We start from the raw sequence: 41,795 nt of genomic DNA, 5'->3' as shown, positions 1-41,795 counted from the left end.
TACTGCAGGGGGGACCCTGTGGGAGAGTAGGACGCCGCCGAACAATTCTTCTAGAGAAGCCCTCTTCCTTCGGGAAGGGGGCTTCTCTGCGTTTATCGAGCGGCTTACCGAGCGAAAGTCGGACGGCGCACCACTCCGTAGGAATGGCGCGCCGTCAACAGGTGACCGAAAGGCCGTCGCTCAGGCCTCGGCGGCCCGCCGAGCCGCCTTCGCGGCCGCTTCCTGCTCGTCCTCGGCCTCCGCGACCTCCAGGGTCGGTGCGGTGCCGCCGAGGTGGGTGGGGAGCCACCAGGAGTCGGTGGGGCCGGCCGGCTTGACCGGGTAGTCGCGCTGGGCCCGGTCGAGCATCTCGCTCATCGCGGCCCGCAGTCGCCGGGTGACCATCACCGGCTTGTCCGTGGGCTCAAGGCGAATCGGTTCGCCAATCATGATGGTGACCGGGACGTGCCGCTTGGTCAGGGTCTTCGGGCGGCCCTTGGTCCACAGCTGCTGGGTGCCCCAGAGGATCATCGGCAGCAGCGGGGCGCCGGCGTCGGCGGCCATCCGGGCCGCACCGGTCTTGAACTTCTTCAGCATGAAGGAGCGGCTGATGGTGGCCTCGGGGAAGACACCGACCACCTCGCCCTCGCGCAGCGCGCGCACGGCAGCCTCGTACGCGGGCTGGCCGTCGGTGCGGTCGACCGGGATGTGCTTCATGCCGCGCATCAGCGGGCCGGAGATCGCGTGCCGGAAGACCTCGTCCTTCGCCATGAAGCGGGTCTTGCGGTCACCGCCCCGGTAGGCGCCCAGGCCGGCGAAGAGGAAGTCCAGGTAGCTGATGTGATTGCTCACGAGCACCGCGCCGCCGGTGGCCGGCACGTGTTCGGCACCCACGATGGTGATCCGGCAGTCGAGCGCTTTGAAAACGGTCAGCGCGGCACGGATCACCGGCGGGTATACGAACTCTGCCACGGTCAGCCCTACTTCTACTACGTACGGGCCCTGGCCCGGTGCGGTGGCACCCGGGTCGCCACCGGTGGACCGGGCCCGGGGCGCGGCACGCCGCGGCTGACACGGGTGATTCTGCTGATGATGGTCCCTCGTGGGGGTGCCTTCTGTCACCTGGCCATGCCCCGGTCGCGCGAGATTGTCATCACATCGCTGGGCGGGAGGTCCATCTGGGTCGCGCGCGGGCGTCGCGGGTCGCCACCGCAGGTAGAGCGGAGCCGGCGTCGGCGCCGGGCGCGCGGTAGCGCACACTGGAGCGCGTCACCGGACTGCCGGTGTGCGTCGCGGTGATCGCGCCGGTGAGCGCCTTCGGGTTGTTCCGGGCCCGGTGCGACGGGAGGGTGCGTGCCGTCGCGGGCGCGCGGGAGGGACGAGGACGTGCAGCTGTCCGCCGCCGATCTTGGCGAGGACGTCGAACTGGGGGAGCGGGCCACCCTGGTGCAGTTCTCCACGGCCTTCTGCCAGCCGTGCCGGGCCACCCGCCGGGTGCTCGCCGAAGTGGCCGCGATGGTGGCCGGCGTGGCGCACGTGGAGGTCGACGCCGAGCAGCGGCTGGAGCTGGTTCGCCGGCTGGAGATCCTGCGCACCCCGACCGTGCTGGTGTTGGACGGTGCGGGGCGAGTGGTGAGGCGGGCCGCCGGTCAGCCGCGCCGCGCCGATGTGATCGCCGCGCTCGGTGAAGCGTGCTGAGCGTCAGCGGTGCGCCGGCCGAGCGCGAGCGGTGCGGGAGGAGAGCGCGACGAGAGCGCCGCTCGGGTGCTGCTCGGCGCAGGCCCACGGCCGGACCGAGGGCAACCTGAGGCCGGCTGTCCGAGCTCGGCATTCACCGGTGGGTTGAGCGCCGGAGAAGTCGAGAGCTTCGTCACAATGATCAGGGGGGATAACGCCCTGACATTGCGGCAAGATGTGGGCGACCGGTATTTAGATACTGACGAGTAACCAGAGCGGGATGCTGCCGAGTATGCTGCCGGAAGTGCCGGTCGGGGCAGCAGGAATGCGCTGTCCGTAGCGGGTGCCGCCGGTGCGCACCCGCCCGTCGCACCCGCGGCAGCCGCCGGACGAGACCAGTACAGGAGACAGGCCGTGAGCTTGAGGATCGTTGTCTGTGTGAAGTACGTGCCCGACGCGACCGGTGACCGTCGCTTCGCGGACGACACCACCACCGACCGGGACGCCGTGGACGGCCTCCTGTCGGAGCTCGACGAGTACGGCGTCGAGCAGGCGCTGCGGATCGCCGAGGCGTCCGGTGACGCCGAGGTGACCGTGCTGACCGTCGGCGGCGACGACGCCCGGGACGCGCTGAAGAAGGCCCTCTCGATGGGCGCCGACAAGGGTGTCCACGTCAACGACGACGACATCCACGGCTCGGACGTGATCGCCACCTCCGCGATCCTCGCCAAGGCCCTCGAGAAGACCGGCTACGACCTGGTGGTCTGCGGCATGGCCTCGACCGACGGCACCATGGGCGTGCTGCCCGCGCTGCTCGCCGAGCGCCTGGGCCTGCCGCAGGTGACCCTGCTCTCCGAGGTCGCCGTCGAGGGTGGCGTGGTGAAGGGCCGCCGCGACGGCGACTCGGCCACCGAGCAGGTCGAGGCCGCGCTGCCGGCCGTCGTCTCGGTCACCGACCAGTCGGGCGAGGCCCGCTACCCGTCCTTCAAGGGCATCATGGCCGCCAAGAAGAAGCCGGTCGAGGAGCTCGACCTGGACGACCTCGGCATCGAGGCGGACGAGGTCGGCCTGGCCGGCGCCTGGACCGCGGTCGAGACCGTCACCGAGCGCCCGGCCCGCACCAAGGGAACGATCGTCAAGGACGAGGGCGAGGGCGGCAAGCAGCTCGCCAGCTACCTCGCCGAGCAGAAGTTCATCTGACCCGCCGTCCGGACCCCACGTTCCCTCAGGAGATAAGAAATCATGGCTGAGATCCTGGTCCTGGTGGACCACGCCGACGGCGCCGTCCGCAAGCCCGCCCTGGAGCTGCTCACCCTGGCCCGCCGGATCGGCGAGCCGTCCGCGGTCGTCCTCGGCGCCGGCGCTGCCGCGGCCGACATCGCCGCCAAGGCCGCCGAGTTCGGTGCCGCGAAGGTCTACGTGGCCGACGCCGCCGAGTTCGCCGACTACCTGGTCGTCCCGAAGGTGGACGCGCTGACCCAGATCGCCAAGGCCGCCGACGCCGCGGCCGTCCTGGTCACCTCCTCCGGCGAGGGCAAGGAGATCGCGGCCCGGGTGGCCCTGCGCCTGGGCTCGGGCATCATCACCGACGCCGTCGACCTGGAGGCCGGCGCCGACGGCCCGATCGCCACCCAGTCGGTCTTCGCGGCCTCCTTCCAGGTCAAGTCGAAGGTCTCGCACGGCAGCCCGGTCATCACCGTGAAGCCGAACGCCGCCGCGCCCGAGGCCGCCCCGGCCGCCGGCACGGTGGAGAACGTGACCGTCGAGTTCACCGGCAACGCCGCCAAGGTCACCGCGCGCACCGCGCGGGTCTCCACCGGCCGCCCCGAGCTGACCGAGGCCGCCATCGTGGTCTCCGGCGGCCGCGGTGTCGGTGCCGCCGAGGGCTTCGGCGTGGTCGAGGAGCTCGCGGACGCGCTCGGCGCGGCCGTCGGCGCCTCGCGTGCCGCCGTGGACGCCGGCTGGTACCCGCACAGCAACCAGGTCGGCCAGACCGGCAAGCAGGTCTCCCCGCAGCTCTACGTCGCGGCGGGCATCTCCGGCGCGATCCAGCACCGGGCCGGCATGCAGACCTCGAAGACCATCGTCGCGATCAACAAGGACGCCGAGGCGCCGATCTTCGAGCTGGTCGACTACGGCGTGGTCGGCGACCTGTTCGACGTGCTGCCGCAGCTCACCGGCGAGGTCAAGGCTCGCAAGGGCTGAAATCGAGCGACAACTGAGCGGTCGTCAAGCCGGACTCGTGCCGGCCGGCTGCTCCAGCAGGGCGTGATCCCCCGTCGTGGTGTGGATCACGCCCTGCGGCGTGTGCGGGTCCCGTAGAGTGCCGCCGTGAACCTCTTGACGGCACTTCAGGGTGGGCACGGCGACGCGGCCGACGCGCTGCGGATCGACGGTCGGGCCGTGTCCCGGGAGCGGCTGCTGGGCGCGGCCGGCACCGTGGCGGCCCGGGTGGCGGGCGCGAAGGCGCTGGCCGTGCTGGCCCGGCCGAGCGTCGAGAGCGTGACCGCGGTGGTCGGTGGGCTGCTGGCCGGGGTGCCCGTGGTGCCGCTGCCGCCGGACGCCGGGCCGCTGGAGCGTTCGCACATCCTGCGGGACAGCGGCGCCGAGCTGCTCGCCGGCGAGGGCCCGGCCGTCAAGGACATGGCGTCCGAGGACGGCGTCGAGGCGCTGCCCGTCGACCTCGGTGAGACCAGCGCCGAGCGCTTCCCCGAACCGGCCCCCGAGCGGGCCGCCTTCGTCCTCTACACCTCCGGCACCACCGGGCCGCCCAAGGGCGCGATCCTCTCCCGCCGCGCGGTCGCCGCCGACCTCGACGCGCTGGCCGACGCCTGGGCCTGGACCCCCGAGGACACCCTGGTGCACGGCCTGCCGCTGTTCCACGTGCACGGCCTGGTGCTCGGCGTGCTCGGCGCGCTACGCACCGGTTGCCGCCTGGTGCACACCGGCCGCCCGACCCCCGCGGCCTACGCCGAGGCGGCCGGCACCCTCTACTTCGGCGTCCCCACCGTCTGGTCCCGGATTGCCGCCGACGAGGCCGCGGCCCGCGCGCTGAGCGGTGCCCGACTGCTGGTCTCCGGCAGCGCCCCGCTGCCCGTCCCGGTCTTCGACAAGCTGGCCACGCTCACCGGCCACCAGCCCGTCGAGCGCTACGGCATGACCGAGACGCTGATCACCGTGAGCACCCGGGCGGACGGGGAGCGCCGCCCGGGCAGCGTCGGCCTGCCGGTGGCCGGCACCGAGACCCGCCTGGTCACCGAGGACGGCCGCCCGGTGCCGGCCGACGGCGAGAGCCTGGGCGACCTCCAGGTCCGCGGCCCCTCGATGTTCGACGGCTACCTCGGCAACCCGGCCGCCAACGCCGACGCGTTCACCGCGGACGGCTGGTTCCGCACCGGCGACGTCGCCACCATCAGCCCCGACGGGTTCCACCGGATCGTCGGCCGCGGCTCGGTGGACGTGATCAAGAGCGGCGGCTTCAAGATCGGCGCCGGCGAGGTGGAGGCCGCGCTGCGCGACCACCCGGCCGTCGTGGACGCCGCCGTGGTCGGCGCCCCGGACACGGACCTCGGGCAGGCGGTGGTGGCGTTCGTCATCCCCGACGGCCCGGTGACGGGCGATGAGCTGGCCGCGTTCGTCGCGCAGCGGCTCTCGGTGCACAAGCGGCCGCGCCGGGTCGTGCTGGTGGAGGAGCTGCCGCGGAACGCGATGGGGAAGGTGTTGAAGAAGCGGTTGCTGGAGGGGTAGCGCCGCTGTTGCGGGGGCTCGCCGGCTCACCGCGCGGCGAGTCGGAACTCCTGGCTCCCGAACGCCACCTGGTCCCCCGGCCGTACCGGGACGCCTCCGGTGACGCGGCGGCCGTTGACGTGGGTGCCGTTGGTCGAGCCCAGGTCGTACAGCACCCAGCCGTCGCCGAGGCGGCGCAGTTCGGCGTGCCAGCGGGAGACCGAGACGTCGGTCAGGCGCAGGTCGGAGCCGGGGGCGCGACCGATCCGCAGCTCGGACGGGCCCAGGTGGGGGAGGGTCAGGCCGGGCAGGCGCTCGGTCCGCCAGGCGTTGCGCAGCCGGACCGTGAAGGCGGACAGGCGCCCGACCGCGCGCAGCGCGAAGCGGGCCAGCCGGCCGTCGGACGGCAGGTCGGCGAGGGCGGCGTCCAGCTCGGTGGTGCTGCGGGCGGTGAGGACCAGCTCCATCCGGCGGATGAAGGTGTCGTGCGAGAGCCGGCCGTCCCCGGCGCCCCGTCGCAACACACCCAGCGCCCGTTCGCGGTCGGCCTCCGAGGGACGGGCCTGGAGGTCGCCGGAGGCCACGCCGGTGAGGGGCTCGGGAGCGGTCATGCGCACGATTCTGGGGCGCGCCGGGGTGCGGTGTCCAGAACGGGTGACGTGGGAACCACGGGGTGCTCCGCGACCGTCCACGGCAGGTGGAGACCTGTGCCGTGGCCGGGACCGGGCAGGATGGGGTCGGTCACGGAGTACGAGGAACAGGGCGGTGGATGATGACTGGTCAGGCGCTGGTCGCGGCGGTGGACATCGGTGGGACGAAGATCGCCGGTGCGCTCGTCGGGGCCGAGGACGGCGAGCTGTACCACCGGGTGGAGCGTCCGACCCGGGCCAAGGAGTCCGGCAAGGTGGTGCGCGACGCGCTGGCCGAGGTGGTCGAGGCGCTGGCGGGCACGCCCGAGTGGGCCGGGGTCGAGCTGTTCGGGGTCGGCAGCGCGGGGCCGGTGGACACTGTCCGAGGCACCGTCAGTCCGGTCAACATCCCAGGTTGGCGCGACTTCCCGGTGGTCCGGGAGGTGCGGGAGCTGGCCGGCGGCCGCCCGGTGGTGCTGACCGGCGACGGGGTGGCGATGACCGCCGCCGAGCACTGGCTCGGCGCGGCCCGGGGCTTCGACAACGCGCTCTGCATGGTGGTCTCCACCGGTGTCGGCGGCGGCCTGGTGCTCGGCGGGGCGCTGCACCCTGGGCCGACCGGCAACGCGGGGCACATCGGCCACATCAGCGTGGACCTGGACGGTGCGCCGTGTGCCTGCGGTGGCCGGGGCTGCCTGGAGGGCCTGGCCAGCGGCACCGCGATCGCCGGCCACGCGCTGGCGGCGGGGTGGCGGCCGGCCGGCGGGGCGGGCGGCCGGGCGGACGCCGCCGCCGTGGCCGCGGCGGCGCGCGCGGGTGATCCGCTGGCGCTGGCCGCCTTCGCCCGGGCCGGGCAGGCACTGGCCGCGGGCATCGCGGCGGCGGCGACCCTGGTGGAGCTGGAGGTGGTGGTGATCGGCGGTGGTGTCGCGCAGGCGGGCGAGCTGCTGTTCGGTCCGCTGCGGGAGCGGCTGGGGGAGTACGCGGCGCTCTCCTACGTGCGCGGGCTGCGCGTGCGCCCGGCGGAACTGGCCACCGACGCGGGGCTGGTGGGGGCCGCCTCGGCGGCGCTGCGGGCGACGGCCCGGGCGGGCGAGGGTGCGTGAGACGGGGGTGCGTGCGACGGGGGTGTGAAGGAGGGCGTGCGGAGTGGGCGAGCGGAGCGCGGGAGCGGCGAATGCGCCCTGGTGGGAGCCGAGAAGTGATGGCTCATCAGATCTTCAGGAGTGAGGGGTCGGCCCCGGCGGGTACCACCTCGGATGGTGCCGAGGCGCTCGGCGCGGCGGGGGGCGTCGGTACGGCCGGCGGTGGCCCGGCGTGGCGGCTGCGGCGGCCGTCCGGCGTGGACACCGCCGGGTTCGCCCGAGGTCAGGGGGAATCGTGATCATCTGGGTCAACGGGACGTTCGGCGTGGGCAAGAGCAGCGCCTGCCGTGAACTGGTCGAGCTGCTGCCCGGCAGCACGCTCTTCGATCCGGAGGGCATCGGCGACTACCTGCGCCGGGCCCTGCCGCGCCGCCGGCTGGCCGAGGTCGGCGACTACCAGGACCTGCCGGCCTGGCGCCGCCTGGTCCCCGAGGCGGCCGCCACGGTGCTGGCCGAAGTGCCGGGCGCCCTGGTGGTTCCGATGACCCTGCTGCGCGAGGCCTACCGGGACGAGATCTTCGGCGCCCTGGCGGCACGCGGCCTGACGGTGCACCACTTCGTGCTGCACGCTGAGGAAACGATCCTGCGTGAGCGGATCGGGCGCGACACACGGTTCGCGGACGACCCGGCAGCCGCTGCCGACTGTCGTGACTGGCGCCTGGCCCACCTGCCCGCCTACCAGCAGGCGCAGCCCTGGCTGCGCCGCGACGCCCGCGTGCTGGACACCGCCGAGCTGACCCCCCGTCAGGTCGCGGAGAGAATGGCCGCCCTGGTCGAGGAGGGCGCCGCGCGCTGCCCGATCGTGCGCCCCGCCGACTCGGCGGACGACACGGTGGCGGCGGCGGTGCTGCTCTTCGACGAGGAGGACCGGGTGCTGCTGGTCGACCCGGTCTACAAGCCCGACTGGGAGTTCCCCGGTGGCGTGGTCGAGCGCGGCGAGGCGCCCACGCTGGCCGCCGTCCGCGAGGCCGCGGAGGAACTGGGCCTGCGGCTGGACCCGGAGGCGCTGCGGCTGCTGGCCGTCGACTGGGAGCCGCGCACCGGCCGGCGCCGGGGTGGCATGCGGCTGGTCTACGACGGCGGACGCCTGACGGCCGCTCAGCGCGCCGGCCTGCGGCTGCCGCCGGACGAGCTGCGGGACTGGCGCTTCGTCACCCTCGGCGAGTCCGAGCGGCTGCTGTCGGCCGGCCGCTACCGGCGGCTGGCCAGCGCCCTGGAGGCCCGCGGCGCGGGCACCTCGCACTATCTGGAGGCGGGCCGCCCGGCCGCCACGGGCGCGGGCAGCGGCGGTTAGCGCACGGGTTGCGGCGGGGGACGGCGGCGCCGGCGGTCGGGCGGTGGTGCTGCCGGTCGGGGAGGATGGCCGCATGCCGTTCACCTTCAGCCATCCCGCCGCGGTGCTCCCGCTCCTGCGCGGGCTGCGCGGCAGGGGGCCGCTTGTGGCCTCGGCGCTGGTCGCCGGATCGATGGCGCCGGACCTGCCGTTCTTCGCCGCGTCCTGGTGCCCGGGCCTGTACCGGTGCGGCGCGCCGACCCACCGCTGGTGGGCGGTCGCCACCGTGGACGTGGCGCTGGCCGGGGTGCTGGTGGCCGGCTGGCAGGGCGTGTTGCGGCGCCCGCTGCTCGAACTGCTGCCGCCGGGCTGGGCCGCCCCCGCCCTCGAGGCCACCGCGCGTCGCCCGGGCCGGACCGGCGCCCGGGAGCAGGCGGCATGGTTCGCGCTGTCCGCCGCGCTCGGAGCGGTCAGCCACGTCGGTTGGGACGCGTTCACCCACCCGGGGCGAGCCGGCGGGCGGCTGCTGCCGGTGCTGGAGCGCCGGGTGGCCGGCCTGCCGCTCTGCACGGCGCTGCAGTACGGCAGTTCGGCCCTCGGACTGGCCGCGCTCGGTGGCTGCCTGGCCCGCGAACTCGGTGGCGCGCAGGCCGGCGAACTCGCACGGCCGCCGGACCGGCGAGCGGCCCGGCGGCGGGCCCGCCGCCGGGCGCTGGTCGGCGCCGCCGCGGCGGTCGGGGCTGCCCACCGGCTGGCCCGGGCCGGGCGGGTGCGCGGCCCGGGCGCAGGGCGTGACCCGATCGCCGACCTCTGCTTCGGCGCCGGTGCCGGCGTTCTGGCGGCGGCCGCGGTGCTGGGCGTGGCGGATCTGCTGGGCCCGCCCCGGCAGATCCGCTGACGGTCGCCCGTCAGCCCTGCCACACCTGCGCGTACCGCCGCAGGAAGAGTGCCTCCGAGAGCGCCATCCGCTCCAGCTCCTCGGGGTCCACGCTCTCGTTCACGGCGTGGATCTGGGTGGTCGGCTCCTCCACGCCGATCAGCACGATCTCGGCCTTCGGGTAGAGCGTGCGCAGCGTGTTGCAGAGCGGGATCGAGCCGCCCTCGCCGGCCACCACCATGTCCACCCCGAAGGCCTCGCGCATCGCCGTGCCGAGCGCCTCGTAGGCGGGGCCGGAGGTCTCGGCGAGGAACGGGTGGCCGCCGGAGAGCCGGGTGACGGTGAGCTGGGCGCCCCAGGGCGTCGCCTGCTCCAGGTGGGCGACCAGCGCGTCCTGGGCGGCTTCGATCGACATGCCCGGCGGCACCCGCAGGCTGACCTTGGCCTTGGCGGCGGCCTGCACCGAGGAGGTGGAACCGATCACCGCGGGGACGTCGATGCCCACCACGGTCACCGCCGGGCGGGCCCAGAGCCGGTCGGCGACGTCGCCGGTGCCGATCAGCGTCACGCCGTCCAGCACCTTGGCGTCGGCGCGGAAACGGTCCGCCGGGTAGCTGACGCCGGGCCAGGTCTGGTCGGCGGGCAGGCCGGTGATCGCGGTGCCGCCCTGCTCGTCGTAGAGCGAGGCGAGCAACTTCAGCAGCGCGGCCAGCGCGTCGGGGGCGGCGCCGCCGAAGGCCCCCGAGTGCAGGTTGCCGGCCAGCGTGCGGACCTCGACCGAGACCTCGGTGATGCCGCGCAGCGAGGCGGTGGCGGTGGGCAGGCCGGCGGCGAAGTTGCCGACGTCGCCGATCACGATCGCGTCGGCGGTCAGCAGCTCGGGGTGGGCGATGGCGTACTGCTCCATGCCGCCGGTGCCCTGCTCCTCCGAGCCCTCGACGATCACCTTCAGGTTGACCGGCAGCGTCGGGCCGCCGCTCTCGCGCAGCGCCCGCAGCGCCGTCAGGTGCATCAGGATGTTGCCCTTGCAGTCCGCCGCGCCGCGCCCGTACCAGCGCCCGTCGCGCTCGGTGAGCTCGAACGGCGGGCTGGCCCAGGCCTTCTCGTCCAGTTGCGGCTGCACGTCGTAGTGCGAGTAGAGCAGCACGGTCGGCGCGCCCGGCACCCCGGTGAGCTCGCCGTAGACGGACTGGGTGCCGTCCGGCGTGTCGAGCAGCTGAACGTTCGTCAGTCCCTCGGCGCGCAGCGCGTCGGCCACCCACTGGGCCGCGGCCCGGCACTCCCGCTCCAGGCCGAGCTGTGGGTCGGCGATCGACGGGAACGCCACCAGCTCGGCCAGCTCGTGCCGGGCACGGGGCATCAGCGAGCGGACGGCGGCGGCGAGGTCGGGCGAGGGTTCGGTCATGACGATTCTCCGGAAGCTGGCTGGTTGATCACCTGTGCGACCGAGCATAGGGTGCCGTCCCAGGGCCCGGATGGCGCGGCGCCGCTGGTGGCGCAGGCGGCGCACGGCGGTGCGCCGCATAGGATGACTCGACGTGAGAGACTCCGGTAGCGCCCCCGATGCCAGCCTGCCCGTCGATGTACTGGACGGACTCGCGGCCGAACCTGAAGCTGACGTCGAAGCCGATGACCCGCTCGACGGCGTCTGGGACGTCGTGGTGGTCGGGGCCGGCCCGGCCGGCTCGTCGGCGGCGCACGCCGCAGCCGCGCAGGGCCGCCGGGTGCTGCTGCTGGACAAGGCCGAGCACCCCCGCTACAAGACCTGCGGCGGTGGGATCATCGGACCGTCCCGGGACAGCCTCCCGGCCGACTTCAAGATCCCGTTCCAGGACCGGGTGCACGCCGTCACCTTCGCGCTGAACGGCCGTTTCACCCGGACCCGCCGGTCGAAGCGGATGCTCTTCGGCCTGGTCAACCGCACCGAGTTCGACCTGCGCCTGGTCGAGGCGGCCCAGCAGGCGGGCGCGGTCCTGGTCACCGGCGTCACCGTGACCGGCGTCGAGCAGCAGGGCGGCGCCGACCGCCGCACGGTGGCCGTGACGCTGGCCGACGGGCGCTCGGTGCAGACCCGCGCGGTGGTCGGGGCGGACGGCAGCGCCAGCCGGATCGGGCGGCACGTGGGGGTCACCTTCGACCAGATCGACCTGGGCCTGGAGGCCGAGATCCCGGTGCCCGAGCGGGTGGTGCGCGCCTGGCAGGGCCGGATCCACCTGGACTGGGGCCCGCTGCCGGGCAGTTACGGCTGGGTGTTCCCGAAGACCGACTCCGGCACGCTGACCGTCGGGGTGATCTCGGCGCGCGGTGACGGCGAGCTGACCAAGCGTTACCTGGCCGACTACATCCGCCGCCTGGGACTGTCCGGCTTCACGCCCGCCGTCGAGTCCGGTCACCTGACCCGCTGCCGGGCCGAGGACTCGCCGCTCTCGCGCGGCCGGGTGCTGGTGGCCGGTGACGCGGCCGGACTGCTGGAGCCGTGGACCCGCGAGGGCATCTCCTACGCGCTGCGCTCGGGCCGGCTGGCCGGCGAGTGGGCGGTGCAGGTGGCCGAGGCGGGCAGCCCGCCGGAGGTGCGGCGGCAGGCGCTGAACTACGCCTTCGCGGTGAAGGCGGGCCTGGGCGTGGAGATGCGCGCGGGCAAGGTGATGCTGGCGGCCTTCGAGCGCCGGCCGCACCTGTTCCACCTGGCGGTCTGCGTGATCAACCCGGCCTGGCAGGCGTTCGCCCAGACCACCCAGGGGCACACCACGTTCGGCCAGATCCTGCGGCAGTACCGGGCCGCCCGGCGGCTGGCGGCGATGGCCTCGCGGTAGGGCGCGGAGCTCGACCGCGTACGCCGTACTCCCGGGGGAGTACGGGTGACCACCCCGGCGGGCTGACGTCGGCCGGGGCGGTCCTCGCCTAGCCTTCCGGCATGAGCCCTTCCGGTACGAGCCCCTCGGACGGCGGCGCGTGGGGTCAGCCGTGGCGAAGGCCCGCCGGGCCGCCCTGGTTCAGGGGCCGCCCGCCGGCTCTGCCGGTGGTCTCCTCGGCCCTGGTCGCCGTCCTCCAACTGGCCGGCAGCGCCGGCGCGGCCAAGCACCAGGTGCCGCCCCGGGTGCCGCTGGACGCGTTCGGCTACCTGCTGCTGGCGCTCGGGCCGGCGCTGCTGGTGCTGCGCCGGCGCCACCCGGTCCTGGTGGTGGCCGGCACCGGCGCCATCACGTTCGGCTACCTGGCCGCCGGCTACCCGTACGGCCCGGTCTTCGCCTCCTTCGCGGTGGCCTACTGCGTCGCCGTCCGGGACGGCCACCGCCGGGCGGCGCTGCTGAGCCTGCTCGGCGTCTACGGCGGCCACCTGCTGCTCGCCTACGCGGTGCCGCACGGGTGGCTGCGTGGCACGGCCGGGTCGGTCGGCGCCTGGCCGGAGGTCGGCCTGACCGCACTGGCCCTGCTGCTGGCCGCCGTCGCCGAGCTGTTCCGGTTCCGCCACGAGCGGTTCGCCGCGCACCGCGCCGCCCGCCAGGCCGCCGCCGCCCGCCGGGCGGACGAGGAACGGCTGCGGATGGCCCGCGAGCTGCACGACATCCTGGCCCACAGCATCTCGTTGATCCACGTCCAGGCCGGGGTGGCGCTGGAGCTGATCGACGATCAGCCCGAACAGGCGCGGGCCGCGCTGGTCACCATCAAGGCCGCCAGCAAGGAGGCGCTCGGCGAGGTCCGCCAGGTGCTCGGCACCCTGCGCGGCCCGGACGCCGCCGCCCCGCGCCGTCCCGCGCCGGGCCTGGACCGGCTGACCGAGCTGACCGAGCAGGCCGCGCACGCCGGCCTGACCGTCACCGTGCGGACGGCGGGCGAGGAACGGGCGGTGCCTGCCGGAGTCGGCCTCGCGGCCTTCCGGATCGTCCAGGAGGCGCTGACCAACGTGATCCGGCACTCGGCCGCGCGCCGAGCCGAGGTGCTGCTGGACTGGACGGCGCCCGTGAGCCTGACCGTCCGGGTGACGGACGCGGGCCCGGCCGCCGCACCCGACGCCGGCGAACCGGCCGGTGGCGGCAACGGACTGGCCGGGATGCGGGAGCGGGCCCAGGCACTGGGTGGCACGCTGACGGCGGGGCCGCACGCGGGCGGCTTCCGGGTGGTGGCGCACCTGCCGACCACCAACGCGACGGACGAGGAGCACGGGCGATGATCCGGGTCCTGCTGGCGGACGATCAGATGCTGGTCCGGGCCGGTTTCAAGGCGCTGCTCGACGCCCAGGCCGACCTCCAGGTGGTCGGCGAGGCCGCGGACGGCGCGGCGGCCGTCGCGCTGGCCGCCGAACTGCGGCCCGACGTGGTCCTGATGGACATCCGGATGCCCGGCCTCGACGGTCTGGAGGCCACCCGCCGGATCACCGCCAACCCTGAACTGGCCGAGGTCAAGGTGGTGGTGCTGACCACCTTCGAACTGGACGAGTACGTCTTCGAGGCGCTGCGCGGCGGCGCCTCCGGATTCCTGGTCAAGGACACCGAGCCGGCCGACCTGCTGCGCGCGGTGCGGGTGGTGGCGGCCGGCGACGCGCTGCTCTCGCCCGGCGTCACCCGCCGCCTGATCGGCGAGTTCGCGGCGCGCTCCAAGGTCCCGGCCGACGCCGCGGGACCCTTGCTCGACCAGCTGACGGAGCGTGAGCGGGAGGTGCTCACCCTGGTCGGCATGGGCCTGTCCAACGCCGAGATCGCCCGCCGCCTGGTGGTCAGCCCGCTCACCGCGAAGACCCACGTCAGCCGCGCGATGGTCAAGCTCGGCGCCCGCGACCGGGCGCAGCTGGTGGTGCTGGCCTACGAGAGCGGGCTGGTGCGGCCGGGGTGGCTCGGCTAGCGGGGGTCTCAGCCCTCCGAATTCGCGCTCTGCCGCGCGGCCCGACCGGTGGCCTCTGGTTCGGAGGCGGCCCGGCGTGCCAGAGTGCTCCCAGCCCGTCCGACCCACCCTCATATCGGATACCGGAAAGCAGGTCCTACCGCGATGACCAGCGCAGCCCCCCTCGTCCGCAGCAGCACGGCCGGCGCCGTCACCACCCTGGAGCTGGACTCCCCGCACAACCGCAACGCGCTCTCCACCCGGCTGATGGCCGAACTGGCGCAGGGCCTGGCGGACGCCGCCGCTGATCCGGCGGTGCGGGCCGTGGTGCTCGGCCACACCGGCAAGGTGTTCTGCGCGGGCGCGGACCTCTCGGAGGCCACCGGCAGCGACCCGACGGTCGGGCCGCGCGGCCTGGTCGACCTCCAGCGGGCCATCGTGGACTGCCCCAAGCCGGTGATCGCCTTCGTCAACGGGCACGTCAGGGCCGGCGGGCTCGGCCTGCTCGGCGCGGCCGACCTGGTGATCGCCGGCCCCGCCGCCACCTTCGCCTTCACCGAGGTGCGACTCGGCCTGGCCCCCGCCGTCATCTCGCTGCCGCTGCGCCCCAAGCTGGAGCCGCGCGCCGCGTCCCGCTACTACCTGACCGGGGAGACCTTCGACGCCGTCGAGGCGGCCCGGATCGGCCTGATCACCGTGGCCGCCGGCGAGGCGGACGAGGCGGCGAAGGCGCTGGCCGAGGTGCTGGCGGCGTTGCGCCTGGCCTCGCCGCAGGGGCTTGCCGAGACCAAGCGGCTGGTCAACGCCGAGGTGGTGCGCTCCTTCGAGCAGGACGCGGACGCCCGGGTCGAGCAGTCCGCCCGGCTGTTCGGCTCGCCGGAGGCGCAGCAGGGGATGACGGCCTTCCTGGAGCGCCGGCCGGCGCCGTGGGTCCTAGATCTGTCTGAGGAGGCGTAGGTGTGATCTTGCTCCCCTGACGGCCTGCGGGCGGCGGGGGGCGGCTACCGTGTGCGCATGCCCAACGCCGCCGCCCTGCTCACCGCCGTCCGCTCCCGGGCCCGCCGTGCCGCCGGGCGAGTCGTGCACCGGGGCTGGCGCTGGGTGCAGGAGACGGGCGCCGTCACCAACCGGAACCCGGGTCCGTACCGGTTCCACACGCTCGGTGACGGCAGCAAGTTCGCCTTCCCGCTGGGCACCGTCTTCAACGAGCAGTCGATCGCGATCGGCCCGTTCTGCATCATCGGCGAGCGGGTCACCATCTCGGCCGGTTTCCTGCCCGGCCTCGACCTGGGCCCCGAGCCCGTGATCACCATCGGCGGCGGCTGCGTGATAGGCCGGGGCAGCCACCTGGTCGGGCACCAGTCGATCGTGCTCGGCGACGACGTCTGGACCGGCCCGAACGTCTACATCAGCGACCAGGCCCACGAGTACCGCGACACCACCCTGCCGATCGGCAAGCAGTGGCCGCGCAACGAGCCGGTCGAGATCGGCGCCGGCAGCTGGATCGGGACCGGCGCGGTGATCCTGCCCGGCGCCCGGCTGGGCCGCAACGTCGTCGTCGCGGCCGGCTCGGTGGTGCGCGGCGAGGTCCCCGACCACAGCGTGGTGGCCGGCGCCCCCGCCCGCGTGGTGCGCAGCTTCACCGAGGCACAGGGCTGGCAGCCGCCGTTCCGGCACGACGCGCCGCGCCCGCTGCCCGACGGCATCACGGCCGAGCAACTGCGCGCGCTGGTCGGCTGGGACCTGCGTCCACCGACCGGGAGCTGACCCGCCGTCATGACCGTTCGCCTGCGCCCGGCCCGCCCCGAGGACGTCGAGACCATCGCTGAGCTGCGTGCGGTGGTGCTCCGCGCCGACCTGGAGCGGCTGGGGCGCTACGACCCCGCCGGGGTCCGCCGGCGCCTGCGCGACGGCTTCGTGGCGGAGCACACCTGGGTGATCCTGGCAGCCGACGCTTTCGAGGGCTGTGACGGCGAGGCCGACGCATTCGCGGGCTGTGACGGCGAGGCCGACGCATTCGCGGGCTGCGTCGCGCTGCGCCCGGCGGCGGACGGGCACTGGTTGGAGCACTTCTACCTGGCTCCGGAGCGGCAGGGTCGCGGTCTCGGCGGCGCGGTGCTGACCGAGTTGCTCGCCCGAGCGGACCGGTCGGGCCGGACGGTGCGCCTGAACGTCCTCCAGGGCAGCCCGGCGCGGCGACTCTACGAGCGGTTCGGCTTCACGGTGGAGCGGGCGGACGCGGTGGACGTCTGGATGGTGCGGCAACCCGGCTGAGCGGTGCCGGAGTTCGCCGGGATCGCTCAGCTTCCGCTGCCGCTCCACTCGCGCCGGAACCCCTCGCGCAGCGTGCCGCCGGTGCGGGCCAGCACGCGACCGCTCGCATGCAGCAGGGCGGTGGGGTCCTCGGGCGCGGTGCGGTGGGCGGTGAGCAGGGCCGCGCCGAGGGCCGGGGCGGCGGCACGCAGCCGGCGGGGGAGCCACTTGCCGGCGCCGTTCCAGGCCCGGTGGTGGTCGCAGAGCAGGTCGGCGGCGGTGCGCAGCAGTCCGTCGGCGAGGGCGGCCCGCTCCTCCGGGTCGGGGTTGTCGGCGAGGTCGTCCATCGCCTCGGTCAGGCTGTAGCGCAGTGCTTCGCGCTGTTCCTCGGTGAGCGGCGGGGGTCCGGCGGCGAGTTCGGTCTCGGCCGTCGCCCGGGCCTGGGTGGCGTGGCCCTCGGGGTCGTGCAGCACCACGCCCTCCGCGTACACCCGCTGCATCACCCCGCGCCGGTCCGCCCGGCTCGCGGCGAAGAGCTCCGGCAGGGCGTTCGGCGTGTGCACGAAGAGCTCGGCGACCCGACCCTCGAACCGGATGGTCTCGCGGTAGGTCCCCACCCGGGCCAGGATCGCCAGGTCCAGGTCGCTGCCGGCCGTCACCCGGCCGCTCGCGGCCGAGCCGCCGAGCACCGCCCCGAGGGCGTCGGGGAAGCGGGTGCTGACGAGGCGTCGGGCCTGGGCGGCGAGGTCTTGGCGCATGGCGTGAGGATGGCAGCAGGGGGCGCGGTTGGCCAGGGGGTTCGGGGAGAGCGCGGGGCTTTCGCCGTGGCTTCACACCGGACGCCCGGGCTTCACAGGCGGATCAGCGCCGTCAGCCCGGCCGGCCCCGGCGCGGTCGAGGGGTGGCTGACCAGGACCGCGTCGTAACCGTCGAGCGCGACGGCCAGCAGGCTGCCGCCCGATGCCGGGCGCAGCTGCTCGCCGCCGGGGAGCAGGGTGACCTCGGCACCCGGCTGACAGGTCATCAGATTGAGTGCGGTGACCGGGCCGCCGAGCAGCCGGGCGCTGGTCGGCAGATCACCGGGGAAGGCGAACGGCCGAAGCGGCGGGACGGTCACCGGTGCGTGGTCGCCGACGGTCAGTTCGAGACCGGGCCCGTCGACCACGGTGAGGATCCGGGCCAGCCCGGGGAAGACCGAGAACGGCCCGTCCGCCGCGACCTCCGCCAGGCTCACCCGCCACGCCCCGCCGGGATCGGCCGCGACCTCGCGGGTGCGGCCGCCGCCGTTGCGCCAGGGGGTGACGGTGCGGGCGGCGGCGGGGAGGTGATGGACGCTCATCCGGGCAGGCTACCCGTGGTGCCCCTGCCTGTGCTGCCTGTGCTGCCCGTGCTGCCTGTAGTGCCTGTAGTGCCTGTGGTGCCTGTGGTGCCTTAGCCGTGTCGTCGCCCGACCCGGTGCACCAGCGCCGCCAGTGCGGCGGCTCCCGCCGCGGCGGCGGAGACCGTGGTCAGCGCCAGCGGCAGGCTCGCCGCGTCGGCCAGGAAGCCGATCACCGGCGGGCCGATCAGCATGCCCGCGTACCCGAGCGTGGAGGCGGTGGCCACCCCGCGCGGCCCGCCGAGCTCGCCGGCCCGGGCGATCGCCAGCGGGAAGAGGTTGGCGAGCCCGAGCCCGACCAGCACGAAGCCCGCCAGCACCAGCCAGGGGGAGGGGGTGAGCGCGGCGACCAGCATGCCGGCGCCCGCCGTCAGACCGCCCGCCACCATCAGGCGGGCGGGGCCGAGCCGGATCGACAGCCAGGTGCCGGCCAGGCGTCCGGCGGTCATCGCGAAGGCGTAGGCGGCGTAGCCGAAGGCGGCCAGCGCCGCGCTCGCGTGCACGTCGTCGGTCAGGTGCAGGGTGGCCCAGTCGGCGAGCGAGCCTTCGCCGTACGAGCTGCACAGTGCGGTCAGTCCGACCAGCGGCACCAGCAGCTTGGCGGCGCGCGCCAGCGGCCGGCCGGCGCCGCGCTCGGCCGGCGTGTCGCGCGGCGGAGCGGTGCTGCTGCGCGGGGGAGCGGGGGAGTCGTGACTGGGGGAGTCGCCACGTAGCAGCACCACCCCCGCCCCGGCAGTGACCAGCACCCCCAGCACGCCGCTGCAGGCCAGTGCCCAACTGGCCGTCAGCTGCCCGGCCAGCAGCCCGCCGACCGCCGCGCCGAGCAGCCCGCCGAGGCTGTAGCCGGCGTGGAAGCTGGGCATCACGGGACGCCGCAGCTCGGCCACCAGCTCGACGGCGGTGCTGTTCATCGCGACGTTGGCGGCCCCGTACCCGGCGCCGAAGAGCAGCAGCACCGCGCCGAGCGTGGGCACCGAGTGGGCGTGCGGCGGCAGCACCACCGCGGCGCTCAGCACGGCGAGCGAGAGCACGGTGATCCGGCGGCTGCCGTGGCGCAGGCAGAGCCGGCCGACCAGCGGCATGGTCGCCACCGCGCCGGCCGAGACGCAGAGCAGCGCGAGCCCGAGCGCCGAGTGCGAGGCGTGCACCTGGGCCCGGATGTCGGGGATCCGGACCACCCAGGCGGCGAAGAGGAAGCCGTCGACGGCGAAGAAGGCGGTCAGCGCGAGCCGGGCGGCCGACCAGGCGGTGGCCGCCGTGGCGGACGGGTGAGGCATGGTGGAGCGTATTTTGTTTAGGGGCGGCACAAAGTGAGAATAGAGGAGTGCCGCACACTCCGACAACCCGTCGCGCGCCGGATCGAGGCCGCAGCCTGCTCGGGCCCGCCCTCGAGCTGGTCCACACCGGCCGCGCCCCGACCCGCTCCGCCCTCACCGCCGCCCTGGGAGTCACCCGGGCCACGGCCGGCGCCGTCGCGGGCGAACTGGCCGCGCTCGGCCTGGTGACGGTCGACCAGCACCCGATCGGCAGCAGCCGGGGCCGCCCCTCCCACCGGCTGGACCTGGCGCCCGACGGTCCGGTGGTGCTGGCCGCCCAACTGCACGCCGACGGCCTCACGGTGGCGCTGGCCGGCCTGGGCGGGTCGCTGGGCGAGCCGGTCCGGCACCCGCTGCCCGCCCGCACCGACCCGGCCTCGGTGATCGGAGCGATCGCCGCGGCCGGTGCCGAACTGATCCGCGCCGACCACCGCCGCTGCCTGGGCGCCGCACTCGCGCTGCCCAACCCGGTCCGCGAGCCGGAGGGCACCGCCCCCGCCGCGCTGACCTTCGGCTGGCCCGGCGACACCCCCGCCGCCGCGCTGTTCGCCGCCGCCATGGCCGCCCAGGACCTCGGCCCCCGGGCCCGCCGCCCGCTGCCCACCGCCGTCGCCAACGACGCCAACCTGGCCGCCCTCGCCGAACACCGCCACGGCGCCGGCCGCGACGCCCGCCACCTGCTCCTGGTCACCTCCGGCCACCGCGGCGTGGGCGGCGCCCTGGTGGTGGACGGCCGCCTGCACACCGGCAGCGCCGGCCTCGCCCTGGAGGTCGGCCACCTGACGGTGGATCCGCTGGGCCGCCCTTGCCCCTGCGGCAACCGAGGCTGCCTCAACGTCGAGACCGACCCGGCCGCGCTCCTCGCCGCCGCCGGGCGCCCGAGCGACCCCACGGGCCAACTGCTCGACCAGGCCCGCGAACTGACCCGGACCGCCGACCGGGACCCCGTCGCCCGGGCGGCAGTGCACCAGGTGGTCGACCGCCTCGCCCTGGGCCTCGCGGGCCTGGCCAACATCCTCAACCCCGACCGCATCGTCCTCGCCGGCCTCCACCGCGACCTCCTCGCCGCCGCCCCCGACCGCCTACCGGAGGCGGTGATCCGGCACAGCCTCTGGGGACGCTGCGACCAGGTCCCGATCGCCGCGTCCGCCCTGGCGCACGGGGGGTTGGTGGGGGCGGCGGAGCTGGCGTGGGGGCCGTACTTGGCGGACCCGCAGGGGGTGGCGGGGTAGCGAACTGGGGCTGACGGCCGCGGTCGGCTCGACGGCCGACGCCGGCGTCCCGACCTACCGGATCGCGGCGGCGGCGTCGACGGCTGCGTGGGTTGCAGCTATGGGCGCACGCTTGGAAAGCGTGTTGGGGGCAACCCCTCACGAGTTCGAATCTCGTATCCTCCGCCATGGCTGACCAGCCATAACGAAGGCCCCGACCGCCCAGCGGTCGGGGCCTTCGTCGTGCTCTGGTTGCAGTTTTGGTTGCAGTTGGTGTCAGCTGAGGCTCTTGGCTTCGATGAGTGCGGGCGGCCTCTACGTGCCCCACGACATCGACTCCCAGGTGCCAGTGCAGTGCTCTGCCTTAGATGCACCGCCGCGCGCGGCTGGCAACTCACGCGGTTAGCCACATGATCTTCAGCAGAAGAGCCAGAATTGGGGCATGCCGACTCAAGGTGATCTAGCTCAGCAGATCCACATGCTCTCCGACAAGGAAGCCATCCGGGCGCTAGTGGCAGTGGTGGAGGACCGCGGACTACTCCCCGCCGCTGAGCAGCTTCCACAAGGCACTGAGTTGCGGAACGCCGTGGATGCAGGGGACTTGAAGGCGTATCGAGAGCCAGGCGAGGCAGCTAGCGAAGGAGAGCTGGCACGCGCTGCACTGGAATGTGTTGCAGCCCTGCACGAGGACCTGGCGAGCACGGTCGGTGAAGCCGTCGAGTACGCACAGTCGCCGACGGACCGGTTCGACCCAGTCACGCTCCCAGTAGCCGTGCTGGTCATCACACTGCTCCAGACCGAGGTCATCGTGAAGCGCGATCCGCGCGGCAAGTGGAGCCTGACCATCCATAAGCGGGCAGCCCGGGACTCTGCTGTCGGCAAGCTGTTGACAGCACTTCTATCGCGGATCACCGGCGGCCAGTAGCCCGCCCATCACGGCTGGGATTCCGTGTGATGGTTTCGACAAGGGTGCCCTACACATGGCGCTGCGAGGAATGCGGCCAGGAGTGCCAGGCCCCGGTCTGGCGCATCCTCGACGCCCGTGAGCGCAATGACGTCCTGTCAGCCCCAAGTCCAGGTGTGTCTTGGGTGGACTGCCCCTTCTGTGGGAGCAGAGCGCACATTGATGCGCCGCTGCTCCTCCTCCGCCCAGGCGTGACAGCTCCGCTACTTCTCGCGTTGTCCGGTGCAGAGATCGAGTGCGATTCACCGGAGTCCGCTGCACCGCTACTTGCGGAGGCGCAGCGGGTCGGAGCTTTCGAAGACAGCCCGTTTGGCGGCAGCAGAGTCATTCTGCTACCTCGCCGGCTGCTTCCGATCGTCCTGGCGCGCGACCTTGATCGGGATCTTGAGAGCCCAAGGGCCGCGTGCCAACACCTAAGCTCCGAGGAGCCCCCAACCGCCACCAACTATGGCGTCTTCCTCGAACTGCTTGCGAACGACCGGGGCGACGCGCTGGTACGGGAGCTGCTCAGCGCGGTGCTCAAGAGTCTTCCAAAGGAGCTTGCGGAGCTGGTCAGTACGCACTCAGAGCTAACTGACAGTACCCAGGTCCGTGATGCGGGACGCGCGGAGTTGCATGCACTGGCTGGCACCACGCTCGAACCGCTTCTGCGCGTGCGCCAGCAACTCTTGGACGACTTGTGCGACAACCAAGCGCCCCGAAGCATCGCATTCCAGCGCTACTTCGAATCCCTGAACCGCCTTGGTAGCGATCTACGGGGCCACCTGTTCGAGTTGCATCGCAGAGCGCGGGACGCCCACGGCCCGGAAGGCATCTCGCTCGTCCGCGAGGCTCTGACACTCGCCGCACAACTCGGCGAGGAGGACGTGGAAACCGAGCTTGCTATCCAGCTTGGCGTACACCTGCTGAACGCAGTTCGCTCTGGTCTCGACGCCGATCTGGCCGAGGCGCTCCGCCTTCTCAATCACGCGCTCGGCCTCCTGCCCGAGGGCAGTCAGCAGTGGTTGGAGGTGGCCAACAATCTCGCTGGCGCACACTATCTCCGCACCGACGGGGATCGACTGGAGGTCTGGGAGGCCGCCCGCGAACTGATGGCGCGCGCCATCATGGCGCTGGACCGCTCTGCATGCCCGGAGATTTGGGCACAGCTACAGACCAATTACGGGCTGCTTCTGTCGGAGCAGCCGGGTGGCGGGCCTGCGGCTATCAGCCTGGGCATCGACCACATCAGGGCCGGTCTGGAGGAGCGGTCACCTGAACGCAACACAGTCGATTGGGCCTACTCCATGCTCAACCTCGGCTTGCTGCTACGCCGCCGCGCTGAGCCGGAGGACCTGCAACAGACGGAGCGGCACTATCGGGACGCTCTGCAGCAGCTCAGCTCCGACGATGATCCTCTGTTGTGGTCGCAACTACAGTGCAATCTGGCTGACCTTCTGCTGTCCCGCGATCCTGCGGACGCTGCCGGCGCCAGAGAAGCAGCGACCGCGGCCCTTGAGCTGACCACAACACGCCCCGGCCTCCTCAACGCCAGCCGCGTTATGTGGCTGCTGGCCCGGGCGAGCGACCGCCTCGACGTCTCGCACCACGCTGAGGGCATCCGGCTTCGCCGAGAGGCGCTGGCAGCTGCACCACCACTGGTATCGCCAGCCCTGCACCTTGGCATCGCAGGAGAACTCCTTGACGCCTGTGCCTCAGCGGAACGCTGGACTGAGGCAGCCGATGTCGCCTCCGACATGCTCACTGCCTTGGACGCTGTCTACGATGCCCAGGTCACCGTCGCGGGCCGGCGCAGCGTGCTCGCCAGGTGGCCCCGGCTCGCGCGATGGGCTGCCTTCTTGCTGGCCCGCGCCGGGCGCCCGGAACGCGCGGTCGAGGCAATCGAGTGCGGACTGGCCCGCCAACTCTCCGTCCTGGTCGGACGTGGATCGGCAGAGCTGAAGGCGCTCGAGCAAATCGATCCCGGCATTGCCCGCCGCTACCGACTGGCGCAAACCCAATACCGGACCTCGGTCGCAGAGCCGTCCGCAGCGACCCCCGGTGGTCTCGCCCCTGGAGCGATCGAGCAGGCAACTGCCGAGCGCGGGCTGCGCACAGTAATCGACGAGATCCGGGCGATTCCGGGCTTCGAGCGCTTCTTGCGCACAACCGAACTGCTGGACATCGTCCGGGCCGCCGGTGGGATTCCGCTCGCCTACTTGGTGAATGCCCCCTGGGGCAGCTACGTCCTCACCCTGCCCCGCTCACCAGCCGATCAAATGCCGGATGTGCCACCAACCGTTCGGGCCATTCCTGTCCCTGAGGTCAGCAGTGTGACCATCACCCGCTTCTTGTTGGTCGACTGGCTCGCCCCAGAAGCTAACGCCGCTGGGGGACTTCTCCTGGCACAGGCGGCCTCAAGCCTCCGGCGCCGAACTCAGATCATGTCGGCCTTGGGCCACCTCGATCTCCTCGAACCGCTCGTACGGCCGATCGCAGAGCTCCTGCTGGACGACCCACTGCATGAGGCCGTCGTCATCCCGACCGGTCTGTTGGGCTTGGTCCCCCTCCACGCTGTGCCGCTCGGGGCTGAATCGGATGAAGTGCTCGACGACATCGGCACCTTGTCATTCTCGCCATCGGCGGTGGTCTATGCAGCCTCCAAAACCAGAGCTGCGCAACTGCCGAAGGAAGCACCATGCTTGGTGGCAGTCGCCGACCCTGACGGCTCACTCCCTGGGAGTCGAAGCGAGGTCGCCGAAATCCTCACGATGTTCCAGCCGTTCGGGGAAGCCCGCTATGCAGTCGGGAGCGAGGCCACAGTGAGTTGGATGCTCGACCGCCTCACCAAGGCTTCCTACCTGCACCTGGGCTGCCACGGGAGCGCCGGCCTCGGAAGTCAGGGCGGCTCTCTACTGCTTGCCGACGGCCGCCTGGACATCGAGATCTTGACTCGCCAACAACTACCCTCCTGCAGGCTAACAGTGGCTAGCGCGTGTCAGTCGGGCCACTATGCGATTGACGAGACACCCGACGAGTTTCTCGGACTCCCGGCAGGCTTCCTCCAGGCAGGGGCGGCCTGTGCAGTTACCAGCCTGTGGCAGGTAGACGATCTGGCGACAGCCGTGCTGATGACCCGCTTCTACGAACTGCTCTTCCCCGCTCGCAGCGTAGACACGCTCCCACCGGTAGCCGCGCTGCGAGGCTCCCGCGCCTGGCTCCGCCGACTCACCTGGGACGATCTTGCGCAGTACGCCGCCTCTCACCCTCATCTGTCAGCTCTGATCCAGCAGCACGTGTCTCGCACGACGATGAGCGATGGGCAGGAGGCGCGCCCCTTCGCCTCACCGTTCCATTGGGCCGCCTTCTCCGCATGGGGAGTATGAATAATCGACGGCGCTCAGCCTCGGACCGCTCCTCTGAGCCCGAGGCTGAAGCTCTTCAATAAGCGTGGCCGCAGCTCCTACCAATCGCTGGTATCGCCGTACTTTCCGGGATTCATGGCCCGATCCGCCGCCTGAGCCTGGGCTTGAACGTACGCTTCGGCAACCGCATCCCTGTTCGTGCCGCGCACTTGGGCTTCCACCAACTGCCCGCTTCCCGGACGTCGAGTGGTACGCCACGCGACAGGCCGGTCGGTGTAGAGGTCCGTTTCGAAGTCCCAAGCGGTGACGGCCCACTGCTCTGGCATCGCCAGATCGAGGCGCTCGCCACCGGGCCGGAACACCGCGAAGGCGTGGAAGGCCACGCGTCGGTGCGGGAGCCGGTCACGTGCCGATTGCGAGTCGACGGGGCTCTCGGTCTCCCATTGCGCCCGATCCCACTCCTCCACCTCGGCCACACGGCCTGGCTGCTCGGAGCCCCACTGCTCGGCCACAGCTTGGGCGTGAGCGCGGCACAGGAACGGAATGCGGTGGTCGTCCAAGTGTGCGATGAACAGCCCCAGTTGGTTCGGGGTGGGCTCGTCGGCCGTTTCGATGGCGACGGGCTTCGCCTCCACATCAGTTGGCACTGTGGGAGGGCCGGAGCCAGCGGCACCATCCTCGTCCACCCTCGGCTGGGCAGGCCAGAGCAGGTCGCCGATCTTCTCGGCGGTCTGCTGCAGGACCGGGTTGGTGAGGTGCTGGTAGCGCCGCCGCATCCGGGCGGACTTGCCGGGCTCCCAGCCCATGATGGCGTCGACCACCGCGTCGGAGACGCCGAGGATCAACAGCACGGTGGCCGCCGTATGGCGGGCGTCGTGGAGACGCCCGTCGCGGATCCCCGCCGCCCGCAGCAGGTCCTTCCACCGGTGGTAGTCGGTGTTCGGATTGAGCGGCTCACCGGTCGGCGAGGTGAACACGTAGTCCTTCTCCACCCAGAGGTCCCGGGCGAGGACGCGCTCGCGGTCCTGCTGCCGCTTGTGCTGGAGCAGGAGCCTCATCAGCTCGTCGGGAACGCCGATCGGACGCTTGCCGGCGCGCGTCTTGGTGCCCTTCGTCTCCCGACGGATGTTGATCTTCTTCGGGCAGTAGCCGGGCTTGCGCCCGCAGCGGTCGCCGCAGCCGTGCTGGTAGCGGGGCCGCAGTCGGCCGCGCCGGACCCGGATCACGTTGGCCACGAAGTCGACGTCGGACCACTGGAGGCCGAGGACCTCGCCCTGCCGCAGGCCGAGCGCCAGGGCGATGACCCAGCGGGCGGTGTTGCGGTGCTTGGCGGCCTCGGCGAACAGTCGCTGTACCTCCTCGACCGAGTACGGCTCGACCTCCTCCTCGTCCGGGGTCGGGGCCTTCGCGACTGTCGCCGGGTTGTCGGTGAGGTGGCGCCGCCGCACGGCCTCGTTCAGGGCGGCGCGCATGGTGCGATGGACCTGGTTCGCGGTGCCGGCCGCACTGCCGTTGTCCTGCATCTTCTTGTAGGAGAGTTCCAGGTTCTCCGGCTCCAGCTTCTGCAGCTGGTGGGCACCGAGGCCGGGTATGAGGTGGTGGTACACGGCGACGCGGTAGCCGTCGATCGTGTTCTCGCCCACGTGCAGGGCGGCGATGTTCTCGACCCAGTGGGTGAGCCAGGACTGGACCGTCCACCGCTGGCCTGCCTTCGGCACCCGGCCGGAGTCGCGCTTCTTCTCCAGCTCGCGGACCGCCTTGGTGATCTCGGGTCGGGTCTTGCGAGTGACGTGCCGGCGGTCGGGGCGGCCGTCGTCCTTGACCCCAACAGTGACGTAGCCGTGCCAACGACCGTCCTTGTCCTGGGAGATCGACGAAGCACCGTTGGGCTGACGAGAGTTTGCCATGTCCGCCCCCTCAGGCCGCAGCGACGAGGTCGCCAGCACCGGAGCGCTGGGACAGGAAGTCGCTGACGGCCTCGGCAGGGATGCGGCGGAGAGCGCCAATCTTCACGGAACGGATCTCGCCGGACGCCACGAACTCGTACATCTTCGTGCGGCCGATGCCGATCCGGCGGGCTGCCTCCGCGACAGTGAGGCCGACGAGGGTGGGGTCGCCCTGGACATCGGTCCGCTCGGCGAGCAGTGCCCGGAGGTCCTCCTCCGGGATATCCAGCAGACGGGCGATCTGGGCAAGGGGCAGGCTGATCTGAGGCAAGGGGACTCCTCGCCGCTGGTACGGGGCTGGCACCCCTGGCGGCGTGATCGTGTGATGGGTGGTCATATACGCGTGGCAGAAGTCACCCTGGCGCGCTAACACCAGGAGCGAGAAGCGACGGGTCTGGCGGTCCGTCGCGTGTACCGCGTGGTTGAACGAGGCCGGTTCCGGCGGCGGTCGTCCGCCGAACGGGCTGTGAGACTATCTCTCGCCCATGCGCTTCAGGGGGCGGGTCTTCATCAGCGCCTCGAGTTCCTCCGAGGTGGCCGGCCTGGCTCCGGGGGCGTCGGGTGCCTGGGAGACATGGGCCCAGCCCTCGTCGGTCTCCACGAGGTCGAGGTGGGTGAGCGGGGGCGGAAGCGACGGTGTCCGGATGCCCTTCTCCCGCATCTGGGCTCTGAACTCCTGGAGACCCAGCGTCTGATCGCCGATGATGTCGTCAAACCGGGCGACCAGATCGAGATTGAACTCGCGCGTGGCCTGATCGCGCGTCAAAGCGGCACCACGGCGGTGCTCGTCCGTGCGGCTGATGGACTTAAGCAAGGCGTAGACCATCTGGCTGTGCTTTCGCACCTCCTCGAAGCGCTCCTCGACCGTGTCGTCCGGCGGCTCGTAGTCAAGCGGAAGCTCACCGGTGACCCACATGAGCGCGTCGTCAGTGGAGTAGACCTGGTCTGGGAGGACCTCGATCTCACTCTCCTCGCCTACCGGGACGAGCAACGCGACAGGGGGAACGTCGAGCACCTTGGCGAGGACTAGGAGCTCGGCGACGTCCACGCTGGAACGCCGACCGTTCTCCAGGTTGGCGATGACGCTCCGGGCGATCGGGTAGCCCAGCTTCGCGCAGGCGTCGGCGACGTCCTGCGCACTCATCCCGCGCTCTTCGCGGAAGCGCCGGACCGCCTCGGCGACACGGCCTGTCACAGCCGCCTGCCAGTCCTTGGGGGTCGTCATGGCCTCAAGATACCCCGAACTCACAGACTTAAGCAACAAAAAGCACGGCACTTGTGTATCTGCATCACAAGCACTGGCTTGACGAAGCGCAGACCATGTGTGCACACTCTGCGAACACTAGCGAACACGGGCCAACACGCCCGCCCCGCGGCTCCTGAAACGGGAGCGGCCCCCGGTGTTAGCGCACCGAGGGCCGTGAAGGCTCCCTGAAATGACCACCCATCAAGACGATCAACCGCCGTGCGGCCTGCCAGGGCCTGATGCACAGCGGGAGGGAATCCATGTCCCAGCCTACGGGTCCGGCGCAAGGACCGTCGAGTCTGAACGCGGAGGGCCCCGCACCGGGCGGCTCCGCGCAGATCTTCATCGACGCGACCGGCGAACCACTGAACGACATCGGCGCCGAGCAGGTCGTCCTCGGCTCCTGCATGCTCAACCCGGCGGCGGCCGACGCCGTGCGGGCCGTGCTTGAACCGGGCGACTTCTTCCGGCCAGCTCACGAGGCCGTCTGGCGGGCGATCCTCGCCCAGCAGGCCAGGGACGCGCCAAGCGACACCATCGGCCTGACCGACTACCTGCGAAACAGCGGTGAACTCGGCCGCGTCGGCGGTGCGCACTACCTGCACACGCTGGTCAGCGCTGCTCTCCCGGCGACCGGCAACGCCGAGTACTACGCAGGCATCGTCCTTCGTTTGAAGGAACTGCGTACCCTGCAGGCGAGCGGGATCCGCACCGCAGTGGCCGCCTGCACCCCCGGCGCCGACCCGGATGACATCCGCACCGCGGTCGAGGCAGAACTCCGCGCCGCGCACGAGCGCAAGCTCGCCTCCGGCACCAGCGCCTTCTCGCGCTACAGCGTCGACGGCTGGGACTTCGTCACCACCACGGGCGCGGAGAAGGAGCCCCTGTGGGGCACCCGCGAGAAGACGGCATGGGCGGACGGCGAGAGCCTGATGATCGTCGGCCCCCCGGGCGTCGGCAAGACCACCATCGCCCACCAGGTGATCCTCGCCCGCATCGGCCTCGGGACCCAAGCGCTCGGCATGCCCGTCGCCGAGGGCGAGCGCGTGCTCTACCTGGCGATGGACCGGCCCAAGCAGATCGCCCGCACGATGGCCCGCTTGATCAGGCCAGAGCACGAGAAGCAGCTCCGCGAGCGCCTCGTCGTCTGGCAGGGGCCTCTGGCAGCCAGCCTCGACAAGAGGCCCGACCTCCTCGCCGAGCTGGCAGCCTTCCACCGCGCCGACACCATCGTCATCGACAGCCTCAAGGACGCCGTCAGCACGCTGGTCGACGACGCCCTCGCCGTCGCCTTCCACAACGCCCGCAGCCGGGCCCTGCGCGAAGGCGTCCAGATCATGGAGCTGCACCACCAGCGCAAGGCCACCGCCGACGCCCCGCGCGGCCAGCGTCCCACCCTCGACCGCGTGTACGGCTCGACCTGGCTGACCTCCGGGGCGGGCAGCGTCATCTTCCTCGCTGGTGAGGCCGGCGACCCGGCCGTCACCCTCCACCACCTCAAGACCGTCACGGGCGAAATCGGACCGCTGACCGTCATCCATGACCACCACGCGGGCACCAGCACCGTCGAGGAGACCATCGACATCTCCGAGCTTCTCCGTGCCTCCAGCGACGGCCTGACCGCCAAGCGGCTGGCAGTTGCCATGACGGGAGACAACAAGCCGGAGGCCGGCCCCGTGCAGAAGGCCCGGCGACGGCTGGAGGACCTCGTCAAGGCGGGACTGGCTGTCAAGGTCGACGGCGCCGCCGGAGGCAAGGGCGGCGGGAAGGAAACCCGCTACCTGCCCTCCGCGCGACACATCGAACCCAGCGCACCACCGGTCACGGCCGAGCGGCCAGTCATCCCTCTCACACCCCCACCGGCTCCGCCGCAGCTCGAGGCCGCACCAGCAGCAGACCCCGCGCAGGCTGCCCGCGTCACCGCCGCGATCAGCCGCGTCGGCGCCCAACGGACCACAGCAGCAGGGACGAACTCGCCGAAGACGGAGCGTTCACGCGACCGTTCACGCACCCCTGACGCTGTCGCCGTCCCTCAAACCGTTCTCGCACCTCACGCCCCACAGCAAAACCGCAGGTAGAGCGTTCACGCGACCGTTTACGCCGTTCACGCGGCCAAGCGTTTACGCGCGAGCCCCCCTTTAAAAGGGGGCTCGCGTAAACGCCCCCACGCAGACGCTGCATCAACGGACCTCGCCGCCGCACTGGCCAACGGGCTCACCAGCCCAGATCCCCGCCGCAACCGGCCATAGCCCGGCACCGTGAGCAACCCGGTGCCCCTCCAAGCCGCCTTTCAGGGAGAACCGAAACCCATGGCCACCGCCACCAGCACCAGCCCACACCTCAGCCGCGTGAACCGCTGGGACTACGCCGCGATCGGCCTGCTCGCTCTCACCGGCTTCGCCCTCTCCTACGACGCCCTGCGCCAGACCGCCCAGGCGATCCACGTCCGAGGCGCCCTCACCTACGTGTACCCGCTGATCATCGATGGGTTCATCGCCTACAGCGTCCGCGCCCTGCTCATCCTGCGCACCGCGCCGCTGGCCGCCCGCGCCTACGTGTGGGCGTTGTTCCTGTCCTCCACCACCGCCAGTGTCTGGGCCAACACCCTGCACGCCGTCCGCCTCAACCAGCAGGCCCTCGACACGATCGACCGCCTCCACCTCGGCGACACCGCCGTCGGCATCCTGTCCATGATCGCCCCGCTCGCCCTTGCCGGAGCCGTCCACCTCGGCATCATCACCAGTCGCCACAACACCCCCGACATGGCCACGGTCACCGGCACCGATATCGACCCGCACGAAATACCCGCTGCTGACAGCGGACAGCACCACGGACCGACCGAAGCCGGCAGCACCGCCAGCAGCAGCCGTTCGCTCACTGAAGCGGACGCGGACAACCAGCTCGCCGAGCGCCCGGAAGGCCCCAGCGCTCTGACCGCCGACCGCGAGGAACCTGCTGACCACAGCCCAACCGGAAGGGGTTCCGGCGAGGCAGGTGAGGGCAGGCCCGTTGGCCGACCGCCAGCCGCCACGATGGACGAACTGCTGACCATCGGCCGCCAGGCGTGGACCGAAGCCGGTCGCCTCAGCCGCAGCGTGGTCGCCGACGCCATCCGCGCCAGGAGCCTGTCCGTATCCAGCGACCGCCTCACCGCCGTCATGGACGCACTCCGCGCCGAGCAGGACACCACTCACCAGGCCGACGGACAACTCGCACTCAGCTGAGCCCAGCAGCCGCGCATCACCTACGGCTCAATACCCCCGCTTCTCCGGCTCGGCCAAAACGCCAGCCGTCCAGACAATCCGGCAAGACCCAACTCCGTTGCCCCGCAACCCGGTCAAGACCCTGGCCGATTCCCCGCGCCCGACCTCGTAGGAGAGAATGCTCGTGAGCAAGCACCACCCCGTCGACCCCGGCGCTCCGGACGAGGCACGCACCGGCATGTTCGCGCGGGCATGGCAGGCGTTCACCAGGCCCGACCAGCAGCAGAACAACGACGGAGCAAGCTGGGACAAAGTCCACATCGCCGTTGGCGACGCGGACTTTGCGCTTGACCCCGCCCCAGGGGTGGCGGGGCGGGACCGGCACCAGGGGGCACCGGGCCAGGAGGTCGTGCCCGAGGGCGGCCACGACCAGGAGGAGCCACCCGACAGCGCCCACAGCGCCGTTGTCGTCCTGCGCGCAGAGCCGACCGTCACGCCCGCCGAGTTCGTCCACCACGGCGTCGCCGCCCTCGACGTGCCCACACTGCCCACCACCGCGAGCCGACCGCTGAGCGAGATCCTCTACCGTCCTCGCAGCGGCACCACGCGCGACCTCCAACTCACGTGTTCGGCAGAGGAAGCCGAGCGGGAGTTCATCGACACGGCTGCCAAGGCCGCCAAGCGCTCCCGCTCTGCCTACCTCATGGACTGCTCCCTGACCTTCGCCCACGCCTATGTCGCCGCTGAGCGCCCCAGCACCATCCCACCTCTGCCGTCCCCGCAGGCGACCAGCGAACTGCTCCAGCTGACCGGCAGGTTCCTGCGCGAGATGAACCGCGTCGGGGTGAACCTCAACCAGATAGCTCGCCAGGTGAACATGGGCGAGCTGCCCGACCGCATCGAGGCAGCCCTCGACGAGGTCGACGCGTGCGCCCGCGCCGCCCGCCACGCTTTCGAACACGTCATCTCGGGGGCCCGCCATGGTGCCTGACGTCTCCACCGGCTCCCGTACCCGCGGATTGCTCTCCTACCTCTACGGCCCCGGACGGCGCGACGAACACCACGACCCGCACATCGTCGCCGCCTTCGCCATGCCCGGTATCCCTGACCCCGGCCGCGTCCCCCTCGACCAACACCACGCCCTACTCACCGAACTGGCCGACTACCTCGACCAGCCCGTGCGCGTCCGCGAACAGCGCGTCGGCAAGAAGGTGCCGCAGCACGTGTGGCACTGTCCCGTACGCACCGCACCCGGCGACCGTTACCTCACCGACGAGGAGTGGGCCGAAGTCGCCCGCCGTATCGTCCACGCCGCCGGCATCGCACCCGACGGCGACGATGCCGCCTGCCGGTGGATCGCCGTCCGCCACGCCGACGACCACATCCACATCGTCGCCACCACCGTCCGCGAGGACCTGCGTCGCCCCCGCAACCACCGGGACGGCGAGCGAGCGCAGAAGGAGTGCCGCGCGATCGAGGAGGAACTCGGCCTGCGCCGGCTCAACTCCGGTGACGGCACCGCAGCCCCGATGCCCACCAGCGCCGAGCAGGCCAAGGCCCAGCGCGCCGGCCACGCCCTCACCTCGAAGGAGTGGCTGCACGGTCAGGCCCAGGCCGCCGCGGCCGCCGCCCGGGACGAGACCGAGTACTTCGCCGTCCTCACCGCCCTCGGAATCAAGGTCCGCCACCGGCTGGGCCCGCAGACCGGCGACGTCATCGGCTACAGCCTCGCTGCCCCCGGCGACACCAATGCCCACGGCGAGCCCGTCTACTTCGGCGGCTCCAAGCTCTCCCCCGACCTGTCCGTCAACCGCCTGCGCGAACGCCTCGCCGCCCAACAACCCACCGAGCAGCCCGCCGCCCGCACCAGGCCCAACCCATGGCAGCAGGCCGACACCGTCCTGCAGAGCCTGCACGCCAACCTCGACCAACAGGACGAAGCCGGCGGGCAGGACCAAGACGCCGTCGTCCAGGCCCAGGCCGCCGCGTTCGGCGAACTCCTCCACAACGCCGCCAGCGCTGCACCCGCCGAGGCACGTGCCGAACTGCGAGCCGCCGCAACAGCGTTCAACCGCACCAATCGCTCCGTCGTCCGCGCCGAACACCAGCAGGCCGCAGCCCTGCGCTCGGCCGCCAAGGACATCCTCTACACCGCCAGCTCCGGCAAGGATGGGGCCTCGGCCGCAGCCCTGCTGTCCACCGCGCTGTTCGTCCTCGTCGCGATCGCCCGCTGGCACGACACACGTGGCCACCAGCAGCAGGCCGCCGCCGCACAACAGAGCCTCACCCACCTGCGCGCTGCCTACCGGCACACCGCCGAACCCGTCCTCGCCGACCTCACCAAACGCACCCCCAGCCCACAGGCCACCGACCGCTTCGTCGCCGACGTCCGGGCCGCCGTCCCCGACCATGCCGAACGGATCCTCGCCGACCCCGCCTGGCCGGCCCTCGCCACCACCCTCGCCATGACCGAGAGCGCCGGTCGCCGACCCCGCCACGTCCTCGCCGAAGCCACCTCCCAACGGGAACTCGACACGGCCGACCGCCCCGCCGAAGTCCTCAACTGGCGCCTCACCGCACTGCCTGACCGACGCCAACAAGCTGCCCTCGCTCGCACGGCCACATCGGCCGTCAGGCCCACCACCAGCCCCGCTCAGCCCGCACCACGCCAGGCGGACCCGACCCGCGAGAGCCGCCGAACACGCAGGTAGCAGCTCACCGAGGTCGCAACTACGGTGGCCCCGCCTCCGACCATCGGAGGTGGGGCCACCGCTCGTCGCACAGGCTGCCGTACCCGCCGCAATTCAGAGCCGGGGCTGGACTGTCGACCAGGCGCCGACTGCTACCGGCTCAGGCCGGAGGACAACACCGGTCTCCTCCCTGACGCGCTCGCCGAGCGCAGTGAGCGCGTCGCGGAAGCCTGCAGCGGTGGCTTCGCCGTGGACGGTGAGGGTGAGCGTCCGACGATCTGAGCAGCGCACACCCTCAGCGACTTGGTGGCCGGGCAGGCAGCCCACGTGTTCCAGCAGCCAGCCCGCGCTGGCCCTGAGTTGTCCGTCGCTGTCGGTGTGGACCGGGCACCCGACTGCCGACCAGCAGACGGCCTGGGAGGCGCTGACTGGCGGGTTGAGGAACACGGAGCCGACCTGGCGGGCATCGGGGCAGTGGCGGTCGAGGAGAAGTCCGCGGCGGTGCCGGTTGGCGAGGACCGCGGCGGCCACCTCCGCCACCGGGGGCCGGGCACCGACCCGGACGCCGAGCTCGTCCGCGAGCGGCTGGTAGACGACTGGGGCGGCTTGAGCGTGGGTGAGGTGGAACGTGGCGGTCAGGACGGTCCACCGCCCAGGTTCCGCCTTGAAGCGGCTGTCGCGGTAGCGAAGGCGGCAGGCTTCGGCAGGCAGGGTCCGCAGGCGGCCCATCTCCCAGTCCCAGGCGGTGACGTGGTCGAGGGTGTCGGAGACCTGCTGGCCGTAGGCCCCGGCGTTCTGGACGGGGGCGGCGCCGGTGGCGCCGGGTATCCCGGCCAGGCATTCGATCCCGGCCAGGTGCTCGGCGGCGGCCCAGGCGACGAGGTCAGTGAGCGGGTGGCCGCCTTGGACGGTGACGGCCACCGTTTCCTGGTCGACCCGCGTGGCCGTGATGCCCCGGGTGTTCATCACGAGGACGGTCCCGGGGTGCCCGGCGTCGGCGGCGATGACATTGCTGCCGTGGCCGAGCACCACCACGGGTGCGGCCTCGTCCCGCTGCCCGACCGCCCTGACGGCTTCGGGCCAGGCGACGGGGTCGGAGATCGTCAGCAGGCGCTCGACTGGGCCGCCGAGCCGAAGGGTGGTCAGAGATGCGAGGGTGGGCTGGGCCACGGCGGGACCTCCTAAGGTTCGTCGGTGATGGCCTTCAGGGCGACGGCTCGCAGCGGGGCGAGGCGGGTGCGGTTGTCCTGGTGGTGGTAGACCGCGTTGGTGCAGATGGCCAGGTAGCGGCCGGTCGCCGGGGACAGGTAGAGGCTGGTGCCGGTGAAGCCGTGGTGGTAGGCGACTCGGCCGCCGTCGGCCAGGATCCAGGCCAGGCCCCGGTCCAGGCCGGGTTCGATCGCGATCTGAGGAACCACGCTCTGGGCCAGCCAGTGGCCGAGCGGCGACCCCTCGCGGTGCTCTCGCAGGAGGGCGCCCGCGTAGGCGGCGAGGTCGGCCGGGGTGGAGAACACCCCGGCGTGGCCTGCGACGCCGCCGAGCAGGGCGGCGTTGTCGTCGTGGGGCAGGCCCCACAGGCGCGGTGCTCCGGGGAAGCGCTGCTCGGTCGGCGCGACGTGGGGTGCGCAGGCGAGTGGTCCGTAGGTGGTGCTGGTCATGCCGAGGCTCTGCCAAAGCTCGGCAGCGAGTTCATCCAGGCGCCTGCCCGTGGCCTCGGCCAGCAGGAGGCCGGCGAGGATGAAGCCGCGATTGATGTACCGGTGTCCGGCGCCGGGCTCGGCGATCAGATCCTCGCCGCAGATCAGCTCGGCGAGGTCGGTGCCGGTGTTCCGGTACTGGTCGAGGCGGGTGTCGGCCCGCAGGCCGGAAGTGTGGGCGAGGATCTGCCGCAGCGTCACCCGACCGCCCGGGGCATCCTCGGGCAGGCGGGTTAGCACTGCACGGACCGGGGCGTCCAAGTCGAGCCCGTCGAGTCGACCGATCAGCGCCCAAGTGGCCAGCACCTTGGTCAGCGACGCCACGTCGTACACGGTGTCGGGGCCAGGCCGGGCGTCGCCGCACTCGGGGGCGACGATGCCGGAGGTCAGGTAGCCGGGCTCGTCGTCATAGGTGCCGTGAGCGACGACGCCGCCGGGCACAATGCCGTCGGCAGTCATCAGGTCCAGGCAGTCCTGGAGTTCGGCGAGCGCGTTCGGGTTCCACGGCGAGGTGGTCACGGCTTCTCCTGGTCGATCGTCAGCTTGGCACCCAGGGCGGCCAACTTCGGCAGCAGGCTGCCGTATCCGCGCCGCAGGTGGTACATGCCTCGGATCGTAGAGGTGCCTTCGGCCGCCAGAGCGGCGATCAGCATCGCGGTCACCGCCCGGATGTCCTCGCCCGCCACGTCAGCAGCGATCAGCGGAGACTGCCCTCGGACGGTAATCACCGCCCGGTCGGTGTTGACGGTGGCGCCGAACGCCCGCAGCGGGCCGACGTGGGTGTCGCGCTCGGTGTAGATGCGTTCCTCGATCCGGGAGGTGCCGTCGGCCTGGGTGAGGAAGGCGGTGAACTGGGGCTGTACGTCGGTCGGGAAGCCGGGGTGAGGGCCGGTGGCGATCTGCACCGCGCGGGGTTTGGTCGGGCACCGGACCAGCGTCCCGCCGTTCACCGGGGTCAGTTCGATCCCGGCGTCGGCGAAGGCGGCCAGCAGACCGAGGGGAAACTCGCTGGGCGGGAAGTCGGTGAGGTGCACTGAGCCGCCGGTGATCGTGGCGGCGAGCGCGAGGGTGGCGGCCTCCAGCCGGTCAGCGGGCACCTGGAACGTGCCGCCGGTGATGCGGTCGGTGCCGGTGACATGCAGGGCGGTGGTGCCCTCCCAGGTGATGCCGACCCCGCCGGCCGCGAGGACGGAGGCGGTCACCAGCACCTCGGGCTCGACGCTCGGGTTGAGGATGGTGGAGGCGCCCCGGATCCGAGCGGCCAGCAGCATCCCGGTGACCGTCGCCCCGAGGCTCGGACCCCATTGCCGGGTCGCGGCGTCGGTGGTGAACGGCGCCTGGTCCCAGCTGTTGATGCGGGCCTTGACCCGGTCATCGGTGACCTCCAGGCTCGCCCCAGCGGCCTCCATCGCCGCAAGGTGCCGGTCGATGTGGCGGCGGCAGAAGGCGTCGCCGCCCGGGGTGGGGAAGGTGACCTGGCCAGCTCGAGCCAGCAGGGCGGCGGCCATCACCGCGGTGGTGCGGATCCGGCGGCCGCGGATGTCGGGGATGACGGGGTACCAGGCAGCGGCCGGGGTGGTCTCGAACCGGTCGCCGATGACCTTGGTCGGAGTGCCGGTGTGGTTGAGGATCTCCGAGCAGACCGCGGTGTCCAGGATCTCGGGGGATCCAGTGAGCGTCAGCGGCTCGTCGGCCAGGATCACCGCCGCGTACAGGTGCAGGGCGATGTTCTTGCTGCCCTGCACCGTCGCGGTGCCGCTGAGCGGGGTGCCGCCGGTGATGCGCACGGACCGCTCGTCGGCGGTCGGCAGGTGGGTCTGGTTCACGGGCTACCTTCCCTGGCTTCCGGCGGGGAAAAAGCCGCCGACTTGGGTCTTGGGGTAGAGCACGGTGTGGGCGCCGATCAGGGTGGCGGGCTGAAGCACGGTGCCGGCCGGGACGATCACGCCGTCGCCGATCACGGCGCCGAACTTGGTCTGGCCGGTGCCGATGCGGTGGCCGTCGAGATGGGCGCTGACTTCCTCGGTGGCCGGTTCGGTGACCGGGCCACTCGTGCACCGCAGGCCGGTGGTGGAGACGAACGCCCCGATGTTGACGCCCAGGCCCAGGACGGAGTCACCGACGAAGCTGGTGTGCTTCATGAACGCTCCGCCGACCAGCAGGGAGCGGGTGACCTCAGCCCCGAAGCCGATCCGGCAGTCGGGCCCGATGACGCAGTTGTCGCGCACCCTGGCGCCCGCCTCGATCACCGCGCCGGGGCAGACCAGCACCGGGCCGGTGACGAACGCGCCCTCGGCGATGACGGCCCCGGCCGCCACCACGACCTGACCGCGGACCGTCGCTCCGGCCTCGATGACGCCCTCCGACGCAGGCAGGGCGAGGCCCAGGCGGCCCGCCAGCAGGTCGACCACCGCCTTCTTGAGACCGAACACGGTCGAGCAGCAGCTCAGCAGGTGCAGCACGACCGGGTCGGTGACCTGCTCGGGATCGATGTAGTACTCGGGGGCAGTTCGGTAGTCGACGCGCGCCAACTCGGCGCTCATCGAAGCTGTTTCGGGAAATCCGTGCATGGCTGGTTCTCCTCTCGGACGGGCGAGTGAAGAGGTGCCGGGCCTAGACGAAGGGCAGGTCCGGAGTGGTGGCGGCGGGAGCCGCCAAGGGGCCGGCCTCGGCCTGATGGACGGTGAGGCCGAGCAGACAGGCAGCAGCAACGTGGAGAGCGGCCCAGAAGGCGACGAGGAAGTCGCCCACTCGGTCACGGTCCTGGGCGGCATGGCGCGGGCCGGAGGCGGGCAGGGCGGAGGAGCTGTACGTCGGCATTGGGGGCCTTCGGCAGCAGGGACGGGGGCTGATGTCCCTAGTGAAAGGCCCTGGCGAAGATCCGATCCGTAGCGCGCTTACGGGCCCGTAAGCCGATTACGGGTCAGCCGAGCTGGACGCCAGCCCGGGTGGCGAACTCCCTTACCCCGGGCAGGGATCGGTCGTGCCGGAGCAGGCCCGTGGCGAGGTCGCGGACGGCACCGCGCTGGATCTCCTGCGGGGCGGCCTGCTCGGCAGCCAGGAGCGCACGGAACGCCTGCTCGGGCTTGCCCCACTGGTCGAAGGCGCGTGCGACGTCGGTGAAGAACCGGGCCTGCCGCTCGGCCGTCGGCAACGCGGCCGGGTTGACGGTCCGGGCCAGCTCGATCGCCTGTCCGGAGTCGCCGAGTTCGTAGTGCACCGAGAGATGGTGCAGGGCAACGCCCTGGATCCCGTCAACCTGCCCGGACGCCCGGCCGGCGGCTCGGGCGGTGTCGGCAGCCTCGTTGATCAGCGCATGGGCGTAGTTGCGGTCGCCCATCTTGGCCGCCGTGTAGGCCGCTGTGGCATACAAATCGCCCTGAGCCGCCAGGCGAGCTGTCTCCGGAACGCTGTCGTCCCCTTGCAGGTCGTGGGCTGCCCGCACGGCGATGTCAGTAGCCCGGCTCAGATGGCCCTGGCGCCGCCAGGCGCTGGACACCATCCGCTGGGCCTCGGCGGTGACCAGTCCGTCGCCGCCGGTGCGGGCGGCGGTCAGTGCGCGGTCGGAGGTGATGGCGACCAGGCCGTTGTCGCCAACCTTGATGCACAGCCGGACCGCGATGTTGTAGAGCGCGGCCACCGCTCGGGCCGATTCCTCAGTGCTGCCGACGCTCTGGGCAGCGGCGATCCAGCCGGGTAGAGCCTGGGCAAGAGCGTCGTAGCGGGCGGTACGAAACTCCTGACGTGCGGTCAAGATGGACGTGCGGATAGTCTCCGTGCTCGGCTCGCGCTGGCCGGGGATGGTCGATGTGCCGTACAGCACCAGGTCTTCCAACGGGGCGAGCGGTGCCGGACTCGCATGGGCAGCCTGGGCTCCGACGATCGGCGTGAAGACTGCGGCGGCAGCAGCGGCCAGAAGTTCGCGGCGTCGCACGTCGTCATCCTCCTCGGCAGCCGGACTGGACGTCAGCCTAGCGGAGCTGACCTTGCGTCGAGGCGAACTGGACACGATCGCCGCAGGTTGCGCGTGCGCCAGCAACTCGTCGAGCGTCGTGCCGAGCACCCGGCCGAGCAGGGATAACATCTCGACCTTCCGCACCGGGATCACATCGCGCTCGACCCCGGACACCCACTCTTCGCTGCGGTCGACCTCAGCAGCCAGATCCCGCTGGTACCAGCCCTTGCGGCCCCGCAGCTTGGCGATGAACTCGCCGAACGTGATGTCCCCCGCCACAGCCTCCGCCCCTGCCAGTTGTGACCACTCCACTACAGGAAGCAACCGTACCGAGTGATGCGACTCAGATGTAGGGGGTCGGCCCAGAACGCTGGCCGCAGTAGCGAATCACCAGCACGAGTGCCAGCCGCGACGACTGCGGACGCCCTCGTCACATGGACCTCCACGGCAAGGTGCATGTTGACAGCTGTCGCATCGTCCCAAGCCCGGGGTTCAGCCGGGTGCTGACTCGCTTCGCTGCCCGCACCCGCGCTTCTTAGGGCCCTGCTCGCGGCAAGCGTAGCGAGGCGGACCATCGGATCCGGACCCACCAACCACCTGTAGCAGTTCGCTGCGTTCGGGTTCCGATTGCGGTCCAGACACGTTTCACACCACGGCATCGGCTGGTCAAGTACGGTACGCCAATGGCTGATCCCACCTCGTATCTCTCCACTATGACCGCCACGAGCGCGGCGCTCGTCTCAATCGTTGGTGGTTTGCTGGTAGCCCGCTTCGTAGGTCTGGACAGCGAGCAACAGGGTGCCCAGAAGCTAATGGACGACGCCCAGGAGCGGCTTGGTATAGCTCAGCGGCGTGCGGCAGAGGCGAATTCGGAGGTGATGCGCTGGGATGCCGGCGGCTTCCTGCGGGACCCGAAGGTTCTTCAAGCGATCAAGAGCGGAACCACTGGGCTCGACCAGCTGCGCGAGCTAGCCGACTCATCGCTAGAGGATCCGGACCTCGGACCCTTTGTGGCGGAGGTGGCTGCGGAGTTCCAGACGGCCCGCAACTACTTCGAGAACCACCCCCTCTCCCCCACCGAGAAGCTGTTCGAAGCGATAGGCACCTGGTATCGGAGCCGCCGCGTGCTCCCCAACCTCCCGCAGATCCGATGGGAAGAGGCATGGGAGCTGGTTTTCGACGAGACTGCCCTGCGCGCTGCCGAAGCCGCGGCAAAGGAGGCACGTCAGCGGGAGGCGGAGGCCGAGCGTAGACGCAAGGCAACGACTGGGCAAGAGGAGCGCCTCCTTGGGAGCCTCGCCGGAATCACCGGTGCGTTTTCTCAACTGCACGCCCCCTTGCTGCAACAAGGCCGGACCTTTCCTGCTGGGCTCATGGCGATCGCCCCCTCCGCCTCCTCATCCACCGACTGGCAGGCGATCCGAGCGCGGCGCTACGACGACCTCGTCACTACTCGCGAGCGCGCTTCCCAGCGCGTTGAGGATCTGGAAGCCGAGCTGGCGAGGCTGCGCCTGGACCACAAACGGGTTGTCATGCCTGATAGCCGTCTGGTCTGGGGACTAGTGGTACTCGCTGTCTTCACGATGGTGGGTGTCGTGGTGCCCCTGTGGGTCATGAGTAACGGTCCGCACGACATCACCCCCCACATTCGGTTGTTGTTCTGGGGATTCAGTGTGGCCTTGGCCTTCCTGTTTGGCTACATGGTGATCTACCTGGTGAAGCTCATGACCAGAAAGTCAACGCCAGCATCAGCTGATGACCTTGGATAGCTGGAGCGATGTCCAAGACGTCACAGCACTCTTGTACGCCGAGCAAGAAGAGGAGAGTTCTCCGGCGTGACGCACAGCGCCTACAGGCCGGCCAGCAAACAGCCTGAGCGTCCCACAAGACGAAGGAGCGATACGCCAGGACGTCATCACCGACTTCGGCTGCCATCGTCCGCGCCCCCTGGTTGCAGTTTTGGTTACGTTCACCCCCGTTCAGAGCCCAGCCAGCGAGCCGCTACGCCGCAGGTCAGGACGCGCACGACCGCCTCCGAACACCCAGACGGACAGTTGGAAAGCGTATTGGGGGTAACCCCTCACGAGTTCGAATCTCGTATCCTCCGCACCCGCCCGCCAGGGCAGACGAAGGCCCCGACCGCTTCTGCGGTCGGGGCCTTCGTCTGCCCTGGTCTCAGTTTTGGTCTCAGTTGCGATTTTGGGCCCCACCTCGCCTGCACTCCCAGCAGCGAACGGTGTAGCGGCCTGGCGCCCACTCGGAGCCCGAACCGAGCCCACCAGTGGCAACCGAGCCAGCGGGTGCCGTGCGAATCCGCATCCAGGGTGACCGTCCTGTCCCGAGCCACCTCGTCCGACACTCGGCCGCCTCCCTGGCACGCCGAGCTCGACTTGTGAGTTGATCGTCTGGTCACGTGATCAAGTGTCGACTGAGCGCCGACCTGCCGCCCGCCGAACCGTGATCTCTGT

The 41,795-nt window shown here is 71.8% G+C and carries 35 protein-coding genes and 1 pseudogene; 21 read left to right on the top strand and 15 right to left on the bottom strand.

The annotated features are described in order from the left end of the window. Window positions 1–180: 180 nt before the first annotated feature. Window positions 181–951, bottom strand: coding sequence for a lysophospholipid acyltransferase family protein (locus tag ABH937_RS25905; RefSeq protein WP_370219647.1), 771 nt, complete (start codon window positions 949–951; stop codon window positions 181–183). A 377-nt stretch (window positions 952–1,328) separates the two neighbouring features. Between ABH937_RS25905 and ABH937_RS25900 the strand changes: the two are divergent. The 4 genes and pseudogenes from ABH937_RS25900 to ABH937_RS25885 all read left to right on the top strand — a co-directional run bounded on the left by ABH937_RS25900 (window position 1,329) and on the right by ABH937_RS25885 (window position 5,403). Then, a pseudogene (locus tag ABH937_RS25900) lies at window positions 1,329–1,677 on the top strand (TlpA family protein disulfide reductase). 393 nt (window positions 1,678–2,070) lie between these two features. Continuing rightward, window positions 2,071–2,856 (top strand): electron transfer flavoprotein subunit beta/FixA family protein, encoded by a 786-nt coding sequence (locus tag ABH937_RS25895; protein ID WP_280694227.1) that lies wholly within the window; start codon window positions 2,071–2,073, stop codon window positions 2,854–2,856. Between the two features lie 42 nt (window positions 2,857–2,898). Next, complete coding sequence (locus tag ABH937_RS25890) at window positions 2,899–3,861, top strand: electron transfer flavoprotein subunit alpha/FixB family protein (protein ID WP_280694226.1); 963 nt, start codon at window positions 2,899–2,901, stop codon at window positions 3,859–3,861. 126 nt (window positions 3,862–3,987) lie between these two features. Beyond that, window positions 3,988–5,403 carry an acyl-CoA synthetase gene (locus ABH937_RS25885; RefSeq protein WP_370219646.1) on the top strand — a complete coding sequence of 472 codons (1,416 nt, stop codon included), beginning with the start codon at window positions 3,988–3,990 and terminating at the stop codon, window positions 5,401–5,403. A gap of 26 nt (window positions 5,404–5,429) precedes the next feature. On the opposite strand, the gene ABH937_RS25880 is transcribed toward ABH937_RS25885, so the two are convergent. After that, the gene (locus ABH937_RS25880; RefSeq protein ID WP_370219645.1) at window positions 5,430–5,993 is read right to left on the bottom strand and encodes an FHA domain-containing protein; all 564 of its coding nucleotides are present in this window, start codon (window positions 5,991–5,993) and stop codon (window positions 5,430–5,432) included. Window positions 5,994–6,151: 158 nt separating this feature from the next. On the opposite strand from ABH937_RS25880, the gene ABH937_RS25875 reads away from it, so the two are divergent. From ABH937_RS25875 to ABH937_RS25865, 3 genes are all read left to right on the top strand, one after another. Beyond that, complete coding sequence (locus ABH937_RS25875) at window positions 6,152–7,117, top strand: ROK family protein (RefSeq protein WP_370219644.1); 966 nt, start codon at window positions 6,152–6,154, stop codon at window positions 7,115–7,117. Window positions 7,118–7,391: 274 nt separating this feature from the next. Further along, window positions 7,392–8,450, top strand: a complete 1,059-nt coding sequence (locus ABH937_RS25870; RefSeq protein ID WP_370219643.1) for an NUDIX domain-containing protein — start codon at window positions 7,392–7,394, stop codon at window positions 8,448–8,450. A 73-nt stretch (window positions 8,451–8,523) separates the two neighbouring features. After that, a complete protein-coding gene (locus tag ABH937_RS25865; RefSeq protein WP_280694221.1) occupies window positions 8,524–9,327 on the top strand; it encodes a DUF4184 family protein in 804 nt (267 codons plus the stop codon). 10 nt (window positions 9,328–9,337) lie between these two features. On the opposite strand, the gene ABH937_RS25860 is transcribed toward ABH937_RS25865, so the two are convergent. Beyond that, window positions 9,338–10,711 (bottom strand): dipeptidase, encoded by a 1,374-nt coding sequence (locus ABH937_RS25860; RefSeq protein ID WP_280694220.1) that lies wholly within the window; start codon window positions 10,709–10,711, stop codon window positions 9,338–9,340. 181 nt (window positions 10,712–10,892) lie between these two features. Between ABH937_RS25860 and ABH937_RS25855 the strand changes: the two genes are divergently transcribed. The 6 genes from ABH937_RS25855 to ABH937_RS25830 all read left to right on the top strand — a co-directional run bounded on the left by ABH937_RS25855 (window position 10,893) and on the right by ABH937_RS25830 (window position 16,398). After that, the gene (locus ABH937_RS25855) at window positions 10,893–12,119 is read left to right on the top strand and encodes a geranylgeranyl reductase family protein (RefSeq protein ID WP_280694232.1); all 1,227 of its coding nucleotides are present in this window, start codon (window positions 10,893–10,895) and stop codon (window positions 12,117–12,119) included. 101 nt (window positions 12,120–12,220) lie between these two features. Beyond that, the gene (locus ABH937_RS25850) at window positions 12,221–13,477 is read left to right on the top strand and encodes a sensor histidine kinase (RefSeq protein ID WP_370219642.1); all 1,257 of its coding nucleotides are present in this window, start codon (window positions 12,221–12,223) and stop codon (window positions 13,475–13,477) included. Continuing rightward, window positions 13,474–14,145, top strand: coding sequence for a response regulator (locus tag ABH937_RS25845; RefSeq protein WP_370219641.1), 672 nt, complete (start codon window positions 13,474–13,476; stop codon window positions 14,143–14,145). The genes ABH937_RS25850 and ABH937_RS25845 overlap by 4 nt, the downstream gene beginning before the upstream one ends. A 144-nt stretch (window positions 14,146–14,289) precedes the next feature. Continuing rightward, window positions 14,290–15,081, top strand: coding sequence for an enoyl-CoA hydratase family protein (locus tag ABH937_RS25840; RefSeq protein WP_370219640.1), 792 nt, complete (start codon window positions 14,290–14,292; stop codon window positions 15,079–15,081). Between the two features lie 57 nt (window positions 15,082–15,138). Then, window positions 15,139–15,891 carry a DapH/DapD/GlmU-related protein gene (locus ABH937_RS25835; protein WP_280694216.1) on the top strand — a complete coding sequence of 251 codons (753 nt, stop codon included), beginning with the start codon at window positions 15,139–15,141 and terminating at the stop codon, window positions 15,889–15,891. Window positions 15,892–15,900: 9 nt separating this feature from the next. Then, window positions 15,901–16,398, top strand: coding sequence for an N-acetyltransferase family protein (locus tag ABH937_RS25830; protein WP_370219639.1), 498 nt, complete (start codon window positions 15,901–15,903; stop codon window positions 16,396–16,398). A 26-nt stretch (window positions 16,399–16,424) separates the two neighbouring features. Here the strand turns inward: ABH937_RS25830 and ABH937_RS25825 are convergent, their stop codons facing one another. The 3 genes from ABH937_RS25825 to ABH937_RS25815 all read right to left on the bottom strand — a co-directional run bounded on the left by ABH937_RS25825 (window position 16,425) and on the right by ABH937_RS25815 (window position 19,062). Next, window positions 16,425–17,135 carry a nucleotidyltransferase domain-containing protein gene (locus ABH937_RS25825; RefSeq protein WP_280694213.1) on the bottom strand — a complete coding sequence of 237 codons (711 nt, stop codon included), beginning with the start codon at window positions 17,133–17,135 and terminating at the stop codon, window positions 16,425–16,427. Window positions 17,136–17,227: 92 nt separating this feature from the next. Next, on the bottom strand, window positions 17,228–17,716 hold the full coding sequence (locus ABH937_RS25820) for a HutD family protein (RefSeq protein ID WP_370219638.1): 489 nt from the start codon (window positions 17,714–17,716) through the stop codon (window positions 17,228–17,230). Window positions 17,717–17,808: 92 nt separating this feature from the next. Further along, window positions 17,809–19,062, bottom strand: coding sequence for an MFS transporter (locus tag ABH937_RS25815; RefSeq protein ID WP_370219637.1), 1,254 nt, complete (start codon window positions 19,060–19,062; stop codon window positions 17,809–17,811). A gap of 17 nt (window positions 19,063–19,079) precedes the next feature. On the opposite strand from ABH937_RS25815, the gene ABH937_RS25810 reads away from it, so the two are divergent. From ABH937_RS25810 to ABH937_RS25800, 3 genes are all read left to right on the top strand, one after another. Next, a complete protein-coding gene (locus ABH937_RS25810; protein ID WP_370219636.1) occupies window positions 19,080–20,303 on the top strand; it encodes an ROK family protein in 1,224 nt (407 codons plus the stop codon). 457 nt (window positions 20,304–20,760) lie between these two features. After that, window positions 20,761–21,207, top strand: a complete 447-nt coding sequence (locus ABH937_RS25805) for a hypothetical protein (RefSeq protein WP_370219635.1) — start codon at window positions 20,761–20,763, stop codon at window positions 21,205–21,207. Window positions 21,208–21,461: 254 nt separating this feature from the next. Continuing rightward, a complete protein-coding gene (locus ABH937_RS25800; RefSeq protein WP_370219634.1) occupies window positions 21,462–24,611 on the top strand; it encodes a CHAT domain-containing protein in 3,150 nt (1,049 codons plus the stop codon). A 77-nt stretch (window positions 24,612–24,688) separates the two neighbouring features. On the opposite strand, the gene ABH937_RS25795 is transcribed toward ABH937_RS25800, so the two are convergent. From ABH937_RS25795 to ABH937_RS25785, 3 genes are all read right to left on the bottom strand, one after another. After that, complete coding sequence (locus ABH937_RS25795) at window positions 24,689–26,497, bottom strand: tyrosine-type recombinase/integrase (protein ID WP_370219633.1); 1,809 nt, start codon at window positions 26,495–26,497, stop codon at window positions 24,689–24,691. A gap of 10 nt (window positions 26,498–26,507) precedes the next feature. Further along, window positions 26,508–26,807: an excisionase family DNA-binding protein gene (locus ABH937_RS25790; protein ID WP_370219632.1), complete on the bottom strand. Its 300-nt coding sequence runs from the start codon at window positions 26,805–26,807 to the stop codon at window positions 26,508–26,510. 201 nt (window positions 26,808–27,008) lie between these two features. Then, window positions 27,009–27,761 (bottom strand): helix-turn-helix domain-containing protein, encoded by a 753-nt coding sequence (locus ABH937_RS25785; protein WP_370219631.1) that lies wholly within the window; start codon window positions 27,759–27,761, stop codon window positions 27,009–27,011. 281 nt (window positions 27,762–28,042) lie between these two features. Here ABH937_RS25785 and ABH937_RS25780 point away from each other — a divergent pair, with 281 nt between their 5' ends. From ABH937_RS25780 to ABH937_RS25765, 4 genes are all read left to right on the top strand, one after another. Continuing rightward, entirely contained in the window at window positions 28,043–29,860 is a 1,818-nt protein-coding gene (locus ABH937_RS25780) for a DnaB-like helicase N-terminal domain-containing protein (RefSeq protein ID WP_370219630.1), read from the top strand. 231 nt (window positions 29,861–30,091) lie between these two features. Continuing rightward, window positions 30,092–31,006, top strand: a complete 915-nt coding sequence (locus ABH937_RS25775) for a DUF2637 domain-containing protein (protein ID WP_370219629.1) — start codon at window positions 30,092–30,094, stop codon at window positions 31,004–31,006. A 163-nt stretch (window positions 31,007–31,169) separates the two neighbouring features. After that, entirely contained in the window at window positions 31,170–31,976 is an 807-nt protein-coding gene (locus ABH937_RS25770) for a MobC family plasmid mobilization relaxosome protein (RefSeq protein ID WP_370219628.1), read from the top strand. After that, complete coding sequence (locus ABH937_RS25765) at window positions 31,966–33,696, top strand: mobilization protein (protein ID WP_370219627.1); 1,731 nt, start codon at window positions 31,966–31,968, stop codon at window positions 33,694–33,696. Before ABH937_RS25770 ends, ABH937_RS25765 begins: the two co-directional genes overlap by 11 nt. Window positions 33,697–33,789: 93 nt before the next feature. On the opposite strand, the gene ABH937_RS25760 is transcribed toward ABH937_RS25765, so the two are convergent. From ABH937_RS25760 to ABH937_RS25735, 6 genes are all read right to left on the bottom strand, one after another. After that, window positions 33,790–34,845 carry a UDP-N-acetylmuramate dehydrogenase gene (locus ABH937_RS25760; protein ID WP_370219626.1) on the bottom strand — a complete coding sequence of 352 codons (1,056 nt, stop codon included), beginning with the start codon at window positions 34,843–34,845 and terminating at the stop codon, window positions 33,790–33,792. Window positions 34,846–34,856: 11 nt separating this feature from the next. Continuing rightward, window positions 34,857–35,891 (bottom strand): serine hydrolase domain-containing protein, encoded by a 1,035-nt coding sequence (locus ABH937_RS25755; RefSeq protein ID WP_370219625.1) that lies wholly within the window; start codon window positions 35,889–35,891, stop codon window positions 34,857–34,859. After that, window positions 35,888–37,198, bottom strand: a complete 1,311-nt coding sequence (locus ABH937_RS25750) for a UDP-N-acetylglucosamine 1-carboxyvinyltransferase (RefSeq protein WP_370219624.1) — start codon at window positions 37,196–37,198, stop codon at window positions 35,888–35,890. The genes ABH937_RS25755 and ABH937_RS25750 overlap by 4 nt, the downstream gene beginning before the upstream one ends. A 3-nt stretch (window positions 37,199–37,201) precedes the next feature. Continuing rightward, the gene (locus ABH937_RS25745; RefSeq protein ID WP_370219623.1) at window positions 37,202–37,942 is read right to left on the bottom strand and encodes a hypothetical protein; all 741 of its coding nucleotides are present in this window, start codon (window positions 37,940–37,942) and stop codon (window positions 37,202–37,204) included. A 43-nt stretch (window positions 37,943–37,985) separates the two neighbouring features. Beyond that, window positions 37,986–38,192: a hypothetical protein gene (locus tag ABH937_RS25740; RefSeq protein ID WP_370219622.1), complete on the bottom strand. Its 207-nt coding sequence runs from the start codon at window positions 38,190–38,192 to the stop codon at window positions 37,986–37,988. 103 nt (window positions 38,193–38,295) lie between these two features. Further along, window positions 38,296–39,606, bottom strand: a complete 1,311-nt coding sequence (locus ABH937_RS25735) for a multiprotein-bridging factor 1 family protein (protein ID WP_370219621.1) — start codon at window positions 39,604–39,606, stop codon at window positions 38,296–38,298. A 404-nt stretch (window positions 39,607–40,010) separates the two neighbouring features. On the opposite strand from ABH937_RS25735, the gene ABH937_RS25730 reads away from it, so the two are divergent. Further along, window positions 40,011–41,096, top strand: coding sequence for a hypothetical protein (locus ABH937_RS25730; RefSeq protein WP_370219620.1), 1,086 nt, complete (start codon window positions 40,011–40,013; stop codon window positions 41,094–41,096). Window positions 41,097–41,795: the final 699 nt, after the last annotated feature.

The sequence above is a fragment of the Kitasatospora sp. GAS1066B genome (genome assembly GCF_041262605.1).
Classification (GTDB): domain Bacteria; phylum Actinomycetota; class Actinomycetes; order Streptomycetales; family Streptomycetaceae; genus Kitasatospora.
The sequence above is the reverse complement of the archived record's forward strand: the minus strand, read 5'-3'. Positions and strand labels throughout refer to the sequence as shown.

Coding starts and splice junctions, on each gene's coding strand:
- ABH937_RS25890 (WP_280694226.1), top strand. CDS start 2,899: ATGGCTGAGATCCTGGTCCTGGTGGACCACGCCGACGGCGCCGTCCGC.
- ABH937_RS25880 (WP_370219645.1), bottom strand. CDS start 5,993: ATGACCGCTCCCGAGCCCCTCACCGGCGTGGCCTCCGGCGACCTCCAG.
- ABH937_RS25875 (WP_370219644.1), top strand. CDS start 6,152: ATGATGACTGGTCAGGCGCTGGTCGCGGCGGTGGACATCGGTGGGACG.
- ABH937_RS25865 (WP_280694221.1), top strand. CDS start 8,524: ATGCCGTTCACCTTCAGCCATCCCGCCGCGGTGCTCCCGCTCCTGCGC.
- ABH937_RS25860 (WP_280694220.1), bottom strand. CDS start 10,711: ATGACCGAACCCTCGCCCGACCTCGCCGCCGCCGTCCGCTCGCTGATG.
- ABH937_RS25850 (WP_370219642.1), top strand. CDS start 12,221: ATGAGCCCTTCCGGTACGAGCCCCTCGGACGGCGGCGCGTGGGGTCAG.
- ABH937_RS25845 (WP_370219641.1), top strand. CDS start 13,474: ATGATCCGGGTCCTGCTGGCGGACGATCAGATGCTGGTCCGGGCCGGT.
- ABH937_RS25840 (WP_370219640.1), top strand. CDS start 14,290: ATGACCAGCGCAGCCCCCCTCGTCCGCAGCAGCACGGCCGGCGCCGTC.
- ABH937_RS25835 (WP_280694216.1), top strand. CDS start 15,139: ATGCCCAACGCCGCCGCCCTGCTCACCGCCGTCCGCTCCCGGGCCCGC.
- ABH937_RS25830 (WP_370219639.1), top strand. CDS start 15,901: ATGACCGTTCGCCTGCGCCCGGCCCGCCCCGAGGACGTCGAGACCATC.
- ABH937_RS25825 (WP_280694213.1), bottom strand. CDS start 17,135: ATGCGCCAAGACCTCGCCGCCCAGGCCCGACGCCTCGTCAGCACCCGC.
- ABH937_RS25820 (WP_370219638.1), bottom strand. CDS start 17,716: ATGAGCGTCCATCACCTCCCCGCCGCCGCCCGCACCGTCACCCCCTGG.
- ABH937_RS25805 (WP_370219635.1), top strand. CDS start 20,761: ATGCTCTCCGACAAGGAAGCCATCCGGGCGCTAGTGGCAGTGGTGGAG.
- ABH937_RS25795 (WP_370219633.1), bottom strand. CDS start 26,497: ATGGCAAACTCTCGTCAGCCCAACGGTGCTTCGTCGATCTCCCAGGAC.
- ABH937_RS25785 (WP_370219631.1), bottom strand. CDS start 27,761: ATGACGACCCCCAAGGACTGGCAGGCGGCTGTGACAGGCCGTGTCGCC.
- ABH937_RS25780 (WP_370219630.1), top strand. CDS start 28,043: ATGTCCCAGCCTACGGGTCCGGCGCAAGGACCGTCGAGTCTGAACGCG.
- ABH937_RS25775 (WP_370219629.1), top strand. CDS start 30,092: ATGGCCACCGCCACCAGCACCAGCCCACACCTCAGCCGCGTGAACCGC.
- ABH937_RS25765 (WP_370219627.1), top strand. CDS start 31,966: ATGGTGCCTGACGTCTCCACCGGCTCCCGTACCCGCGGATTGCTCTCC.
- ABH937_RS25745 (WP_370219623.1), bottom strand. CDS start 37,942: ATGCACGGATTTCCCGAAACAGCTTCGATGAGCGCCGAGTTGGCGCGC.
- ABH937_RS25740 (WP_370219622.1), bottom strand. CDS start 38,192: ATGCCGACGTACAGCTCCTCCGCCCTGCCCGCCTCCGGCCCGCGCCAT.
- ABH937_RS25730 (WP_370219620.1), top strand. CDS start 40,011: ATGGCTGATCCCACCTCGTATCTCTCCACTATGACCGCCACGAGCGCG.